Below are 56,326 nucleotides of genomic sequence, written 5' to 3'. Positions count from 1 at the left end.
CGCCAGCGCCGGGTTGATCGTGTACTTCGCGACGTAGCGCCGGGCGCGCAGGTTGTCGGCGCGGTCGGAGTCACCGGGCAACGGCCCGCGGGCGGCCTTCATGACGTGTGCGGTCTGCCAGGTCCGGATGACGACCTCGCCGATGCGGCCCATCGCCTGGGAGTCCGAGCTCATCATCGAGATCGCGCCCAGGTCGTGCAGCACGTCCTCGGCGGCGATCGTCGTCGGGCGGATCCGGGACTCGGCGAAGGCCAGGTCCTCGGGCACCGACGGGTTCAGGTGGTGGCACACCATGAGCATGTCGAGGTGCTCGTCGAGGGTGTTGACGGTGTGCGGACGGGTCGGGTTCGTCGACGACGGCAGCACGTGCGCGGTGCCGACGACCTCGATGATGTCCGGGGCGTGCCCGCCGCCCGCGCCCTCGGTGTGGAAGGCGTTGATCGAGCGGCCGTCGATCGCGGCCAGGGTGGACTGCAGGAACCCGGCCTCGTTGAGGGTGTCGGTGTGGATCGCGGCCTGCACGCCGGTCTCCTCGCACACCCGCAGACAGGCGTCGATCGCCGACGGGGTGGTGCCCCAGTCCTCGTGCAGCTTGAACCCGCCCGCCCCGGCGCGCAGCTGCTCGTGCAGCGCCCCGGCCGAGGTGGTGTTGCCCTTGCCCATCAGCAGGAGGTTCACCGGCTGGTGGTCCATCGCCTGCAGCATCCGGGAGATGTTCCACGGGCCGGGCGTCACGGTCGTGGCCTTGGACCCGTCGACCGGGCCGGTGCCGCCGCCGAACAGCGTGGTGACCCCGGAGGCGAGCGCGGTCTCGACCAGCTGCGGGCAGATGAGGTGCACGTGCGCGTCGATCGCGCCGGCGGTGAGGATGCGCCCGTTGCCCGACAGCACCTCGGTCCCGGGCCCGATCACCAGCGCCGGGTCGACCCCGTCCATGGTGTCCGGGTTCCCGGCCTTGCCGATACCGACGATGCGGCCGTCCTTCACCCCGACGTCGGCCTTCACCACGCCCCAGTGGTCGAGCACGACGGCGCCGGTGATCACCAGGTCCGGGCAGTCCGCGGCCAGGACGGCCGCCTGACCCATCGACTCCCGGATCACCTTGCCGCCGCCGAACATGACCTCGTCGCCGGACGCCGGGCCGCGCGAGCGGTCCTCGGTGACCTCGATCAGCAGGTTCGTGTCGGCGAGCCGGATCCGGTCCCCGACGGTCGGGCCGTAGAGGTCGGCGTAGCGCGCGCGGTCGATGCTCACTGCTCGTAGCTCCGCTCGTCGAGGGCGCCGGCCCGTTCCGGACGCAGGCCGGGGACCCGGCGCGCCCCGGCGATCGGCACCAGCGTCACCTCGCGCTCCACCCCGGGCTCGAACCGCACCGACGTCCCGGCGGGGACGTCGAGCCGGTGCCCCCACGCGGCGTCGCGGTCGAAGGACAGGCCGGGGTTCGCGGCGGCGAAGTGGTAGTGCGACCCGACCTGCACCGGGCGGTCCGCGGCGTTGACCACGGTGAGCGTCAGCCGGGGGCGGCCGGGGTGCAGCTCGACCGGCTCGGTGCCGACGAGGATCTCGCCGGGGGTCACGCGATCGGCCCGTGGACGGTGACGAGCTTCGTGCCGTCCGGGAAGGTGGCCTCGACCTGCACCGAGTCGAGCATCTCCGGGACGCCGTCGAGGACGTCGTCGCGGGTCAGGACCTCCCGGCCGCTGCTCATCAGCTCGCTGACGGTGCGGCCGTCGCGGGCGCCCTCCAGGACGTGCTCGGTGATCAGCGCGACCGACTCCGGGTAGTTCATCCGCAGACCCCGCTCCCGACGCCTGCGGGCGACGTCGGCGGCGACGTGGACGAGGAGCTTGTCGCGCTCGCTCGGGCTGAGGTGCATGCCCCGCATTGTCTCCGGTCCCGGGTTGCGACGGGATTGCCGGGAGGTTCCGAACGGTGTCCCGCCGGGGGCCCGATGTCCGGGTCGACTGTCGGAACCTACGAAAGCCCCGCGACGAGCGGCCCGGGGTTCGTCGGGGACGGCGGTGCCGGGCGGTCCCGGCCCGGGCGCATGGTGATGCAGGTCGCAATCCGGCCCCCTCAGCGCGCCCTGCCCCGTCACACCCTCCGGCTCCCATCGAGGTCACCGATGCGCCTGCGCCGATCCACCAGCCGAACCACCGATCCCGCCCGTCCCGTCCACCCGGTCGACCGGGTGCCGCCCGCCGGACGGCTCGCCGTCTACGGCATCCAGCACGTGCTGGCGTTCTACGCCGGCGCCGTCGTCGTGCCGATCCTGCTCGCCAACGCCATCGGTCTCGACGAGCGCCAGCTCATCCACCTGATCAACGCCGACCTGTTCACCTGCGGCATCGCCTCGATCCTGCAGTCTGTCGGGATCGGCCGGATCGGGGTGCGGCTGCCGCTGCTGCAGGGCGTCACGTTCACCGCGGTCTCGCCGATGATCGCGATCGGGCTCGCCGCGGGTGGTGGCACCGCCGGGCTCACCACCATCTACGGCGCGGTGATCGTCGCCGGGCTGGTCACCTTCCTCGCCGCGCCCTACGTCGCGCGGCTGCTGCGGTTCTTCCCGCCGGTCGTCACCGGCACGGTGATCACCGTGATCGGGCTGGCGCTGCTGCCGGTCGCCGCGACCGACGCCGTCGGCGGCGCGAACGCCCCCGACCCCGGCAACCCGCTCTACCTCGGGCTCGCCCTCGGGACGCTCGCGGTGATCGTGCTGATCCAGCGGCTGTTCCGCGGCTTCCTCGCCACCGTCGCGGTGCTCGCCGGGCTCGTGCTCGGGACACTCGCCGCGGTGCCGTTCGGGCTGGTCGACCTGTCCGCGGTGGGGGAGTCGGACTGGGTCGGGGTGACCACGCCGTTCCACTTCGGCTGGCCGCAGTTCTCGATCGCCGCGATCCTGTCGATGATCGTCGTCATGATGATCACCGCGGTCGAGACGACCGGCGACGTGATCGCGACCGGCGAGATCGTCGACCGGAAGGTGGGCCCGGACGACGTCGCCCGCGCCCTGCGCGCCGACGGCGTCGCCACCACCCTGGGCGGGGTCCTCAACTCCTTCCCCTACACCTGCTTCGCCGAGAACGTCGGCCTCGTCCGGCTCACCCGGGTCTCCAGCCGCTGGGTGGTCGCCGCCGCGGGCGGCTTCATGATCCTCATCGGGCTGGTGCCGAAGGCCGGGGCGCTGGTCGCGGCGGTGCCGCACCCGGTGCTGGGCGGGGCGGCGCTGGCGATGTTCGCGACCGTCGCCGTCGTCGGGATCCAGACGCTGTCGCGGGTCGACTTCCGCGACCACCGCAACGTCGTCGTGGTCGGGTCCGGGCTCGGGGTGGCGTTGTTCGTGACCGTGCAGCCGGACGTGGCGCAGGCCCTGCCGGAGTGGGCGGGCATCGTGCTCGGCTCCGGGATCACCGCGGGCAGCGTCGTCGCGATCGGGCTCAACCTGCTGTTCTTCCACACCGGGCGCCGCCGCGGCGCCGCCCCCGCGACGGCCGGCGGGGACACCGTGACCTTCGACCGGCTCGCCGCCGCCGACGCCGGTGAGTTCGCCGCGGTCCTCGGGCGGCTGTTCGAGGGACCGACCGCGGTGCCCGGGCGGGTGCACGCCCGCGGCCCCTTCACCGACGCCACGGCGCTGCGCGCCGCGGTGCAGGACGAGCTGTTCGCCGCGCCGCCCGAGGAGCAGCGGGCGCTGATGGGCCACTACCCCGATCTGGGCGGTCTGGTGGGCACCGGCTCCGCCACGCCGGCGCCCGCCCGCGACGGGGGCACCGCGACCACGGGCGCCGGCGCGGCGGCACTGCGCGACCGGGCCGGTCTGGCCCTGCTCGACGGCGACGACCGCGCCGAGCTCGGCCGGCTCGCCGCGGCCTACCGGGAGCGGTTCGGCTTCCCACTGATCGTGTGCCTGCGCGACGCCGGGGACCGCGGCGCCCTGCTCGCGACCGCGCGACGCCGGCTCACCCACCCGCCGGCGCAGGAGCACGCGGCCGCGCTCGTCGCCGTCGCGACCGTCGCCGGGCACCGCTTCGACGACCTCGTGTCCGGCTGAGCGTCCGGCCGGGCCACCGACCGGGCCGTCCGGCCGGCGCGGGACGTCCGCGCCGGCCGTCGCGGTCGTTCCGGGCCGGTACGGTGGCGGCGTGGACCTGGCGATCGGACGGCGCGCGCGGGCGGGGGCGGCCCTGCTGGTCGCGTCGCTGCTCCTGCTCGCCCCGGTCCTGCTGCCCGCCGACGTCGACACCGGTCTCGTCGGCGCCGTCGTCGCGCTCGCCGTCCTCGCCTGGGCGGGGCACCGCGAGCTCGGCGCGATCCACCTCGTCGCCACCGCCGCGACCACCCCGGTCCGCGAGGCCCGCCGGGCCCGGACCCGGGCCGGGACCGTCCGCCAGACCGACCCCGACGCGGCCGGCCGTGCCCGGCCCCGCGCCCCGGGAGCGCTCCGCCCGGAGCAGGTCCCCGGCACCGTCGCGGCCGCCTGACGCGCGCGGTCCGCCGGCCGGTGCGCGGTGCGCACCGGACCGTCGTCGTCCCTGCTCCGGGACCCGTCCCGCCCCTCGGACGTCCCTGGAGTGATCCGTGCTCGACTTCCTGTACTACCCCGTCTCCTTCGTCATGCGCTTGTGGCACGAGCTGTTCGGCGCCCTGTTCGGACCCGCCACCGGGCTGTCCTGGGCGCTGTCGGTGGTGTTCCTCGTGCTCACCGTCCGGGCGCTGCTGGTGCGCTCGGCCTGGACCCGGATGCGGGCCGCCCGGATCGGCCGCGCACTGGCCCCGCAGGTCGCCCGGCTCCGCGAACGCCACCGCGGCGACGCCCGGGCCCTGGCCGAGGCGACCGCCGCGCTGCACCGCACGCACGGCTCGTCGCCGGTCGCCGGGCTCGGGGTGGTCTTCCTGCAGATCCCGGTGTTCGTCGCGCTGCTGCACGTGCTGCGCTCGTTCAACCGGCCCGGCCTGACCTTCGAGCAGAACGCCGCGATCGCCAACTACGCCTTCCCGCCCGACCAGGTCGCCTCGTTCCTGCAGGCCCGGCTGTTCGGGGCGCCGCTGTCGGCGTGGCTGCGGATGCCCGCCGAGCAGCTCGCCGCGTTCGGGGGGACGCCCGTGGACGGCGCGGCGGTCGCCGTCGTGGTGGTCGCGCTGACCGTGCTCGCCGCGGTCTGCACCCACCTCAGCATGCGCTACGCCCGGGTCGACCCGGGTGCCGCGCCGCAGGGCGCCGCCCGGGTCCTCGCGGCCCTGCCCTGGATCGCACCGGTCGGCGTCCTCGCCGGCGGGCTGCTCTACCCGGCGCCGGTCGCGCTGCTGCTCTACTGGATGACCGGCAGCGTCGCGACCCTGGTCCAGCAGCTCGTGCTCACCCGGCTGCTCGACCGCAGGCCACCGGTCGTCGTCGCCCCGCCGGCCCCGGAACGCAGCCGGGCGCCACGGCCGGGGGCCAAGCCGGTGCGCCGCCGCCCCGCCGGTGCCCGCCGCTGAGCCGCCGTCAGCGCGAGCGCAGCGCCAGGTAGAGGTCGACGCGGTCGGCGAACGACGACGGGTCGCGCCCGGTCAGCTCCGCCACCCGGCCGATCCGGTACCGGACGGTGTTGACGTGCAGGTGCAGCCGGGCCGCGGTCCGGTTCCACGACCCGGACTCGCCGAGGAAGACCTCCAGGGTCTCCAGCAGCCCGGTGCCCGACCGCGCGTCGTGGTCGAGCACCGGGCCGAGGACCTGGGCGGCGAAGCCGCGCCGCACGTCGTCGGGGACCCCCGCCAGCAGCGCCACGTGCGAGGTGATCTCCCCGGCCCGCACCGAGGTCACCGGGCCGGACCGGGCCGCCGCCAGCCCCGCGGCGTGCCCGGCCTCGGCGAGCGCACCGGACAGCGCGTCCGCCGCCGACGGCCGCGACACCCCGGCCGAGAGCCGGCCGCCGGCCAGGCCCGGCCCGAGCCGGTGCACCGCGGCCAGCACCTGCTCCACCGGGTCCGGGGCGTCCCGGGCCCCGGGCACCGCGACGACGGCGACCGCGTCGCCGCCCTGCACCCCGACCGCGGCCGGGCCGGTGCCGACCAGCGCGTCGAGCAGCACGGTGTGCGCGGTGTCGGCCGGGTCCGCGACGCCCGAGGCGCGCAGCACGACCACGGCGAGGGTCCCGTCCGGCTCGACCCCGGCCTGGCGCAGCCGCACCCGGGTCTCGGGGCGGTCGCCGGTGTCGGCGGCGATCCGGGCCAGCGCGTCGTCGGCGATCGGGCGGGCCACCGCCGCACCCTCCCGGCGCCGGGACCGGTCCAGTGCGGCGATCGCGGCCAGCTCCCCGACGGCGTCGACGGCGTCGGTACCCGCCTGCGCCGCGCCCGGCGGCAGCTGGGCCGCGACCAGCCAGCCGGTGGCCCGGGCGGTCCCCGGTGCCGCGGGCACCACCAGGTGCGCCGCACCCGCCGGGGCGGCCGGGACGGTCACCGGCAGCCGGCCCGCGGTGAGGAACCCGGCGACGACGGCGTCCCGCTCGGCGTCGGGCAGGCCCGGCCCGGCGAGCAGCCCGCCCGCCGCGGTCAGCACCCGGCAGACCAGGCCGGTGCCCGCCGACACCGACCCGGCCAGGTCGGCCAGCTCCGCGCCGCCGGCGAACGCGGCGAGCAGCCGCCGGTGCCGGCCCAGGGTGTGGGCGAGCCGGTCCCCGCGGGCCGCGGACAGCGCCCCGATCACCGCCTCGGTCACCGCGCCGAACGACACGTCCACCGGCACCGCGACCAGCACGAGGTCGTGGCGTCGGCAGGCGTCGACGACGTCGGCCGGGATGTCGCCGAACACGGCCTCCCCGGCCACCAGCGCCGCCGCCCCGGACCGCGCGACCGCCGCGACGAACCGCTCCGAGTCCGCGGGCGTCCGCCGCCACACCAGGCCGGACACGACCAGCTCACCGCCGCCCAGGTAGCGCGACGGGTCGGGCAGGTCGGTCGGGTACACCCAGCGCACGGACCGGTCCAGGTCGGCCGCCGAGCCGTGCAGGACCCGCAGCCGCAGCTCCGGACGTGCGACGAGCTCCGAGAGCAGCATGGGAGGAACCTACAACTCGGTGCGCCGCGGGGGACCCCGATTCGTCACGGCGATGCCTTCTCCCGGTGACCGGCGCGCGGTGCACTGGGTCCATGCAGCAGCCGAGCGCCGGCCGGACCGCACACCGGATCGCCATCGAGGGTGCCCACGTCGTCACCGTCACCGGGGAGGAGCTCCCCGGGGGGCACGTCGTCGTCGAGGGGGAACGGATCGCGGAGGTCGGGTCCGGTCCCGCCCCGGCGGGGTCCTACGACCGCCGGGTCGACGCCCGCGGCTGCCTGCTCACCCCGGGCCTGGTCAACACCCACCACCACCTCTACCAGTGGGTGACCCGCGGGCTCGCCGTCGACCACACGCTGTTCGAGTGGCTGACCACGCTGTACCCGGTGTGGGCGGGCATCGACGAGCACGCCGTGCACACCGGCGCGACCGGCGCGCTGTCCGCGCTCGCGCTGTCGGGCTGCACCACCACCACCGACCACCACTACGTCTTCCCCCGCGAGGGCGGGGACGTGCTCGGCGCCGAGATCCGTGCCGCGCAGCAGGTGGGGCTGCGGTTCCACCCGACCCGCGGCTCGATGGACCTCGGGCGCAGCGCGGGCGGGCTGCCGCCGGACCACGTCGTCTCCGACCGCGACGAGATCCTTGCCGCGTCCGCCGACGCCGTCGCCCGCTGGCACGACCCGTCGCCGGGGTCGATGCTGCGGATCGCGCTGGCCCCCTGCTCGCCGTTCTCGGTGACGCCGGAGCTGATGCGCGAGTCCGCGACGCTGGCCCGCGAGCTCGGGGTGCGGCTGCACACCCACCTCGCCGAGACCGACGACGAGGAGGCGTACTGCCGGGAGCGCTTCGGCGCCACCCCCACCGAGTACGTCGCCGACCTGGGCTGGACCGGGCCCGACGTGTGGTTCGCCCACACCGTGCACCTCGACGACGACGCCGTGAAGACCATCGGCGCCACCGGCACCGGCGTCGCGCACTGCCCCACCTCCAACGGTCGTCTCGGCGCGGGCATCGCGCGGGTCCGCGACCTCGTCGACGCGGGCGCCCGGGTCGGGATCGGTGTCGACGGCGCCGCCTCCAACGAGGGCACCCACCTGCTGGAGGACGTCAAGCACGCCGTCCTGTTCGCCCGCGCCGCGGGCGGCCCCCGTGCCCTGTCGGTGCGCGAGGCCCTGGAGCTCGGCACGCTCGGCGGCGCCCGGGTGCTCGGTCGTGAGGACGAGATCGGGTCGATCGAGACCGGCAAGCTCGCCGACCTCGCCCTGTGGCGGCTCGACGGGTTCCGGCACCGCGACGTCGCCGACCCGGTCGCCGCCCTCGTCCTGGGCACCCCGCCGCCGCTGGAGCTGCTGCTCGTGCACGGCCGCCCGGTCGTCGAACGGGACACCGTGCTCACCGTCGACACCGACGCCGTCGCCGCCGAGTGCGCCGCCGTGCACCGCGACCTCGTGGCCAAGGCCGGGTGAGCGGATGGACCTGCACACCGTCACCGGGTTCCGGCGCGCCCGCGAGCGCGCCGACCTGGCGCTGGCGCCGGGGGAGCGGATCCTCGCCGGCGGGACGTGGCTGTTCTCCGAGCCGCAGCCCGGCGTCACCGGCCTGGTCGACCTCACCACGATGGGCTGGGAGCCGCTGTCCGACCTGCCCGACGACGGCCTGTCGGTGGCCGCGACCTGCCCGATCGCCGACCTCGCCGCGCACGGCGAGCGCACCGGGACCCCGCTGTTCGCCCAGTGCGCGCACGCCCTGCTCGCGTCGTGGAAGATCTGGCACACCGCGACCGTCGGCGGGAACGTGTGCCGCGCCTACGCCGCCGCCGGGATGGTCGCGCTCGCCGCGACGCTCGACGGGCTCGCCGTCGTCTGGACCCCCGACGGCGAGGAGTACCGCGTCCCGGTCGCGTCGCTCGTCACCGGCAACGGCACCACCGCGCTGGGCCCCGGCGAGGTCCTGCGCGCCGTCGAGCTGCCCGGCGCCGCGCTCCGCGCCCGCACCGCGTTCCGCAAGATCGCACTCGCCGAGCTCGGCCGCTCCGGCGCCGTGCTCACCGGGCGGGTCGACACCGCACCCGACGGCGGCGCCGCCACGTTCGTGATCACCGCCGCGACCGAGGCGCCCACCGTCCTGCGCTACCCGGCCGGCGTGCCCGACGCGGACCGGCTGCGCGCCGACGTCGACGCCGTCGACGGCTGGTACACCGACCCGCTCGGTTCCGCGGACTGGCGCCACGGGGTCAGCGCGGTGCTGCTGGAACAGATCCGGGAGGAGCTGTCGTGAAGCTGCACGTCAACGACACCGAGCTGGAGGCGGAGCCCGCCCCGGGGCAGTGCACCCGCACGTTCCTGCGCGAGCACGGGCACCTGGAGGTCAAGAAGGGGTGCGACGCCGGGGACTGCGGCGCCTGCACCGTCCTGCTCGACGACCGGCCCGTGCACTCGTGCCTGATCCCCGCCCAGCGCCTCGACGGCGCGCGGGTCACCACCGTCGCCGGGCTGGCCGGGCCGGACGGGGAGCTGCACCCGGTCCAGCAGGCTTTCGTGGAGAAGTTCGGGTTCCAGTGCGGGTTCTGCACGGCCGGCCAGATCGTCACCGCCACCGCGCTCACCCCCGACGACCTCGACGACCTGCCGCGGCGGATGAAGGGCAACCTGTGCCGCTGCACCGGCTACCGCAGCATCCGCGAGGCGATCGAGACCGGCGTCCGTGGCGGCTGCACCCCCCGCACCCCGGGCGGGACCGCCGGCACCGTCGGCTGCTCGGCACGACCCCCGGCCGCGGAGCGCATCGTCACCGGCAGCGAGCCGTTCACCTTCGACACCGACCTCACCGGGGCCCTGCACCTGCGGATCCTCGGCTCCCCGCACGCCCACGCCCGCATCCGGTCGATCGACACCACCGCCGCGCAGTCCGCGCCGGGCGTCGCGCTGGTGCTGACCCACCACGACGTGCCGGACCTGCGCTACTCCACCGCCCGGCACGAGCACCGCACCGACGACCCCGACGACACCCGGATGCTCGACGACGTCGTCCGCCACGTCGGGCAGAGGGTCGCCGCCGTCGTCGCCGAGACCCCGGCGCAGGCCGAGGCGGCCTGCGCGCTGGTCGCCGTCGACTACGAGGTGCTGCCCGCCGTGCTCGACCCGGAGGCGGCCCGGCGGCCGGGCGCTCCGCTGGTGCACCCGGACCGGACCCCGGCCGACCGCGTCGACGACGCCGGACGCAACGTCGTGCTCGCCCTGCACGGCGGGCACGGCGGCGACGTCGACGCCGCACTACGCGCCTCCGCGCACACCGTCACCGGCACCTGGCGCACCAGCCGCGTCGCGCACGCCCAGCTGGAGTGCCACGGCGCGATCGGCTCGCTCGACGCCGACGGCAGGCCCGTCGTGCGGGCGGGCACCCAGGTCCCGTTCCTCACCCGCGGCGAGCTCGCCCGGGTGCTCGGCCTCGACCCGGACCGGGTCCGGGTGCACACCGCGCGGGTCGGCGGCGGGTTCGGCGGCAAGCAGGAGATGTTCGCCGAGGACCTCGTCGGGCTCGCGGTGCTGCGGACCGGGCGCACCGTCGTCCACGAGTTCACCCGGTCCGAGGAGTTCACCCGCACCGCGCTGCGCCACCCGATGCGGGTCGCGGTCACCCTCGGCGCCGACGACGACGGCCGGCTCACCGCGATGAAGCTCGACGTCCTGTCCGACACCGGCGCCTACGGCAACCACTCCCGCGGGGTGCTGTTCCACTCCGTCGCCGAGTCGGTCAGCGTCTACAACTGCCCCGTCAAGCACCTCGACGCCGAGGTCGTCTACACCCACAACGTGCCCAGCGGCGCGTTCCGCGGCTACGGCCTGGGCCAGGTGATGTTCGTCGTCGAGTCCGCGATGGACGAGCTGGCGATCGCGCTGGACGTCGACCCGTTCGACCTGCGGCGACGCAACATGGTCCGGGCCGGGGACCCGCTGCACGTCGCCCACCACGGCGAGCCCGAGCACGACCTGCACTGGACGAGCTACGGCATGGACCAGTGCCTCGACCTCGTGGAGGACGCCCTGGCCGACGGCACCGGTGACCCGGTCCCCGACGGCCCGACGTGGCGGGTCGGCGAGGGCGTCGCCCTGGGCATGATGACGACGATGGCCCCGTTCGGGCACGCCGCCACCACCACGGTGACGCTGCTGCCCGGCGGGCGCTACCGGCTCGGCGCCGGCACCGTCGAGTTCGGCAACGGCACCACGACCACGCACCGCCAGGTCGTCGCCACCGTGCTCGGTACGACCCCGGACCGCGTCGACGCCCACCACGGCGACACCGACGCCTGCGGCTACGACACCGGGGCGTTCGCCTCGGCGGGCACCACCGTCGCGGGCAAGGCACTGCACGCCGCGGCGACCGCGCTGCGGGAGCGGATCCTCACCGTCACCGGCGGCGGGGAGCTGCACGCGGCCGGTGTCACGGCACCCGGCGGCGAGTGGACGCTCGACGACGTGCTGGCCGCCGCGTCGTCGCCCGCGGGGCTGGCGGCCACGGGGGAGGAGCCCGGCACCGCGCGGGCGATCACCGCGAACTGCCACGGCGTGCGCGCCGCGGTGGACACCGCGACCGGCGAGGTCCGGGTGCTGCGGTCGGTGCAGGCCGTCGACGCCGGCACCGTCCTGAACCCCGAGCAGCTGCGCGGGCAGGTCGAGGGCGGCGCCGCGATGGGACTCGGCAGCGCGCTCTACGAGGAGGTGTACGTGGGAGAGTCCGGGGAGGTCCTCAACCCGGTGTTCCGCACCTACCGGGTGCCGCAGATGGCCGACGTCCCGGATACCGAGGTGCGCTACGCCCGCACCCACGACGCGCTCGGCACCTACGGCGCGAAGTCGATGAGCGAGGCTCCCTACAACCCGGTGGCACCCGCGGTCGCGAACGCGATCCGCCGGGCGCTGGGGGTGCGGCCGTACCACCAGCCGTTCAGCCGCGACCGGGTGTGGCGGCTGGCGGCCGGCGGCACGGCGTCCTGAGGCACGGCGTCCTGGTCAGCAGCGGTCAGCCGCGGCGGCGGGCGTGCTCCAGCAGCGCGGTCGCGGTGAGCTTGCCCAGCTCGTTCGCGGCCAGGGGGCTGTCGCCGGTGATGACGTTGCGGTCGGTGGTGCAGCGGCCGGTCATGTCGTCGTTGACCACGCGGACGCCCTCGTCCTGCAGGGCCTTGCCGAGCAGCCACGGCATCTCGCCGGGCAGGTAGCCGATGTCGATGTTGGCGCCGGCGTCGAGCGCGTCGGGGAACACGCACATCTCGTAGCCCTCGAACACCGACCGGCCGCGGCCGATGCGGGTCGAGAGGAACGCGGCGGGCCCGTGGCACAGCGACACCACGAGCCGGTCGGTGCGCATCGCCCACTCCAGGGTGTCGCGGACGTCGGTGGAGAACGGCAGCCCGGACAGCGCACCGTGCCCGCCGGGGACGAACACCGCGAGGTAGTCCGAGTCCTCGCCCAGCTCGCGCTCGACGACCTCGGCCAGCGACTTCGGGGCCCGCCACTGCGCGAGCAGCTTCTCGCGGGCGCTGCCGACCGCCTCGTCCTCGCCGGGGTAGGCCCACCACTCGAACTTCGCCGGGTTGCCGGTGAGCGTCGCGATCTCGACGCCGAACCCGGCCTCCAGGACGTGGTGCAGGGGGAGCAGGGTCTCCACCGGGTGGTTGCCGGTGGAGAAGAAGGTGCCGTTGCCCATGCGCAGGTAGCGCTCGTCGGTGGCCAGGACGAGCACCTCCCAGCGGCCGCCGGACCAGGCGTGCCGCTCGGTGGCGAGACCGTCGAAGTCGGTCCTCGGCGCGGTGTAGGCGTCCAGCGAGTACGGCGACGGGAAGTAGGCCTCGTGCTCCGCCGGGTCCGCGGTGGGGTCCTTGCTGAGCGTGCTGTCGGACATCGGGGTGCCTCCGGGTCGTTCGTGCGGTGCCCGCGCGGCGTACCCCCGCCCGGTGCCGGTGAACCGCGCCGCCGTGCGTTCACCAACTTGTCCATACAGGGTGGTGGACGGCCCGGCGAGGTGGTGCGACCGTCGCGGGCATGGCAGCTCCCGTGACGACCGCCCGCTACGCCCGCTGGGACGGCGTCGGCGCCCCGTTCCGCCTGGTCACGACCGCGCTCGGCGAGCCGGGGCCGGGTGAGGTCCTGGTGGCGGTCGATCTGGCGACGGTGTGCGGTTCGGACCTGCACACGACCCGCGGGCACCGCTCGTCGCCGGTGCCGGGCGTGCTCGGGCACGAGCAGGTCGGGCGGGTCGTCGCGACGTCCCCGGGCCGGCGCCACGTCGACGGCGCGCCGGTCCGGACCGGCGACCGGATCGTCTTCTCGGTCGCCGCATCCTGCGGGGACTGCGGGCGCTGCCGTCGCGGGATCCCGCAGAAGTGCACCGCCCTGCACAAGTACGGCCACGCCCCGCTGGACGAGGCCCGCCCGCTGACCGGCGGGTTCGCCACCCACTGCCTGCTCGCCCCGGGCACGGCGACGGTCGTCGTCCCCCCGGCGGTGCCCGACGAGGTCGCCGCACCCGCCTCGTGCGCGACGGCCACGGTCGCCGCGGTCCTCGACGCCGCCGGCTCGCCGGGCCCGGGAGCGCGGGTGCTGGTGACGGGTGCGGGCATGCTCGGTGTGACCGCGGCGGCGATGGCCTCCCGCGCGGGCGCCGAGGTCGTGGTCGCCGACCCGCACGCCGACCGCCGCGCCCGGGCCCGCCGCTTCGGCGCCGCGGACACGGTCGGGACCCCGCCGGAGCGGGCGTTCGACGTCGCGCTGGAGCTGTCCGGCGCACCCGCCGCCGTGCGCGCCTGCCTCGACGCGCTCGACGTCGGCGGCACCGCCGTCCTCGCCGGGTCGGTCTCGCCCGGCCCCGCGGTGGGACTCGACCCGGAACGCCTGGTCCGCGGGCTGCACACGGTCGTCGGCGTGCACAACTACGCCCCCCGCCACCTCGCCGCCGCGGTCGCGTTCCTCGTCGCCGAGCACACGCGGTTCCCGTTCGCCGAGCTGACCGGTGGCCCGTGGTCCCTCGACGCGCTCGACGACGCCTTCGCCGCCGCCGGGGCGCCGGGTGCGGCGCCGCGCCAGGCCGTGCGTCCCTGACGTCGCTCCCGATCGTCCGGGTCGGGTCCGGGCCGCCTGGGTCCGGGTCCGGTCGGGCGCGGGTGCGGGTCCGGTGGGGCCGGGGCGCTGCCGTCGCCGCCGCCCGCCCGAAGCGGTTCCGAGCACCATGTCTGGGCTTCTCCGGGTGTACGGATGCCGGCCGCTGGTGTGGCGCGCATCCACCCGATGCGCCACGGCGGACCCGACTCCGGGGGTCTGCGGGAACAGCTCATCGCATGAACCGATTCGGCAGGGCGGTTGTCCTCCCGGCTCCGGAGGGGGATGTGTGTCGATTCGCTTACCCGGTAAGCGAATTCAGAACAGGGGCACCTCTGGGTGGCGGCGGCAGAGGCGGCGGCAGGGGTGGCGGCAGCGAAGGCGGCGGCGACTGTGGCGGCGGTGCGACTCCGGTCCGGTGCCGTTGTGCAGCGGACCGCGGGCGCGGTCCCGGTGGCGGTCGATCATCGCGAAGCCCGGAGCTGGAGCCGGGCCGGGCCAGGCCAGGCCGGGGCGGAGCCGGGGCGGGGCGGAGCCGAGCCGGGACGGAGCCGAGCCGAGCCGGGACGGAGCTGAGCCGAGCCGAGCCGGAGCCGAGCCGGGCCGGGCCGGGGGGCGAGCCGGAGCCCGAGCCCGCGGGCCCCGATCCGTGGCGCGACCGGGCCCGGGCACCGCGGTCGCCGGCGGGGACTCGTCGCCGCCGGCCCGCGGGCGCCCCCCACCCGCTCACTCCCGCGCGAACCCACCCCGCCCGCTGCGGGTGTTCGTCACCGTCACGGTCGCGACGTCCGGGCGGTAGCGGTCCTCCGACCACTCTAGGGCGTTCCCGGCGGAGTCCCAGGTCAGCCGCCGTTCGCGGAGCAGGGGGTGTCCGACCTCGACGTCGAGGAGGGAGGCGTCGAGCTCGTCGGCGGCGACGGCGTCGAAGGTGTGCCGGGCCTCGTGCAGGTCGACGCCCTGGCCGGTGAGCAGGGCGTAGATCGACCCGGCGTTGAGGTCGGCGTCGAGCAGGGCGCGTCCGACCTTCTCCACGTAGGTCATCCGCTCCAGCATCGCGGGACGGTCGTCGAGCAGGCGCAGTCGGATCAGCTGGACCGCGTAGTCCTCGGGCTCCAGGCCCAGCGCCGCCGCGACCGCGGGCGACGGGTGCCGCAGCGCGATCTCGTGCAGGCGCTGGCCCGGGACGTGGCCGGTCAGCTCCGCGCGCCGGGTGAAGGACAGGAACGACTCGAACGGCTGGGCGGGCACCGCGTCGAGCACCACCGGGCGCCGGCCCTGCCCGCCGCCGATCAGGCCCTCGTCGCGCAGGGCGGCCAGGGCCTGGCGGACGGGGCCGCGCGAGGCCGAGAACTCCCGGCACAGCTCGGCCTCGGACGGCAGCGCCTCGCCGACACCGATCGCGCCGCTGCGGATCCGGGTGCGCAGCTCGTCGGCCAGTGTGCGGTGCAACGGGGTCCCCACGGACGGTGACTCTACAAGCGTCAGGCCGCTGAGCACGACGTCCAGGGGTCGGGCAGGTGAACGGATCCCGACTTGTATCGACAAGTCATTGCGGTCCGGGACATCCGGCTGGCACCGTCGCCGCCGTGACCCGGACGAGTGACCTCCTGATCGTCGGGGCCGGCGTCGTCGGCCTCGCCCACGCCGTCGAGGCCGTCGAGCGCGGCCTGGCCGTGACCGTGCTCGAGCGCGACGAGCACGCCGTCGGGGCCTCGGTGCGCAACTTCGGCCACGGCTGCCTCACCGCCCAGACCGGCGACGCGCTGGGGTTCGCCACCCGTGGCCGCGGCACCTGGCTGCGGCTGGGCGCCGAGGCCGGGTTCGGCGTCGCCGAGTGCGGCACCGTGGTCGTCGCCCGGTCGGCCGAGGAGCGCGCCGCGCTCGAGGAGCTCGCGGCCACCCGGGGCGACGACGTCGAGCTGCTCGACCCGGCGCGGGTCGTCGACCGGGTCCCGGTCGCCCGCGACGGACTGCACGGCGGGGCGTTCCTGCCGCGTGACCTGCGGGTCGAGCAGCGCCGGGCGGCCGGGGCGATCGCGGCGTGGCTCGCGGCCCGGCCCGGTGCCGAGATCCACTTCGGCTGCCCGGTGCACGGCATCGACGCGGCCGGCGCCGGGTCCGGCGAGACCGGGATCGGCGCGGGCGGGATCGGGGACGCGAGCGGCGACGGCCCGGTGGTCGTCCGCACCGGGCGCGGGGAGTTCCGGGCCCACCGGGTCCTCCTCTGCGTCGGTCACGACCTGGACCGCCTCGTCCCCGGCCTCGCCGACGACGCGGGCCTGCGGCGCTGCGTCCTGCAGATGCTGCAGGTCCGCCCGCGCACCCCGCTCACGATCGGCCCGGCCGTGCTCACCGGCAGCTCGATGCTGCGCTACCCGGCCCTGTCGGGCACCGCGGGCGCCGCCGCACTGCGCGAGCGCTGGCGCACCGAGCGCCCGGAGCTCCTCGACGCGGGCGTCAACCACATGCTCACCCAGCTGCCCGGCGGCGACCTCGTCGTCGGCGACACCCACCACTACGACCGCACACCCGAGCCCTGGACCGACGAGACCCTCGACGACCTGCTGCTCGCCGAGACCCGGGCGCTGCTCGGGACCGGCGTCGACGTCGTCCGCCGCTGGCGGGGCGTCTACGCCGACGCCCCCGGCGAGTTCCTGATCCGCCCGGTCGCACCGGCGACGACCGCCGTCGCGGTCACCTCCGGCATCGGCATGACCACCGCGTTCGGCCTCGCACCGGCCGTGCTCGACCGCGTCCTCTGAAACGGGAGACCCCCATGCGCCGCCCCCGCCTGCTCGTCGTCGCCGCACTGGCCGCGAGCCTCGCCCTCACCGCCTGCGCCGGCCCGTCCGGCCCTGCCGCCGCCGAGTCGCCCACCTGCCCCGGCGGGCAGATCCGGATGGGCATCGAACCCTTCGAGGACCCGGCGAAGCTCGTGCCCGCCGCGGAGATCCTCGGCGACGCCCTCGAACGCCGGCTGAGCTGCCCGGTCCAGGTGCAGGTCACCGACGACTACGCGGCCGAGGTCCTCGCCATGCGCAACGACCGCCTGGAGATCGGGATCTTCGGCCCGCTCGGATACGTCTTCGCGTCCGAGCGCGCCGGGGCCGAGCCGGTCGCCTCGTTCGGCACCGCGACCGGTGAGCTGTCCGCCTACACCGCCGGGATCTGGGTGCCGCGCGGTTCCGACGTCACCACGGTGGCCCAGCTGCGCGGCCGCACCCTCGCCCTGGGCTCGGTCGGCTCCACCTCCGGTGACGCCCTCCCGCGCAAGGCGCTGCTCGACGCCGGGCTCGCCCCCGCCGACGTCCGGGTCGACTACGCCGGCGGCCACCCCGAGGCGCTGCTCGCGCTGACCAACGGCACCGTCGACGCCGCCGAGATCAACTCCCAGCAGCTGGCCTCGGCGACCGCGTCGGGGACGTTCGACCCGGCGGGGTTCCGCCGGGTCTGGACCTCCGCGCCGATCCCCAACGACCCGGTGACCGTGCGCGGCAACCTCGACCCGGCGTTCAAGGCCGCCGTCACCGACGCCCTGCTGAACCTCGACCCGCAGGCGGTGGGGGAGATCGGCGCACTGCTCGACGTCACCCCGCCCGGGAAGCTCGTGCCGGTCACCCGCGACACCTACGCGCCGCTGTTCGAGCTGGCCCGCACGCTCGGCCTGACCGAGAAGGACGTCCAGTGAGCGCGCTGCTGGCGGTCCGCGGCGCCCGGGTGCGCTACGGCGACCGCGAGGTCCTCCACGGCGTCGACGTCGACGTCCACGCCGGGGAGCTGCTCGCCGTCCTCGGCGCCAACGGCTCGGGCAAGTCGACGCTGCTGCGCGCCGCCGCCGGGCTGACCCCGCACCTCGGCCGGGTGCTCGTCGACGGCCGGCCGCGCGGACGGCTCGACGTCGCCCTGGTCTTCCAGCGGATCCACCTCGTCACCCGGCGCACCGTGCTCGACAACGTCTGCGCCGGCGCACTGGGACGGCTCCCGCTGCGGTCCTCGCTGGTCCCGGCCCTGTTCCCGCGGGCGCTGCGGGAGGAGGCGGTGGGCTGCCTGGACCGCGTCGGCCTCGCCGACCGCGCCCACGACCGCGCCGGGTCGCTGTCCGGCGGGCAGCAGCAGCGGGTCGCCGTCGCCCGCGCACTGTGCCAGCGCGCCCGGGTCCTGCTCGCCGACGAGCCGGTGTCCGCGCTCGACCCGGCCGCCGCCGAGCAGGTGCTCGGCCTGCTCGCCGAGCTCGCCCACACCGAGCGCCTCGCCGTGCTCGCCGTCCTGCACCAGCCCGACCTCGCCGCCCGGCACGCCGACCGCGTCGTCGGGCTGCGGTCCGGGCACGTCGTCCTCGACGGACCACCCGGCGGCGACGTCCGCGCGCTCTACCCCGACACCGCCGACCACCGTGAGCCGGCGGCCGCCCTGGAGGCCGCACCGTGACCAGCACCGCCCCGGACGTCCGTCGCGTCCCCGTCCCGCCGCGGCGCCGCGACCCGCGCACCCTCGCCCTGGCCGCCACGGTCGTCGTCGTGCTGCTCGTCGTGCACGTCATCGCCTGGCGCACCACCGAGATGTCGTTCGCGACGCTGCTCGGCGGCGCCGACGGCATGGCCGAGTTCCTCACCGAGGCGATCCCGCCCGATCTGTCCTGGGCGGTCCTGGGGCCGAGCCTGCAGGGAGCCCTGGTCACCCTGTGGATCGGGCTGCTCGGCACCACCCTGTCGATCCCGTTCGCGCTGGCGCTCGCCCTGGCCGCCGCCCGCGGCACCGCTCCCGGGCCGGTCACCTACCAGGCCGCCCGTGGCCTGCTGTCGTTCCTGCGTGCCGTGCCCGACGTCGTGTTCGCACTGGTCTTCGTCACCGCGGTCGGGCTCGGCCCGTTCCCCGGGGTGCTCGCGCTGGTCCTGCACAACATCGGCGTGATGGGCAAGCTCTGGGCCGAGACCGTCGAGGACGCCGACCCCGGCCCGCCCACCGCGCTGCGCTCCGCGGGCGCCGGACGGCTGCAGGTCGCCGTGCACGCGCTGCTGCCGTCGGTCACCCCGCAGCTGGTGGGGCTGCTGCTCTACCGCTTCGACGTCAACGTCCGCTCGTCGCTGGTGCTCGGCCTGGTCGGCGCCGGCGGCATCGGGTTCCTCATCAACCAGTCCATCCAGCTGTTCCGGTTCGACGAGATGCTCACCCACATCCTCGTCGTGCTGGTGCTGATCGTCGCGGTCGACCAGCTGTCCGCGCTGGTCCGCCGCCGTCTCGGGAGTGACACGTGATCCGACTCGCCGCACTGGACATCGCCGGGACCACCGTCGACGAGGGGGGAGCGGTCTACCGGGTCCTCGCCGAGGTCGTCCGGGAGGCCGGGCACGCGGGCGACGACGCCGCGATCCGCCGCTGGATGGGCGCCGACAAGCGCGAGGCGCTGGCCGCGCTCACCGGATGCGGCGACCCGGCCGACGTCGAGGAGCTGCACGACGCCTTCGTCGCCGCGCTCGCCGACGCCTACGCCGCCGCACCGCCGCGCCCGCTGCCCGGCGTGATCCGGGCGTGCGCGGCGCTGCGGGCCGCCGGGACCGCCGTCGTGCTCACCACCGGCTTCGACCGGCAGGTGACCGACCCCCTGCTGGCCGCGCTGCCCGCGGCGTTCACCGGCGCGCTCGACGCCGTGGTCTGCGCCGAGGAGGTCGGCGCGGGCCGTCCCGACCCGGCGATGGTCCACCGGGCGATGGCGCTGACGGGGGTCGAGGACCCCGGTGCGGTCCTCACCGCGGGCGACACGGTGCTCGACGTGCAGGCAGGCCGCAACGCCGCCGCCGGGCGGGTGGTCGCGGTGCTGTCCGGCGCGCAGACCCGCGCCGAGCTCCTCGCGGCCGGGCCGACCGACGTCGTCGACGGCGTCGCCGACCTCCCCGGGCTCTGCGCGGTGGCCGGTCAGAAGTCGTGACCGGCCTCGGGCGGGTTGCCCGAGATCCGGCGGAGGTGCAGGTGCCGGGCCAGCCGGATCACCGGGCGGATGAGCATCTCGATCGATCCGACGACGAACAGCCACGTCCCGGCGTAGCTCGTCGCGTCGGAGAGGAACAGCACGCTGCCGACGACGAACCAGATCCCGATCAGGACGTCGTTGGCGATGCTGAGCGCCTCGTAGCGGCGGCGGACCACCAGCTCCGCGTGGCCGACGGTGAGGGTGAGGGTCCGGCCGTTCTCGGCGATGTCCATGCCGGGGGACTACCCCGCGCCGGGCCTGTCCGACGCGCGGTGTGACCCGGGTCGGGTCAGGGGGCGGCGGGTGCGTCGCAGCCCGGCCCGCGGTGCGCGTCGCGGTGCACCTCGTCGCGCAGGGTGCCCAGGATCCGGGCGAGCTCGGCCCGGTCGTGGTCGCCGAGCCTGCCGAAGAACTGCTGCGCCTCGTCGGCGCGGCCCGCCCGGATCGCACCGGCGGTCGCCGCGCCGTCGCCGGTCAGCCGCAGCAGCACGGCCCGGCGGTCGCCCGGGTCCGCCGCGCGCTCCACCATCCCGAGCCCGGCCAGCGCGTCGACGACCTCGGTCGCCGAGCGGGGCGCGATGCGCAGGTGCCCGGCCAGCTCGCCGGGGCGCATCTCGCCGTGCCGGGCCAGCACCATCAGCGCCCTGGCCTGCGACGGCGACAGCCCCCAGTCCGCCAGCCGCTCGGCGGAGGTGTGCCGCAGCCGCCGCGCCACGGCCCAGAACGCGTCGACGAGGTCACTCGGAAAGTCGGGTTCCGGCACGGGAACAGACTAGCAAGCGACACTGTTGTTGCCTCATAGTGAGGTAACCACAGCATTGTGACGCAGCATCGTGAGGAGCTCCCCTTGGACCCCCGACCCCCGAACCGGCCCGGCCGGCCCGACACCCGCACCTCCTCACCGGAGGAGAAGGAACAGGCCCGCGCGGTCTCGCTACGGCGCATCGGCGCCCTGTTCGCCCCGCACCGGGGCCCGCTCTCGGTCGTCGTCGTGACGATCGTCGCCTCGTCGATCGTCGGGATGGCCTCGCCGTTCCTGCTGCGCGAGGTCATCGACGTGGCGCTGCCGCAGCGCGACGTCACCCTGCTCGCCTGGCTCGCCGGCGGGATGGTCGCGGTCGCCGCGGTGACCGCCGCGCTCGGCGTCGCCCAGACCTGGATCTCCACCCGCATCGGCCAGGAGGTCATGCACGGGCTGCGCACCGGCGTCTTCGCCCACCTGCAGCGCCAGAGCCTGGCCTTCTTCACCCGCACCCGCACCGGTGAGGTGCAGTCGCGCATCACCAACGACATCGGCGGCATGCAGTCGGTGGTCACGAACACCGCGACCTCGGTCGCGTCGAACCTGACCACCACCGTCGCGACCCTGGTCGCCATGCTCGCGCTGTCCTGGCAGCTCACCCTGGTCTCGCTGGTCGTGCTGCCCCCGGCGATCCTGCTGACCCGCCGGGTCGCCCGCACCCGCCGCGCGATCACCGCCGCCCAGCAGCGGGAGCTGGCCGACCTCAACGTCACCGTCGAGGAGAGCCTGTCCGTCGACGGCGTCGCGCTGTCCAAGACCCTCGGCAGCGGACCGGAGCTGACCCGCCGGTTCACCACCTCGTCGTCGCGGCTGATCGGGCTGGAGCTGCGCTCCCAGCTCGCCGGACGCTGGACGATGGCCGTCACCCAGGTCGTGTTCGCCGCCGTCCCGGCGGTCATCTACCTCGCCGCCGGCCTGCCGTTCGCGGCCGGGACGATGAGCATCGGCACCCTGGTCGCGTTCACCGCGCTGCAGGGCGGGCTGTTCCGGCCGGTCATGGGGCTGCTCAGCGTCGGGGTCCAGATCGTGGCGTCGCTGGCGCTGTTCGCCCGGATCTTCGAGTACCTGGACCTGACCGTCGACGTCGTCGAGCCCGAGTACCCGGTCGCGGTGGACCACGACCGCGTACGCGGGCACGTGCGCCTCGAGGGCGTCACGTTCGCCTACCCGGGCAGCGACGCCGCCGCCGTCGCCGGGATCGACCTCGACGTCCCGGCCGGGACCACCCTGGCGCTGGTCGGCGAGACCGGCTCGGGCAAGACCACCCTGGCGGGGCTGGTCGCGCGGCTGCACGACCCGACCGCGGGCCGGGTCACCATCGACGGCGTGGACCTGCGGGACATGGCCGCCGCCGACCTCACCCGGATCGTCGGCGTCGTCGGACAGGACACCTACCTGCTGCACGCCACCGTGCGGGAGAACCTGCGCCACGCCCGTCCGGACGCCACCGACGCCGAGATCGAGGCCGCCGCGCGCCGCGCAGGTCCACGACCTGATCACCGGCCTGCCCGACGGCTACGACACCGTCGTCGGCTCGCGCGGGCACCGCTTCTCCGGCGGGGAGAAGCAGCGCATCGCGATCGCCCGCACGCTGCTGCGCGACCCGAAGGTGCTGGTCCTCGACGAGGCCACCAGCGCGCTGGACACCCGCACCGAGCGCGCCGTGCAGGCCGCGTTCGACGCGCTGGCCCACGGCCGTACGACGATCACCATCGCGCACCGGCTCTCGACCGTGCGCGACGCCGACCGGATCGCCGTCGTCGACCACGGCCGGATCGTCGAGTCCGGCAGCCACGACGAGCTGCTCGCCGACGCGGGCCGCTACGCCGCGCTGGCCACGGTGTGAACGGCGACCGTGTGAGCGCCTACGCCACGCCCGGCGCCGTGACGACCTCGACCAGCCGCGGCCCGTCGGCGGCGAACGCGTCCTTGAGCGCGGCCGCCGCCGACGCGGCGTCGGACACCGACACCGCCGGGACGCCGTAGCCCTCGGAGATCTTCACGAAGTCCAGGCCGGGGACGTCCAGGCCCGGTGTCTCCCCGGTGCCCAGCAGCCCCGCGAAGCCGCGCAGCGCGCCGTAGGTGCCGTTCTTCAGGATCACGAAGACCACCGGCACCCGGTACTGCGCCGCCGTCCACAGCGCGGTGATGCCGTAGTTGGCCGACCCGTCGCCGACGAGTGCGACCACCCGGCGCGCGTCGCCGTGGGCCAGCTGCGCCCCGACGGCGGCGGGCAGCCCGAACCCCAGGCCGCCGGAGGCGGGGAACAGGTAGCTGCCCGGCTCGGTGAGGTCGGCCTGGGCGACGAAGTCGTCGATGGTCGAGGTGGACTCGCAGACGTGCACGGTCCCGGCCGGGGCCGCGTCGCGGACCAGCGCGAACAGCTGCTGCGGCGGGACGTGGTCCTCGGCGCCCTGCGGTGCGGGCGGCCCGGACCGGGGCGGCAGCGGCTCCCGCCCGGAGGCGGGCACCCGTCCGGCGAGCGCGGCCAGCGCCGGGCCGACCGGGCCGACCCACGCCTCGCCCATCGGGGCCCGCGCGGCCTCGGCCGGGTCCGCGGTCAGGTGCAGCAGCCGGGTGCCCGCCGGCAGCAGGTCACCGGGGACCCACTGGTGGTAGCGGAACACCGGAGCGCCCGCGACGAGCACGACGTCGTGCCCGGCCAGCCGGTCGGACACGTCGCGCACCGAGGCCGGGAGGATCCCGCGGAACGCCGGGTGCCGGGTCGGGAACGGGCACCGCGACGCCGACGGCGCGATCCAGACCGGGCAGGCGAGCCGCTCGGCGAGGGCGACGGCGTGGTCGTTGGCCCGGTCCGCGTCGACCTGCGGGCCCAGCACCAGCACCGGGTTCGCCGCCCCGGCCAGTGCCTCGGCCAGCTCGGAGAGCGCCGCCTCGCCGAGCTCGGCGGCGGCGGTCGCACGCCGGGACGGCAGGTGCGCGGCGTCCGGGCCCGCCTCGCGGGACCAGTCGTCGTAGGGGACCGAGAGGTAGACCGGCCCCCGGGGTGCCAACAGCGCGGTGTGCACCGCCTGGGACAGCGCACGCGGCACGTCCTGGGCCGACGCGGGCTCGGCGGCGTACTTGACCAGCGGGCGCGGCAGCGCGGCCGCGTCCACGTTGGTCAGCATCACCTCCTGGCCGACCGTGGACCGCACCTGCTGGCCCGCGGTCAGCACGAGCGGGGAGTGGGAGTAGACGGCGTTGGTGAGCGCGCCCATCGCGTTGCCCGACCCGGACGCCGCGTGCAGGTTGACCAGCGCCGGGCCGCCGGTGGCCAGGGCGTAGCCGTCGGCCATGCCCAGTACGGCGCCCTCGTGCAGGCCGAGCACGTAGCGCACCCCGTCGGGCATCGCCGCGAGGAACGGCAGCTCGTTCGAGCCGGGGTTGCCGAACACGGTGTCGATGCCGTGGGCGGTCAGCACCTGCCAGCCGGCCTCGCCGACGGTCGTCATGGGGGCTCCTCGGGTCGCGGGACCCCCACCGTAGGTGCCGTCAGCGGCGCGCGGCGACCCGCTCGGCCCGGGCGCCACGGCGCACGTGGGCGACGACCAGCGGCCGCACGGCCAGCGCGGCGGCGGCCAGGACCAGGGTGACGGCGGTGGGGGCCAGCGGCACGGAGACGATCGTGGCGACGGCCAGCAGCACCATGAGCACGCCGGCGAGCACGACCGTGCGCACCTCGGTCGCCCGCGACTGCGGAGCGGCTCGGAACATGGCGTCCACCTCCTGATCGGCGCCCGTGCCCCCTGCTCGCACCGTGCGCCCCGAACACCGGAGTTCGGTCCGGCTAACTCTACGCCTCGGCACGCCTGAACAACAGCGTCGGGTCGCCGTGGGACCCGTGATCACCTATCGTGTATGCGGCGTCACACCTGTCGGGGGGCCGTCGGGGACGCCACGACGGGGGTGACGTGTGACCGCACCGGTACGGGATCCCCACCGCCACGTGCTGACCGTGCCGGTCAGCGACGAGCAGCTCGCCGAGGACGTCGCCGCGTTCCTGGCCGAGGGGCTCACGGCGGGGGAGCGGGTCGCCTACTTCGACGACGACACCGCCGGGCTGGTCCTGTCCCGCCTGGCCGACGACGGCGTCGACGTCACCGGGCCGCTGCGGTCCGGGCAGTTCCAGCTCGTCCCGGGCGAGTTCACCCGCGCCGCCCTGCACGCCCCGCTCGACGAGCTGACCGGGGTGATGGAGCAGAACGTCACCTCCGCCCTCGACGACGGCTGGGCCGGGCTGCGCTTCAGCGGCCAGATGGACCACGGCCTGCGCCGGCCCGGGGGACAGGTGCTCGACGAGTACGACCGCAGGCTCGACGACGCCGTCCGCGACCACCCGCTGCGCGCGCTGTGCGTCTACGACCACCTGCGCTACCCCGACGAGCTCATCGCGACGATGCGCAGCCTGCACCCCGCCGAGCTGACCGCCGCCCCGCTCTACGACGACAGCCTGCTGCGCGTCACCGAGATCGGCCCGGCCCGGGTCCGGCTGGCCGGCGAGGTCGACCACGCCAACCGGCCCCAGGTCCGCCGGGTGCTGGCCAGGCTGATCGACCGGGTCGTGCGCGGCGACGTCGGCGAGGGCACGCTGACCGCGGACCTGTCCGCGCTGCGGTTCGTCGACGTCGCCGGTGCGGTCGGCCTCGTGCACGCCGCCGACGAGCTCCCGGTCAGCGTGCGGCTGCGGCTGGTGAACCTGCGCCCCGGTGTGGCCCGGCTGCTCGAACGCTGCGGTGCGGGGTTCGCCCCGCAGCTGGAGATGAGCACCCGCGAGCGGCACGCCCTCTGCCCCGCCGACGCGCTGGGCCTCGCCGGAGGTGGGTCGGAGTGAGCGGGCTGGTGCACGCCCTGTGCCGGCACGGCGGCGACGGCGACCTGACCGACCGGCTCGCCGACACCGTGCTCGACGCGCTCGCCGCGGGCGGGTCGGTGGCGACCCTGCTCCGCCCGGTCACCGAGGTCGCGCTGCGCGGCCGGGTCGCCGAGGCCCTCGGCGCGGACGCCGTCGCCGGGCTGCTGCGGCTGCGCCGCGACTGCGGGCCCGACGGTCCGTCGGGCCAGACCGAGGCGGCGCGCCTGGCCCGGGTCCTGCGGGCCCGCCACCGGGCGGTCGCGGGGCCGGTGACCGTCGTCGTCGAGCACTCCGCGGACCTCGACGACCCGCGCGGCGCCTACTGGGGCGAGGTCGAGGCGGCCGCGGCGCTCGCCCTGGCCGACCTGCCGCTGCGGCTGCTCTGCTTCTTCCCCGCCGACCTGCCCGGGCCCATCGCCGAGGTCGTGCGACGCGCGCATCCGTTCGTCCTCGACGACGGCCGGCCCGTCACGACCGGTGTCGACGCCGACCCGCGCCGGCTGCTCGACGGCCTCGGCGCCCCGGTGCCCGCCGAGCTCGGCGCCCCCGCGCAGGAGTTCCGCTTCGACGCCACGCAGCTGCGCGACGTGCGCCGCGCCGTCGACGAGGCACTGCGCGGCCAGGGGTTCCCCGACAGCCGCGCGGAGGACGTCACCGTCGCGGTCAACGAGGTCGCCACCAACGCCGTCCACCACGGGACGCACACGGCGCGGCTCATGCTGTGGACGCCCGAGCAGGACGTCGTCTGCGAGGTCCACGACGGCGGCCGGCTCGCCGACCCGCTGCCCGGCCTGGCCCCGCCGGACCCGGGCCGCGCGCACGGGCGCGGGATCTGGATCGCCCGCCAGCTCTGCGACCTGCTGCACGTCTGGGGCGACGACGCGGGCACCCACGTCCGCATCCGCGCCGCCGCCTGAGCGCACCCGGGCCCGGGGGCCTCAGCGCGTGTCGAGCGCGTGGAAGGACTCCACCAGCCGCCCGGGCGGGAACCCGGCCCGCTTCGCCAGCGACCCGGACCACTGCCCGATCATGTCCTCCAGGCCGGTCATGTGCGCGGTCTGGCTCGCGTGGGCGCGCAGCGCCGCGATCTTCACGTCGATCGTGTCGGTGATGTCGACGTGCCGTGCCCCCTCGGGGTCGTCGGCCGGGGCCGGACCCAGGACCCACACCTCGCCGACCGTGTGCGCCTCGTACCCGGCCTCGGCCAGCTCGGGGAAGGCGTAGGGGTTGCGCGCGTCGGGGTAGACCGCGCACAGGGCGGCCTCGCCGGTCGCGGTGTGGTCGGGGTGGCTGCCGTACATGCTGCGCAGGTCGCGCACCGGCTGCGGCACGACGACCCGGTCCGGGCGGACCTGCCGGATCACCCGGGCCAGGTCGCGGCGCAGCTCCAGGGTGACGGTCAGCCGCCCGTCGGGGTGGCCGAGGAACACCAGGTCGGTGACGCCGGCCTCGGCGGCCGCGGCGGTCTGCTCGGCCCGGCGGATGCCCGCGATGTCGCTGCGCGGCACGGCCGGGTCGAAGCCGCCCGCGTCGCCGTCGGTCACGAGGCAGTAGGTCACCGCGACCCCGGCCGCGGTCCACACCGCGACGGTGCCGCTGCAGGAGAAGTCGATGTCGTCGGGGTGCGCGGCGATCACCAGCACGCGCTCCACCCCGGTGTGCGCGCGGTCGTCGGCCGCCGTGCGCTCGTCCTCGGTCGCAGTCACCCGGCCATCCTGGGTCACGCGCCGGAGGCGGTCACCAGCAGGACCCCCACCACGGACCCGGCCGACCACACCCGTGCGCGGACCAGGTTGACCCGCAGCAGCCGGCGCAGGTCCCCCGGGTGCGCGGCCGGGTCGAGCCGGCCGTGCAGCGACACCGCGGGCAGGGTCACCGCGACGCCCGCGGCGGCCGCCACCGCGGCCACCCACACCAGCGGCTCGCCGGGCGCGAGGACCAGCAGCGCCGCCGTCGCGAGCCCCTGCGCGACCCACGGCGGCCCGACGACGAGCGTGACCGCCCGGCTGTGCGCGGCGTGGTAGCGGACCCAGGACCCGGCCGGGACCAGCGCGAACGCCGGGTAGACCACCACCTGCACGGTCCAGGCGATCCCGGCCAGCAGCACGGTCGCGACGGCCTGGACGACGGCGGCGATCAGCACCGTCCGATTCTCGGGTGAACCGGCGCCGCGCGCGTGCCAGGCTGCCGGGGTGATCACCACCGCGATCGGGCCCGAGCTGCTGCACGGCGTCCTCGACGCCGTCGACGGCGAACGGGGCCTGCTCCCGCAGCGGCTGCCCGCCTCCGCCCGCGCCCGCAACACCGACCCGCAGCTGGCCGGCGCGCAGAGCCAGCCGTCCGGGGTGCGCGTCGTGTTCCGCACCGCCGCGCGGACCGTCGAGCTGGAGACCCTGCGCACCCGGATCGGTCTCGTCGGCGCCCCGCTGCGGCCCGACGGCGCCTACGACCTGCTCGTCGACGGCCGGCCGGCGGGCAGCGCCACGACCTCCGGCGGCAAGCTCCTCATGACCGACCCGGCGACGGGGGAGGTCACGGTCACCGACGGCCCACCCGGCCCGGTGCGGTTCACCCTGCCCGGCCGCGACGCGCTCGTGGAGATCTGGCTGCCGCACAACGAGATCACCGAGGTCGTCGCGCTGCGCACCGACGCGCCGGTCGCCGTCGTCCCGCCCGGCGGGCGCCCCGTGTGGCTGCACCACGGCAGCTCGATCAGCCAGGGCAGCAACGCCGCGGGCCCCAGCACCACCTGGCCCGCGCTCGCCGCCCGCTCTGCCGGTGTCGAGCTGGTCAACCTGGGGTTCTCCGGCAGCGCGATGCTGGACCCGTTCGTCGCCCGCACGCTGCGCGACACCCCGGCCGCGATGATCAGCGTCAAGATCGGGATCAACATCGTCAACGCCGATCTGATGCGCCGACGGGCCTTCGGACCCGCCGTGCACGGGTTCCTCGACACGATCCGCGACGGGCACCCCGACACCCCGCTGCTGGTGGTGTCCCCGGTGCTGTGCCCGATCCACGAGCACACACCGGGCCCGGGAGCGCCGGAGGTCGTCGACGGGCGGCTGCAGTTCCGGGCGACCGGCGACCCGGCCGAGGTGGCGGCGGGGAAGCTGACGCTGTCGGTGATCCGCGAGGAGCTGGCCCGGATCGTGGCCGGCCGCACCCCGCAGGACCCGGCGCTGGCCCACCTCGACGGCCGCGAGCTCTACGGCGACGCCGACGCGGCCGAGCTGCCGCTGCCCGACCGGCTGCACCCGAGTCCCGAGGCGCACCTGCGGATGGGGGAGCGGTTCGCCCGGCTGGTGTTCGGTGCGGGGGGTGCGTTCCACGCCGCGGGCCCGCGCGACCGGTGACCGGCCACGGGGCCCGCGGGCGCGGGCTCAGTTGCCGTCCTGGTCCAGCTGCCCCCGGAGGCGGTCCTCGAAGTCCTGCTGGCACTGCGCGATCGCGGACTGGTCGGTGCCCGCCTGCTGCACGCAGCTGACGTACTCGTCCCCGCCGACCTGGTTGAACACGCTGAGGCCGAAGGCGACGACGGCGATCGCGATGACGATGCCGACCAGGCCGAGCACGAGCCCGGCGATCGCGACCCCGCGGTTGGTGGCGGCGCCCTTGGACGCCCGGCTGATCCCGACGATGCCGAGCGCGACCGCGACGACTCCGAACAGGGCGCCGATCAGGAAGAACCCGAGCAGCACGGCGAGGATGCCGAGCACCAGCGCGGCGATCCCGATGCCGTTGCGCGGCGGGGTCGCGGGCGCCCCGCCCTGCGGCCACCCCGGCGGCCCGGCGGGCGGCCGGTCCGGGTAGGCGGCCGGGTCGTGGCCCTGCGCGCCGTAGGGCTGCTGCCCGTACGGCTGCTGCCCGTACTGCTGGCCGGGGGGCTGCTCCCCGTACTGCGGCTGCTGTCCGTACGGCTGCTGTCCGTGTGGCTGCTGCCCGTACTGCTGACCGGGCTGCTCGCCGTACTGCTGCCCGCCGTAGGGCTGGTTCTGCTGCGTCGGCTGGTCCAGGTTGTTCGGGTCCTGCGGGTCCCCGGGGCGACCCGGGTACGGGGGTGGGCTGCTCACGCTCGTCCTCTCCTCACCGACGCACCGGGTGGTCCCCGGTGCCGGCGGTGCCGTCCGGCGGAGTCGCCGTGACCGTCCTCGCCGTCGTGTCCGGTTCGATGATCCCCAGGTGCCCGGGCGCGGTCCAGGCAAAACACCCATGGGGGCGGCGCGGGAGCCCCGGTCGTGATGGGATCGGTGCCCGTGAGCGGTATCGACGAGATCGAGGAGTGGACCCGGGCGCAGCGCCGGGTCATCGACCTGGTGCGGGACCTGCCGCCCGAGCGCTCGGAGCTGACGGTCCCGTCCTGCCCGGACTGGACGGTGCGCGACCTGTTCTCGCACATGGTCGGTCTGGGTGCGGACGTGGTGCGCGGCGACGAGCCCGACGACCACAACGAGGAGTGGACGGACCGGCAGGTGCGGGCGCGGCGTGACCACGACGTGGCGGCACTCGTCGCGGAGTGGGAGTCGCTGACCGGCCCGCTGCGCGACTGGATGGCGGGGAACACGACCCGCCCGCTCGGCGACGTGATCATCCACGAGCAGGACCTGCGTGGTGCGCTGCGCGAGCCCGGCGGGCAGCACACCCCCGGCCTCTACGCGATCATGGACAAGTTCCTGGGCCGGTTCGCCGACGCCCTCGGGGACCTCCCGCCGATCGCGCTGGTCGGCGACGGCCGCCGCTGGGTGTCCGCGGGCGACGAGGCGGGGGCCGCGGTCGTCGTGCGGGCCCCGGACTTCGACCTGGCCCGTGCCCTGGTCACCCGCCGGTCGGCGGCGCAGCTGCGGGCCTGGACCGAGCGCGGCGACGTCGAGCCTTACCTGGACGCGTTCGCCCTGCTCGGGTCGCTGCCCGACACCGACCTCACGGAGTCCTGACCACGGTCGTCACCGGATTGTCAGCACCGTCGACGTGACACGGTCCTGACAGTGGGTCCAGACTGGGCGGGTGAGCGTGCACCCCACCCACCCCGTCCCCGCTCTCGACGACGCGCTGACCGGGCGCGCCGTCGAGCGCGTCCGCCGCTGGACCGAGCGCACCGGTACCGCCCCGTCGTCGGGCTCCGGCCGCGGAGCGGACCCGACGCAGCGGCTGGCCGCGCTGATGCACGACCCCGCCGGGGTCGACTTCACGCTGCGCTTCGTCGACCGCGTCGCACGCCCCGCCGACGACCGGGTCGCGGCCCGTGAGCTGGCCCGGTTGGCCGGGGCGGGCGCCGCGCTGCCCGCGTTCGTCGCCGGCACCGACCGGCTGCTCCTGCGGGCCGGCGGCCGGCTGGCGACGGCGCTGCCGCACGTCGTCGTGCCCGCGGCGCGGTCGCGGCTGCGCAGCCTGGTCGGGCACCTGATCGTCGACGCGGGCGGGCGCGGCCTGGACCGCCGCCTCGCCGCGGCCCGGCGCGACGGCCACCGGCTCAACCTCAACCTCCTCGGCGAGGCGGTCCTCGGCCACGACGAGGCGGACCGTCGCCTCGCCCGCACGATCGCGCTGCTGCGCCGGCCGGGCGTCGACCACGTGTCGGTCAAGGCGTCCTCGGTCGTCGCCCAGCTCGTGCCGTGGGACCTCGAGGGCAGCCGGGACCTGCTCGTGGACCGGCTGTTGCCGCTCTACCGGGCCGCCCGCGAGCACGGCGTGTTCGTGAACCTCGACATGGAGGAGTACAAGGACCTCCACCTCACCGTCGCGCTGTTCACCACGCTGCTGGCGCGCCCGGAGTTCCACGACTTGCCCGCCGGGATCGTCCTGCAGGCCTACCTGCCCGACTCCGTCGCCGCGCTCGACGAGCTCGGGGGGTTCGCCGCCCGCCGCGCCACCGCGGGCGGGGCGCCGATCAAGGTGCGCCTGGTCAAGGGCGCGAACCTGGCGATGGAACGGGTCGACGCCGAGCTGCACGACTGGCCGCAGGCGCCCTTCGCCACCAAGGTCGAGGTCGACGCCAACTACGTCCGGCTCCTCGACCGCGGCATCGGCGGCCCGCACGCCGACGGGATGCGCCTGGGCGTCGCGTCGCACCACCTGCACCACGTCGCGCTCGCCCTGGAACTGGCCGACGCCCGCGGTGCCCGGTCCCAGCTGGACCTGGAGATGCTCCAGGGCATGGCCCCCGCGTTCGCCGACGCCGTCGCGGGCGACCTGCCGGAGTCCGGTCCGGGCTCGCAGCTGGTGCTCTACACCCCCGTCGTGCACCGCGGCGACTTCGACACCGCCGTGTCCTACCTGGTCCGGCGGCTGGAGGAGAACGCCTCCCCGGAGGGCTACCTGTACACGCTGTTCGCTCCCGATTCGGGCGGCCCGGCGACCTACCAGGAGCGGTTCCTCGCCTCGGTGCGCGACCGCGACGCCGTCGCCGACACCCCGCGCCGCACACAGGACCGCACCGTGTCCGCACCCGTCGGGACCGACGGCCCGTTGCCCGGGGACCCCGTGCCGGCCGGGTTCCGCGCCGAGCCCGACACCGACCCGTCGCTGCCCACGAACCGGGACTGGGCCCGTCGCGCCGCGACGACCGCCGTCGCGCGGACCGAGGTCCCCCTCGTCACCGACCCGGCCGCGGTCGACGCCGCGGTCGAGCGCGCCCGCACCTCCGGCTGGCGCGACGTCCCCGCCGCGGAGCGGGCTGCGACGCTGCGCCGCGCCGCCCGCGCGCTGGCCGCCGCCCGCGGGACGCTGTTGTCGGTGATGCTGCACGAGGCGGGCAAGACCGTCGCCGAGGCCGACCCCGAGATCTCCGAGGCCGTCGACTTCGCCGCCTACTACGCCGAGCGCGCCGCCGAGCTCGACGGCGCCCCGTTCACCCCGGACCGGGTCGTGGCCGTGACCCCGCCCTGGAACTTCCCGGTCGCGATCCCGCTCGGCGGCTGCCTCGCCGCGCTCGCCGCGGGCGCCCCGGTGCTGCTCAAGCCCGCCCCGCAGGTCCGCGAGTGCGCCGAGGCGGGCGTCGCCGCACTGCACCGCGGCGGGATCCCGCGCGAGGCACTGCAGCTGCTGCCCACCGACGAGGCCGACGCCGGACGCCGGCTGGTCACCCACCCCGACATCGACCGTGTCGTGCTCACCGGCTCCTCGGAGACCGCCGCGCTGTTCCGGTCCTGGCGGCCCGACCTGAACCTCGTCGCCGAGACCAGCGGCAAGAACGCACTGGTCATCACCCCCGCCGCCGACCCGGACCTCGCCGTCGCCGACCTCGTACGCTCGGCGTTCGGGCACGCCGGGCAGAAGTGCTCCGCGGCGTCGCTGGCCATCCTCGTCGGCCCCGCCGCGACCGGCTCGGCCATCGGGAGGCGGCTGCGCCGCCAGCTCGTCGACGCCGTCACCACCCTGCGCGTCGGCCCCGGCACCGACCTCGCGACGACCATGGGCCCGCTCATCGAGGCGCCCTCGGCGAAGCTGCACCGGGCACTGACCACGCTGGAGCCGGGGGAGCGGTGGCTGGTGCGCCCGCGCCGGGTCTCGGAGACGGTGTGGACACCGGGCGTGCGGGCCTGGGTGTCGCCGGGGAGCTGGTTCCACCGCACCGAGTGCTTCGGCCCGGTGCTCGGCCTGATGGCCGCCCGCGACCTCGACGAGGCGATCGCCTGGCAGAACGACACCGGCTTCGGCCTCACCGGTGGCATCCACTCCCTCGACTCCGACGAGATCGCGCACTGGCTCGACCGCGTCGAGGTCGGCAACGCCTACGTCAACCGGCACATCACCGGCGCGATCGTGCAGCGCCAGTCCTTCGGCGGCTGGAAGGGCTCGGTGCTCGGCCCGGGCGCCAAGCCCGGCGGACCCAACTACGTCGCCCAGTTCGGCACCTGGCACGACGGCGACCTCCCCGGGCCGGGACCGGCCTCCGGCCCGGCCGCGGACCGCGTCCTGGCCGCGGCGGCCGACCTCGACCCGGCCGCCCGCGACCGCCTCGCCCGCGCCGCCGCCTCCGACGCCCGCGCGTGGGACACCGAGTTCGGGATCGAGCACGACCCGACCGGGCTGGCCGCGGAGTCCAACGTGTTCCGCTACCGGCCCGCCCCGTCGGTGACGCTGTGGTGCGGCACCGGTACCGCCCGCGCCGACGTCCTGCGGGTGCTGCTCGCCGCCGCCACCGCGGGGGTCCCGGTACGGCTGCACGGGCCGGGGATCCCGCCGGGCGAGGTCCCGGGCGGGGTGCACGGCGGCGAGGGGCTCGTCCCCGTCGCGGGCGAGCGGATCCGGGCCCTGGGCACCGTGCCCGAGGGTCTGCGGGCGGCCGCCGCGGAGGTGGGCGCGTCCGTCGTGGACACCCCGGTCGTGCTCGACGGACGCCGGGAGATCCCCACCGTGCTGCGCGAGCAGGCGGTCAGCCGCACCCGGCACCGGTTCGGCCACCTCGAACGGTGAGCGATGGCGGCCGCGACGTCGCCGTGGTTACGGTGCGTCCATGGTGGTGCGTGCCCGCGATGTCATGACCGAACGCGTCGTCACGATCTGGGCGGACGCTCCGCTGGCGCGGGCGCAGGAGCGGATGGCCGAGTCCCGGTTCTCCGCCCTGCCCGTGGTCGACCGGCGGTTCTCCCTGGTCGGGGTGATCTCCCTGGTCGACGTGCTGCGCCACCGCGACGACCCGCACGCCGTCGTGGGCGACGCGATGACCGAGCAGGTCGTGTCGGTGCTCCCGACGACGAACATCTCCATCGTCGCGCACCGCATGCGGGTCTACGGCGAGCTGCGGCTGGTGCCCGTCGTCGACAAGGGCATCCTGGTCGGTGTGATCACCCGCAGCGACCTGCTGCGGCACCGGCACTCCGGGGGGCGGCTGCGCCGCACCGCCCGCCGGATCGGCGGTGTCGTGCCGGTGGCGCCGCTGCCGGAGGCGATGGCGCCGCGCGGGGCGGGCCGGATCGGCGGCCGCCCGACGTCGTCGCTGCGGGTCGCGGACGTGATGACCGACGGCGGGCTGGTCGCGATCCCGCCGGAGCTGGCCCTCGACGAGACCGCCGAGGTCCTGCTGTCCTACCGGTTCACCGCGGTCCCGGTCGTCGACGACCGCGACCACCTGCTGGGCATCGTCTCCGAGGCCGACCTCATGCACGGCTCCCTGGACGGCGGCCGGCGGCTGCGGGCCCGCACCGTCTCGGAGGTGATGACCCGCGACGTCGAGGTCGTGCACCCGGGCGACCCGCTCACCGACGCCGAGGACCTGTTGTCCCGGCGCGGGTTCCGGGTCGTCCCGGTCGTCGACGCCGAGGACGTGCTGGTCGGGGTGCTCAGCCGCAGCGACCTGCTCTGACCCGCGGTCAGGCCCCCGGGAGCGGGGCGGCGGGAGCGGCCGGTGCCCGGACCGCGTCGCACTCCTGGGCGGCCTTCGCGACCAGCAGCGAGAACGCCACCGGGTCCTCCAGCGACTGCCCCGGCAGCGTCCCGAAGTCCAGGTACTTCTGCAGGCAGGCGAACTGGGCGGCCTGGTCGGCGGGGCTCAGCGGCGGCTCGGCGGGCGGCGCGGGCTGCGCCGACGCCGTCCCGGCGGTGACGGCGGCCAGGGCGAGTGCGGCGGCGACGGCGCCCGCCGCGGTGGTGGCGGCACGCAGGGCGGTCCTCACGATGTGCTCGCTTCCTGCGCCGGGGGCCGGCGCGGTCGGGGTCCTACCGCCCTCCGCGTGACGTCCCGGCCGAGCCCGGCGTCCGCGGTGGCACGATCCTGCGGCCCCGGCGGCACCCGGCGCGCCCCGACGGGCACGGGTCGACCCGGAGGTGTGACCCCCGGTCGGGTGGGCGTGGGATCCTGCCCGGGTGCCCCACGACCACACCCCCGCCCGCGAGCTGCTCTGCACGTGGTCCCGCCGGATGGTCCGCGACGGACTCGTCGTCGGCACCTCGGGGAACCTGTCGCTGCGCACCGGGGACCTGATCGGTCACCCCGTCCGGTGTGGACTACGAGACGATGACCGCCGCGGACGTCGTGCTCGTCGACGCGGAGGGCACCGTCGTCGACGGCACCCGGGAGCCGACCAGCGAGCTCGGGCTGCACGTGGCCGCGCAGGCCCGGCCCGGCACCGTCGCGGTGGTCCACACGCACTCCCCGGCGGCGGTCGCGCTGTCGACGCTGTCCGACCACGTCCCGGCCGTGCACTACCAGCTCGCGATGTTCGGCGACGGCGTGCGGGTGTCGGAGTACGCGCCGTTCGGCAGCCGTGAGCTGGTCGTGAACGCGCTCGCGGCGCTGGGGGAGTCCACCGCCGTCGTCCTCGGCAACCACGGCACGCTGGTGCTCGGCGACACCCTCGGCGCCGCCTACGACGGCGCCCGCCAGCTGGAGTGGCTCTGCGACGTCTGGCTGCGCGCCCGCGCCGTCGGCGAGCCGCGGCTGCTGCCCGACGCCGAGATCAGTGCGGTGCGAGGGCGGTTCGCGGCCCAGCGGGCGAAGGTGCGGGCGACGAGCCCGGTCCCCACGCCCGCTCCTCGGTGACGATCGCGGTCACCAGGTCGAACGGCGTCACGTCGAACGCCGGGTTGTAGACCGGGGTCCCGGGCAGGGTGAGCAGGGTGCCGCCGTGCTCGCGGACCTCCTCGGCCTCCCGCTGCTCGACGACGATGTCGGCCCCGGTCGGGGTGTGCGGGTCGATCGTCTCCTCCGGCGCGACCACCACGAACGGGATCCCGGACCGGGCCGCGGCGCAGGCCAGCATGTAGGTCCCGATCTTGTTCGCGACGTCGCCGTTGGCCGCGATCCGGTCGGCACCGACGAACACCGCGTCGACCAGCCCGGACGCGATCGCCGCGGGACCGGCCGAGTCGACGCACAGCCGGTGCGGCGCCCCGGCCGCGGCGAGCTCCCAGACGGTCAGCCGCGCGCCCTGCAGCAGCGGGCGCGTCTCGCACGCCAGCACCTCGGCCAGCGCGCCGCGCTCGTGCAGGCGCAGGACCGCCCCCAGCGCGGTGCCGCCGTCGCCGGTGGCCAGCGGGCCGGTGTTGCACACCGTCAGCGCCCGCAGCGGGCGGTCCGGGCACAGCTGCTGTGCCAGGTCCGCGGCCCGGCCGGTCGCCGCGGCGTTGACCCGGGCGGCCTCCGCGGCGACGGCGCGGGCCTGCGCGAGCACCGCGGGCGGGCCGCCGTCGAGCGCCTCCAGGGCCTGCGCCACCCCCAGCCCCAGCGGGACGGCGGTGGGCCGGGCGACGGCGATCCGCTCGGCCGCGGCCCGCACCGCGGCGACGGCGACCGGCGTCGCCGTCCCGTGCAGGTGCGCGGCCAGCGCGACCCCGAAGGCGCCGGTGATGCCCAGGCTCGGGGCACCGCGCACGGCCAGCGACCGGATCGCCTCGATCAGCTCGTCGACGGTGCGCAGGTACAGGTGCTCGGTCGCGCCGGGCAGCGCGCGCTGGTCGAGCAGGACCACCGCCGGGCCGCCCTCGTCGTCGCCGGCCCAGTCCACGATCCGCATCGCCCCGTACCCTTCCCGGTCACCCGTCCTCGGGCGACCGGGGTGAACCTACCCCGGCACCGCGGGCGGCCGGGCCGACTGCGGCCCCGGTCACGGGCGGGCGCTCACCGTCCGGGCGGGGCCACCCGGTAGACCGCGCCGGCGTCGTCGTCGGTGACGTAGACCGCGCCGTCCGGCCCGGCGACGGCCGCGACCGGCCTGCCCCAGCGCGACCCCGACGGGTCCTGGAACCCGCCGACCAGCGTCTGCTGCGCACCGAGCGTCCCGTCGCGCCACGGGAAGAACGACACCTCCGGGGCCCGCGGCGGGTCCGCGTTCCAGGAGCCGTGCACCCCGGCCAGCGCCCCGGCCGCGTACGGCGCTGGCAGCACCCCCTCGGTGAACGACAGTCCCAGCGGCGCCGAGTGCGCCGGGAACGACTGCTCCACCGGGGCCAGCGCCGCACAGTCCATCGCGCGCCCGCCGGGGTTGAGCTCGGCGTCGGCGACCAGGCCGACGTCGGCGAAGTCCTGCGCGGACCCGGCGACACCCGGGTCGGTGTCCGGGTCCGGGTTGCAGAACGGCCAGCCCAGCTCGCGGCCCGGGGTGAGGCGGGCCAGCGGCTCGGCCGGGTGGTCGGTGACGTAGCCGTCGACGACCTTCCCGAACGACGAGCCACCGGCGTCGCCGTAGGGCCGGTCGTAGGGGTAGGGCACGTTGTCGCGGCCGTTGACCGCGGTCCAGACCGACCCGTCGGGCGCGGTGGCCAGCCCGGTGCCGTTGCGGACCCCGGTGGCGAACGGCGCGGCGGGCCCTCCGGTGGGCGGCATCCGCAGGATCGACGCGCGCGGGGGAGTGGCGTCCCGGTCGGCGACCGAGATGTTGCCGGTCGACCCGACCGAGACGTAGACCGCGCCGTCCGGGCCGACGGTGACCGACTTCAGCTCGTGGCCGTAGGCGCCGCGCAGGTCGGGGGAGTTGGCGTCGGGCAGGCCGGGGACGACGACCCGCCGCCCGGTCGCCGCGCCGCGCGCCCAGGCGTACGCCGACACCTGGTTCGACTCGGCGACGTAGAGGGTGCCGCCGTCCGGGGAGAACGCGAGCCCGTGCGGCTGGGTGAGCCCGTCGAGCAACGGCCGCTGCTCACCGGTGCGCGGCAGCGCCAGCACCCGGCCGTCGTCGGGCACCGAGACGAGCAGCTCGCCGTCCGGGGTCCAGACGGCCAGCCGGGCGTTCGGGACGCGGGCGAACACCGACACCGTCCACCCGGCCGGGACGAGCGCCTCGCGGGGCTCGTCGAACGGGGCGGTCGCGGCCCCGGGCGGCACCGACACCGTGACCGGCACCAGGCCCGCGCCCGCCGCGGCGACCGGGGCCTCGGCGCCGGACAGCGCGTTGGTCACCGGGTTGGGGCCGGTGCCGCAGGCGGCGAGCAGGGGGAGCGTGACCAGGGCGGCCAGCCAGGGGGCGATCCGCATGAACCCGACGCTACGGCCGGTACCGGCCCGTCGCGCGGCGGGGGCGCGCAGCCGCCAGGATCGTCGTCGATGCGCCTGACACTGCACGCCCGCGGCCCGCAACCCGCCGACGAGGTCTGGGAGCGCTACGCCGTGCCCGCCCGCTGGCCGGAGTGGGCGCCCTACATCCTCGGCGTCGACACCGCGGCGGACCGGATCCGCCCCGGCGTGACCGGGCAGGTACGCGGCCCGCTCGGCGTCACGGTGTCCTTCGCCGTCACCGAGGTCGACGAGCGCGCCCGCACCTGGGCCTGGGACGTCGCCCTCGGCGCCAGTGCCTCCCCGCTGAACCGGGTGCGGCTGAGCCTGGACCACGGCGTGCGGCCGTCCGGGGCCGGTACCCGGACCTGGCTGACCGTGCACGGCCCGCCCGCCGTGGTCCTGCCCTACCTGGTGCCGGCGCGGCTGTCGCTGGAGATGCTGGTCCGCCGCCCCGCCCGGGCGAGGTGATCGCAGGCCAGCGTCGCGAACGCGCCGGGCACCTCGATCTGGGGCATGTGCCCGACCCGGCCGAACACGTGCGTCGTGACCTGCGGGAGACGGCCCGCCGCGCGCAGCTGGGCCGCGGGCAGGATCAGGTCCCGCTCACCCCACACGACCAGCGTCGGCTTCGGGGCGCGGGCGAACGCGTCGAGCAACGCGCGCCGCCAGCCCGGCCGGACCCCGCGGACGGTGCCCAGCTCGGCCGCGACCTCGGCGAAGGTCAGTGCGAACTCCGGCCGCCGCGCGATCTCCACGGCGCGGGCGACCCGCTCGTCGGTGACCAGGGAGCCGTCGACGAACAGGGACCGCTCCGAGCGTCGCGCCGCCGTGGCGTCCAGGTGGCCCAGCAGGAACCGGCCCAGCAGCGGCACCCCGATGACCCGCAGCGCCGGGGTCACCTCGGCACCGAACCCGGCGGGGTCGGCCAACACCAGCGAGACGACCCGCTCGGGGTGCCGGGTGGAGATCAGCAGCGCGACGGCGCCGCCGAGCGAGTTGCCCATGACGTGCGCCGGCCGGGTCTCCCCGAGCGCGTCGAGGGTGGCGAGCGCGGTGTCGGCGAGCTTCTCCAGCGTCGCCGGGCCGGGCACCCGGTCGGAGTGGCCGAACCCGGCCAGGTCGAGCGCGACCACCCGGTACCGGGACAGGAACTCGTGCTGCGGGTCCCAGTCCTCCAGGCTGCGGCCGATCCCGTGCAGCAGCAGGACCGGCTCACCGGCGGGGTCGCCGGACTCGCGGACCCGGATCCGGGTGCCGCCGACGTCGACGAAGCGGGTCTGCGGGAGGGTCATCGCGTGCGCGCCGCCTTCGCGTTCCCCGAGGCGCCCACCAGCTTCGCGAAGATCCGGATGCTGTTCGCCGGGGCGAGCCGGGCCAGCAGGTCCGGGACCTTCGCGCTGATCCCGATGAGCAGCCGCGGGCGGCGCTTCGCGATCGCGTCGACGATCAGCTCGGCGGCCTTCTCCGCGGGGAAGGTCAGCAGCTTCTCGAAGTCCTTCTTGCCGCGCTCGGCCTCCTCGGCCGGGATGTTGACCCCGACCCGGGCGCCGGCGGCGATCCCGGTCCGGATGCCGCCCGGGTGCACCGTGGTGACGGTGGCGCCGACCTGGGCGAGCTCGGCGCGCAGTGCTTCGGAGAAGCCGCGGATCGCGAACTTCGACGACGAGTACGCCGACTGCCCGGGCGGGGCGATCAGCCCGAACAGGCTGGACACGTTGACCACGTGCGCGCCGGGCCGCGCGGTCAGCGCGGGCAGCAGGGCGTGGGTCAGCCGCACCGGGGCGCGGAAGTTGACGTTCATGACCCAGTCGAACTCGTCGAGGGTCAGCCGGGCGAAGTCCCCGCCGAGCGCGACGCCGGCGTTGTTGACCAGCAGCCGGATCTCCGGGTGACCGGCGAGGATCCGGGTCGACAGGGCGTCGACGGCGTCGCGGTCGGCCAGGTCGACGGTCTCGGTGGTCACCGACAGGCCGGGGTGCTTCGCGCGGATCGCCGACGCGACGGTGTCGAGCCGGTCGCCGTCGCGGTCGAGGAGCACCAGGTCGCTGCCGCGCTCGGCGAGCAGGCGGGCCACGTGCTCGCCCATGCCACCGGCGGCACCGGTGACGACGGCGGTGCCCTCGGCGAAGCGGAATGGTGAGCGGGCCATCAGGAGGCCACCTCCTGCTGTGCGGTCGCCGGGGCGGCGACGGTGTCGGCGGCGATGCCGGACGCGGTCGGGGTGGGGACGCGGGCGTCACGGGCACCCAGCGCCGAGGCGGGGGTGAGGATCATGTCCCGCTTGAGGTCGGCGCGGCCGAGCCCGACGGCGTCGAGGAAGAAGTTCTGGTGCAGCCGCCACGGGTCCTTGCGGCCCTGGCGCGGGAACAGGTGCTCCGAGCGCTTCACGTAGTTCGACTCGATGTCGAGCAGCGGCCGGTCCGGGGACGCGGTCGGCGCCGGCGTGGCGACGGCGATCCGCTCGCGGTCCATCAGCGCGAGCAGCTTCGGCACGTAGCGGGCGACGAGGTCGGCGCGCAGCGTCCAGGACGCGTTGATGTAACCGATGCAGAACGCCAGGTTCGGCAGGCCCGACAGCATCAGGCCGCGGTAGGTGACGGTCTTGCCGATGTCGACCTGCTCGCCGTCGACGTGGATCGTGATGCCGCCCAGCGGGCTCAGCGACAGGCCGGTCGCCGAGACGATCACGTCGGCCTCCAGCTCCTCGCCCGACCGCAGCCGGATGCCCTTCTCGGTGATCCGCTCGATGTGGTCGGTGACCACCGAGGCGTCACCCCGGTTGATCGACTTGTAGAAGTCGCCCTCGGGGATGACGCACAGGCGCTGGTCCCACGGGTCGTAGCTCGGGGTGAAGTGCTTGTCCACGTAGGACTCGTCCTTGAGGAACTTCAGCGCGAGGCCGCGCAGCACCTTCTTCACGCGCTCCGGGCGGCGCCGCGCGAGCTGGTAGAACGCCTGGGTCAGCGTCACGTACTGCAGACGCAGGATGGCGTGCGCGACCGTGGCGGGCAGAAAGCGGCGCAGCTGGTCGGCGACCGGGTCCTTGCTGGGCAGCACCGTCAGGTACGACGGCGAGCGCTGCAGCATCGTGACGTGCCCGGCCTTCGCGGCCAGCGACGGGATCAGCGTGACGGCGGTGGCGCCGGACCCGATGACGACGACCTTCTTGCCGGTGTAGTCGAGGTCCTCCGGCCAGAACTGCGGGTGCACCCAGGTGCCGGCGAAGTCCTCCCGGCCCGGGAACTCCGGCTGGAAGCCCTTGTCGTAGTCGTAGTAGCCCGAGCACATGAACAGGAACGAGCAGGTGTAGCGCTTCGGGCCCTGCGCGGTGGTGGTCTCCACCGTCCAGCGCGCGGTGGCCGAGTCCCAGGACGCACCCACGACCTTCGTGCCGAAGCGGATCCGCTCGGTCACGCCGTACTCGCGGGCGGTCTCGGTGATGTAGCGGCGGATGTCGGCGCCGTCGGCGATCGACTTCGGCTCGCGCCACGGCCGGAACGGGTAGGCCAGGGTGAACATGTCCGAGTCCGAGCGGATGCCCGGGTAGCGGAACAGGTCCCAGGTGCCGCCGATGTTCTCGCGACCCTCGAGGATCGCGTAGTCCTTGCCGGGCAGCTCCTGGTGCAGCCGGGCCGCGGCGCCGATGCCGGAGAGCCCGGCCCCGACGATGATCACGTCGCGGTGCTCGACGGCGGTGCTGTCCGGAGCGGGCGTCGTGCCGGCCTGCGTCATGTGGTCCTCCTCATCGGGCGCGTCCGCGCTGACTACCTCTGTTGACCGAGATCCAGTCTGCCCCAAACCTACCCGGAGTAACTTGACCTGGCGCGACAACAACTTACCCTCGTACGACATGGGCACCGGATCACTCACCCGGGCGAGGGCGTTGCGGGGGCTCGTCGCACTCGTCGGCGAGCTGGGCGGCGACGGAGCGGAGCTGTTCGCACGGTTCCGCATCCCGATCGACGCCGTCGAGGGGGTCGACCCGGATGCGCTGGTCCCGACCCGGTCGGTGGCCCGGGTGCTGGAGACCGCGGCCGCCGAGCTCGGGTGCGGCGACCTGGGCCTGCGCCTCGCGCAGCGGCAGGGCCCGGAGATCCTCGGGCCGCTCGCCGTCGCCGTCCAGAACTCGGCGACCCTCGGCGACGCGCTCGACTGCGCCTCGCGCTACCTCTACGTGCACAGCCCGGCGCTGACGATCGGCGCCGTCGCCGACCCGGAGGGCGTCGCCGGGGTGACCGGGCTGGAGTACGGCAGCACCGACCCGCTCCCGCCGCAGGCCGCCGACCTGGGTGTGGGGGTGCTGCACCGGATCGTCGGGCTGCTGTCGGGCGGGCCCTACGGGCTGCGGTCGGTGCACCTGCCGCACCCCGCTCCCGCCGACGCCGACCGCTTCCGCGAGTTCTTCGGCGCCGAGGTCCGCTTCGACCGGCCCGCCGCCGTGCTGCGCGTGCCCGCCGACCTCGTGCGACGCCCGCTGGCCGGCGGCGACGAGACCGTGCGCGCCATCGCCATCGAGTACCTGGAGACCCATTTCGACCGGCCCGGGCGCACCGTCACCGACCGGGTGCGGGCCGCCGTCGACCGGTCGCTGGGGTCGGGGCCGGTGCGGATCGGCTCCGTCGCCCGGCTCCTGCGGGTGCATCCCCGCACGCTGCAGCGTCACCTCGCGGGGGAGGGGGCGACGTTCGAGCAGGTCGTCGACGACGCCCGCCGGGACACCGCCGAGCGCCTGATCCTGCGGACCGACCTGCCGTTCACCCAGGTCGCGGCGATGATCGGGCTGGCGGAGCAGTCGGCGCTGTCCCGCGCGTCGCGGCGGTGGTTCGGGACGCCCCCGCGGGAGCTGCGCAAGGCCGGGCCGGCCGGGCTGCCGGTGGGTTGACGGCTCCGCCGGTTCCGCCGGTTCCGCCGCTTCCGCCGGTTCCGCCGCTTCCGCCGGTTCCGCCGCTTCCGCCGGTCCCGGCGCGTCCGTCGGTCCCGCCTGCCTTGCCCGCGTCCGTCGGTCCGGCCGGGTCTGAGTCCCTGCCAGCACCCGTCCCGAGCCCGGTCCGCAGCCGCCTGCATCCGCTCTGCGGTCCCTGTGCGCGACGATGTCCGTCGCGCGGTCCGCGTCCGCGACCCGCTGCGCGTTTCGTGGACGCTCCAGGGTGGGCGTGGCCCATGATCGTCGTACGGGAAGGGATCGGTGCCGTATCTGGCACCGATCCCTTCCGTGGCGCCGATCATGATGTGCGCGTCCGGTCCGGCTCACGGGGCCGCCGGCCCTACTCGGCCCCGTCCGACCGCCCGGCCCCGCCAGGCTCGTCCGTCCCGGTCCGAACGCCCGGCTCGCCTGGCAGTCAGGCCGGCGATCCCTGTCCGGTCCCCGTCCCGGGCTTCGCCGCGCTGTCCCCACCTCGGCAGGCCTGGTGAGCGGTCCGTTCCCGCCGGGCCCTGGGCCGCGGACGATTCGGGTCCGGACAGCTCCAAGATCGCTACGAGAGAGCGGATCGGTGCCGTATGTGGCACCGATCCGTTCCGAGAAACTGATCATGATCGTTCCGCCCCGGCTCCGCCCGGCCCGATCCGCCGCCCCGGCCCTGCCCCCACCCGCCCCGATGCCCCGGACAGCAACTCACATCCAGAATGACTCTTACCTACATCCGAAATATCGGATACCGTCGAGCCATGCCCATCCCGTCCCGTGCCGCCAGAACCGACCGCATGCTGTTGCGCGACCAGGCGTTCCGGACGCTGCGTGCGGCGATCGTCGACGGCACGCTCGAACCGGGGGAGCGCCTCAACGACGCCGAGCTGTGCGAGTGGCTCGGCGTCTCCCGCACCCCGGTGCGCGAGGCGATCGCCCGGCTCGAGCAGATCGGGCTGGTCAGCGTCCGCCCCGGCAGCTCGACCACGGTGAGCGCGCTCGACGTGCGCGCCACCGTCGAGGCGCAGGCGGTGGCGGCCGCGATGCACGAGCTCGCCGCCCGCGAGGCGGTGCCCGTGCTGACCCCGGCCGACCTCGACGCGATGGTCGCGGCCAACGACGACTTCGCCGCGGCGCTGGCCGCCGGTCAGGTCGACGCGGCGATCGCCGCCGACGACGCGTTCCACGGCGTGCTGGTCCTCCGGTGCGGCAACCGGCGGGTCACCAGCGTGCTCGACGACGTCACGCCGCTGCTGCGGCGGATGGAGCGGTCCCGGTTCGCGTCGCTGACCGGCCGGTCCTCGGTCGCCCAGCACGCCGGGATCGTCGAGCTCGCCCGCGCGGGGGACGCCGAGGGCGCCGCCCGCGCGAACCGCGACAACTGGCTGACGCTGCGTCCCTGAGCGGACGCGGCACCCGGAGCCCACCCACCCCGACCAGGTCAGGAGACCGACGTGTCACTGGACGACTTCGCGCGCCACCCGCTGCTGTTCGGCCCGAGCCCGGTCCACCCGCTGGACCGGATGACCGCCCACCTCGGCGGGGCCTCGATCTGGGCCAAGCGCGAGGACTGCAACTCCGGGCTGGCCTACGGCGGCAACAAGACCCGCAAGCTCGAGTACATCGTCCCCGACGCACTCGCCGCCGGTGCCGACACGCTCGTCTCGATCGGCGGCTACCAGTCCAACCACACCCGCCAGGTCGCCGCCGTCGCGGCGAAGCTCGGGCTCAAGGCCCGGCTGGTGCAGGAGAAGTGGGTCGACTGGCCGGACGCGGTCAACGACAAGGTCGGCAACATCCTGCTGTCCCGGATCATGGGCGCCGACGTGCGGCTGGACCCGGCCGGGTTCGACATCGGCATCCGCGACTCCTGGGAGCGGGCCATGGAGGAGGTCCGGGCCGCGGGCGGCACGCCCTACGGCATCCCGGCCGGCGCCTCCGAGCACCCGCTGGGCGGGCTGGGCTTCGCCAACTGGGCCCGGGAGGTCGCACAGCAGGAGGCCGAGCTGGGCGTCTTCTTCGACACGATCGTCGTCTGCTCGGTCACCGGGTCCACCCACGCGGGGATGATCGCCGGCTTCGCCGAGCAGGACCGGCCGCGCCGGGTGATCGGCATCGACGCCTCCGCGACGATCGAGAAGACCCGCGACCAGGTCGAGCGGATCGCCCGCAGCACCGCGAAGCTCGTCGGGCTGGACCGCGAGCTGCGCGCCGACGAGATCTCGGTGCTGGAGGGCTGGGCCGGCGACCTCTACGGCATCCCCGTGCAGTCCACGATCGACGCGATCCGGCTCACCGGCGAGCTCGAAGGCATGATCATCGACCCGGTGTACGAGGGGAAGTCGATGGCCGGGCTGATCGACCTGGTCCGCTCCGGCGAGATCGGGCCGGACTCGACCGTGCTCTACGCCCACCTCGGCGGGCAGCCGGCGCTCAACGCCTACGCCGGCGCGTTCTGAGCGCCGCCGTGACCGACACCGTGAGCACCGTGGGCGGCACGACGCTGCGGGCGGCCCGGCGGATGCGCGACGGCCTGGTGACCCTCCGCCACGAGCTGCACGCCGACCCCGAGATCGGCCTGGAGCTGCCCCGCACCCGGCAGAAGGTGCTCGACGCGCTCGACGGGCTCCCGCTGGAGATCCGGCAGGGCTCCTCGTGCACCTCGGTCACCGCCGTCCTGCGCGGCACCCACTCCGACGACGACGCCCCCGTGGTGCTGCTGCGGGCCGACATGGACGCCCTCCCGGTGCACGAGGAGATCGACGTCGCCTACCGGTTCCGCACCGACGGGGTGATGCACGCCTGCGGGCACGACCTGCACACCGCGATGCTCGTCGGGGCGGCCCGGCTGCTCGCCGACCGCCGCGACGAGCTCGCCGGCGACGTCGTGCTCATGTTCCAGCCCGGCGAGGAGAACTTCGACGGCGCCCGGCACATGATCGACGAGGGGGTCCTCGACGCCGCGGGCCGCCCGGTCACCGCCGCCTACGGGCTGCACGTGTTCTCCGCCGACCTCGAGCCGGGGGAGTTCGCGACCCGGCCCGGGACGTTGATGTCGGCCACCGACGAGGTGCACGTGACGATCACCGGGCGCGGCGGGCACGGGTCGATGCCGCACCTCGCGGCGGACCCCGTCCCGGCCGTCGCGGAGCTGGTGACCGCGCTGCAGACCATGGTGACCCGCCGGTTCGACGTGTTCGACCCGGTCGTGCTCACCGTCGGGTCGCTGCACGCCGGCACCAAGGCCAACGTCGTGCCGGAGACCGCGCGCCTGGAGGCCACGCTGCGCACGTTCTCCGCGGCCACCCGCGACCGCTGCCTGGCCCTGGTCGACGAGCTCGCCCGCGGGATCGCCACCGCGCACGGGGTCCGGGCCGACGTCGAGGTCGTCACCCTCTACCCGGTCACCGAGAACGACCCGGACGAGGCCGCCCTGCTCGCGGCCACGGTGGCCACCGAGTTCGGCCCGGACCGGTTCCGGCACCTGGCGAACCCGCTCGCCTGCTCGGAGGACTTCTCGAAGGTCCTCCAGCACGTCCCCGGCTGCTTCGCGGCACTCGGGGCCCGGCCGGCCGCGCTCCCCGCGGAGGCGGCCTCCTACAACCACTCGGCGCACGCGCAGTTCTCCGACGACGTCCTCCCGGACGGAGCGGCGCTGCTCGCCGCGCTCGCGCTGCGGCGGTCCACCGGCCGCCCGGACCGCGCCCGCACCTGACCCGGTGCGGCGCAGCACCACCCCGGTCGACGAGGGGACCGACCACGGCCCGTCGACCGGTCATGACGCACGACCACCACCGTCCCTCCGGCACGAGGAGTGATCGTCCATGGCCAGCCTCGACGACAGGTCCACCGTCATCCCGGGCGCGGACCGGCGCACGTCCCGCCGCGCCGTCGTCGCCGCCTCGATCGGCAACGCCCTCGAGTGGTACGACATCATGATCTACAGCTACTTCGCGGTCGTGATCAGCGCCCTGTTCTTCCCCGCGGAGAGCGAGTTCGTCGCGCTGCTGCTGACCTTCGGCACGTTCGCGATCTCCTACGTCATCCGTCCGATCGGCGCCGTCGTCATCGGCAACATCGGTGACCGCCGCGGGCGCAAGGCCGCGCTGAACCTGACCATCGTGCTGATGTTCGTGGGCACGCTGGTGCTGACGCTCGCGCCCACGCACGCACAGATCGGGGTCGGCGCCGCCGTGCTCGTGCTCGGCGCCCGCCTGCTGCAGGGCTTCTCCGCGGGCGGCGAGTTCGGCTCGGCCACCGCGTTCGTCACCGAGAACGCCCGCCGCGGCAAGGCGTTCTACGCGAGCTGGCAGTCCGCCACCCAGGGTGCGGCGCTGCTGCTCGCCGCCGTCGTCGGGCTGCTGCTCACCACGGGGCTGAGCGAGGAGCAGCTCTACTCCGGGGGATGGCGGACCGCGTTCGCGGTCGGCCTGCTGATCGGCCCGGTCGGGCTGTACATCCGGCTGCGGATGGACGACACCCCGGAGTTCCGGGCGGCCGAGACCGTCAAGTCCCCGATCCGCGAGACGCTGCGCAGCAACCGGCTGCGGATCGTCACCGCCGCGGGCTGCGTCGGGCTCGGCACGGTCAGCATGTACCTGCTGCTCTACATGCCCACCTTCGCGATCGCGAACCTCGGGCTGCCGAGCTACGCGGCCTACATCGGGGGTGCGATCGGTGGCGCCACGGTGCTCGTGGCCGCCCCGCTCATCGGGGGCCTCGCCGACCGGGTCGGCTGCACCCCCATCATGGGCGCCGCGGGCGTCTGCGGCGCGGTGCTGTTCGTCCCCATGTTCGCGCTGCTGAGCGACCGGCCCAGCGTGCTCGGGCTGACGCTGTTCCAGGCCGTCCTGGGTCTGGTCCTGGCGTTCTACTTCGCGCCGCTGCCCGCCCTGCTCAGCTCGCTGTTCCCGACGAACGTGCGGGTCACCGGGATGTCGATCGCCTACAACGTCGGCGTCCTGCTGTTCGGCGGCACCGCACCGCTGGTGTTCACGACCCTGCTCGAGACGACGGGGTCGCCGGTCTCACCGGCGTACTTCATGGTGTCGGTGGCGGTCGTCTCGGTGCTGGCCGTCACCGTGGCCCGGCGCCGCTTCGCCCAGCGCTGACGGTCCTACCGGGCGCGCAGCGCGTAGCGGCGCTCGGCGTAGTCGAGGTCGTCGCGCCACAGCCGGGTGGCGGCCGCGGCCATCGCCGGGCGGATCGCCGGGGCGAGCTTCGAGGCCACGGAGAACCCGGGCCGGTCCGACCCGGCGACGACGGCCTCGATCACCGCGGTCCGCGGCCGCCCGTCGCGGTCGGTACCGCGCGGGGTCGCGTGGGTCTCGACGACCGAGCCGACGCCCTCGCCCTCGACGATGCGCATCACCACCGTCCGCGGCTCCGGGCACACGAACTCCGCCCGCACCGGGACGCCGAGCCCCGGCCCGACCTTGAAGGTGACGGTGACCAGGAAGCGGTCGTCGGACTCGGCGACGTCGGTGACGGCGGGCGCGGAGTCCACCGTCAGCTTCTGGAACGAGTACGGGTGGAACCAGGCGCCGTGCCACGGGTCGAGCCGGTTGGCGACGATGTCCTCGGGCTCGCACACCCCGGTCAGGGTGGTCACGGCGTCGAGGACCGCGCCGGCCGGGCGGGCCGGGACGACCGGGGCGTCGGTCGGCTCCTCACCGCCGACGTCGTCGAGCCGGGTCCAGACGAGCACCCCGTCGTCGTGGACCGGGTGCACCGCCCAGCCGGGGCCGGACCGGGCGCCCAGGCGCAGCCCGTGCCAGCGGCACACCAGCTCGCCGCAGTCGACGGCCGCCAGCGCCATCGGCGCACCGAGGTGCGGGCAGGCGCCGGGACCCACGCGGACCGTCCCGTCCTCCTCCCGCCACGCGACGAGCTCGACCCCGCCGATGCGCACGCCGAGCGGCCGGTCGCCGCGGATCTCCCGGCTCGCGGCGACCACGAACCAGTTCCCCGACGGGCGCGCCTGCGCCCGCTCCAGCGCGGCCGAGATCAGCTTCGGGTCCGCGCCGGCGTAGGTGGGCTTCTGGGCCGCCCACTTCTGCGACGGCAGCGGCTGCAGCGGCCAGTGGGACGGCCAGTTCGCGGTGAGACGGGAGAGCAGGGTCATGACGTGGTGTCCTTCGACGGGTGTCAGGTGCGCATCGCGTACTCGGCGGCGCGCCGCAGCGGACCGAGGCGGCCGCTGGTGGGGACGGTCTCGAGGGGGTGGCCGGCCAGGCCCCAGCCGGCGAGCAGCCGGTTCGCCGCCTGCCAGCCGGTGCTCGCGGCACGCTCCATGAGCGCGACCGGCAGGTCGATCCGGATGCCGTCGCCGGCCAGCACCAGGCCGTCGACGGGGGTGGCGACGGTGGGCCGCCGCGCGAAGTCGCCGACCCCGAACATCGGGCAGTCCGCCCGCCACTGCACCAGCTCGCCGACCACCCCGGCGCCCGCGGTCTCCGGGTAGAGCTCGTGCAGCCGGGCGACCGAGCGCCGGCGCAGGTCGGCGGTCCAGGTGTCGTCGTCGACGCCCGGGGGCGGGGCCGCGGAGTAGGCGTGCAGCTCCACGACGGACCCGCCGTGCCGGTCCGCCCAGCCCGCGGCGTCGCGCTCGTAGCGGTCCAGCACGGAGATGTTGTCGAGCGGGTCGAGCCCGCCGGTGCCGAGGAACGGCGGCCGGGTCGCGTCGACGGGCCGGTCGAGCCAGAGCCGCTGCACGAGGAACGGCGGGGCACTGCCCAGCGCGGCGACGTCGTCGCGCCAGCGGGCGAGCACGTCCGGCCCGTCGACGGCCGACGCGGGGTCGCCCAGGCCGGGGGAGGCGGCGACGATGTCGCGCAGCCCCCGCACGTCCGTGGCCAGCACGACCGCGTCCGCCTCGCTGCCGCCGCCGCGATGATTCACGTGGAACCGTCCACTGCCGACACCGTCCACCGGGGACCGTTCCACCGAGGACACCTCGACCCCGGTCCGGAACGTGACGCCGCGGGTGGTCAGGTAGTGGCGCAGCGGCTCCCACAGCGCGGTGTCGAAGCCCGCGTCGGGCACGTCGAACATCAGGCCCTCGGAGGAGCCGAGGAAGTAGATGTGGAACATCGTCGCGAGCTCGGCGGCCGACATCGTCGAGGGCGGCGCGAAGAAGCTGCGGGAGAACACCTCGAACGCCAGGTGCCGGGCCGCGGGCGGGAAGTTGATCGACTCGACGAAGCTCTGCGCGTCGACGTGGTCGATCGCCTCGTAGATGCCGGGCACGCTGACCGCGGCCAGCGGCGCGGCGGCGCGGGCGTCGAGCCGCAGCAGGTCCGACGGGCGGAACGTGGGGCTGCGCAGCGCGAACAGCACGGCGTTCCACGGGGGCGTGCGCGGCAGCCCGCGGAAGGTGTCCCGGCGCCCCTGCGCGTCGACGAGCGGGTAGTCCTCCAGCGGCACCAGCCGCTCCAGCCCGGGGTCGCCGCGGCGCAGCAGCGCGCGCAGGTTGTAGTACTGCCGGAAGAAGGCGTGGAAGCCGCGGCTCATCGACACCGGCGTGCCGTCGGGCAGCGTCTCCGACCAGCCACCGACCCGCCCGCCCAGGTAGGGCTCACGCTCCAGCACCTCGACGACGACGCCGCGCTCGGCCAGCCCGGTCGCCGCGGCCAGCCCGGCGATCCCGCCCCCGACGACGACCGCCCGCGGCCGCCGCCCCAGCTGCCCGGCGTCGCCGAGGCCACCGGCGGGCTCGTGGCGGACGCGGCGCGGGTCGGTCGGGCGGGCGGTCACGACCGCGTCCCGAGCACGGTGTGCACGACGCCGTTCTGCCAGCCGGTCATGGTCTCGGAGTGCACGGCGTCGAACCCGGCGGCGCGCACGCGGTCGCGCAGGCGGCCGATGCCGTCGAAGGTGTTCACGCTGCGCCACAGGTGCCGGTACAGCGCGGTCTCGCCGGTCGTCATCCGGCCGAGCGGCACGATGATCCCCCAGCAGACCGCGTGCCAGGACAGCCGGGCGCGGGGGGAGTCGGCGACCGAGTACTCGTGCAGCGCGAGCACCCCGCCCGGGCGCAGCAGGTCGTGGAAGCGGCGCAGCTGGGCGTCCGGGTCGTCGAGGTTGCGCAGCAGGTAGGCGGCGAGGATCCCGTCGAACGGGCCCTCGACCCCGTTCTCGGCGAGGGTCTCGGCGGTGGAGTGCACGAACCGCACCGACGCCGGCCACGGCTTGGTGCGGGCGCGCTCGAGCATCCCGGCCGAGGCGTCGACGGCGACGATCTCGGCGCGCGGGGCGACCCCGAGCAGTGCCGCGGTGGAGGCTCCGGTGCCGCAGCCCGCGTCGAGCAGACGCAGCCCGGCCCCGTCACGGGGGAGCCGCATCCGGGCCGCGGACGCGCGCAGGTGGTCGTGGTAGCCGGGGTTCATCCCCACCAGGCGGTCGTAGTCGGCCGCGCCGTCGTCGAAGTGCGACGGGACCTGCTCGCGGGGCAGGCCGCCGCGGCCGACGGTTCCGGGGCGGGTGGGACGGGACGGGACGGTCGGCCATGTCCGCGAGCCTAGGACCGCCGGCGTCGCACGGCGCGTCGGGTCGCATCCTGTTGCACCGCAGCCACTCGCGGGGGTGAGCCCGGTCAGGAGACCCGGTCGGCGCAGCGCACGGCCATCGCGCGCAGCACCGCGGCGACGTCGTCGCCGAGCACCCCGTCGGCGACCGCGCCGTCGACGAGCCGCAGCGCACCCTGAACCCGGGTGGCGATGAGCTCCTCGATGCGGCGGCGGGCCCCGGTCGACTCGATCGCCACCCGCGCCGCGGCGACGTCGACCGGGCCGTCGGCCTCGTCGGAGCCGTGCAGCAGCGCGTCGAGGGCGCCCCGGGTGGCCGGTCCGGCGACCTCGCGGGCCAGCACGACCAGGCTGGTGGCCTTGCGCTCGGCCAGGTCGTCGCCCGCGGACTTGCCGGTGGCGTCGGTGCCGAACACGCCCAGCACGTCGTCGCGCATCTGGAAGGCCTCGCCGACCATCGTCCCGTAGTCGCCGAGCGCCGCCAGCAGCTCCGGTCCGGCCCCGGCCATCGCGGCGCCGAGCTCCAGCGGGCGCCGGACGGTGTAGTTGCCGGACTTGCGGCGCAGCACGTCCATCACCTCGTCGAGGGTGGGGACGCGGCGGGCCTCGTTGAGCAGGTCGGCGAACTGTCCGACGGCCAGCTCCGAGCGCATCTCGTCGTAGCGCGGCCAGCCGCGGTCGAGCACCGCACGCGGCAGCCCGCTCTCGCGCATCGCCTGCTCGGCCCACACCAGGCACAGGTCGCCCAGCAGCACCGCGCCGGACTCGCCGAACCGGTCCGGGCAGCCGGACATGCCCTGGCCGCGGTGCCAGGAGGCGAGCTGTACATGCACCGTCGGCCGGCCGCGGCGCAGCTGCGAGCGGTCCATGACGTCGTCCTGGAGCAGGGCGAAGGCGTGCAGCAGCTCCAGCCCGGACACGGCCGCCAGCGCGGCGGGGGAGTCCGGGGCGGCGGCCCGCCAGCCCAGGTATCCGAACATCGACCGCAGGTACTTGCCGCGGCCGACGAAGTCGCTCAGGACCCCGGCGACGAAGTCCGCACCGCGCATCGAGTGCACGTGCTCGGCGCACCGGAGCCGCACGGTCTCGTCGACGTGGGCCCGGACCCGGCCGCGGATCTCCGCGACCCAGTCCGGGTGGGTGGGGACGTGCTCGAGCCGCCGGTCCTGCCCGGTCTCCACGAACATCGCGCGGCCTCCCGTCGGGTCGCCTGGGGTGGTGAGCGGCCGGACGTCGGCGTCCGGACCCGGTCGGGGGCCGAGGGCACCGCCGGGCCGGGTCCTGTCGAGGGTATGGGGGGTGTCGTGATCGCGCGCGCCGAATCGGACGGACCGCCCCGGTCGGGTTCGGACGGAGCGGCCACGTGGTTCGGGTGACCCACGTCACCGGCCGTCCGGGCCGGTCAGCCGGCCCGGAGGAACGACCAGGCGGCCAGCCACACCGACCCGGCGACGAGTGCCATCGCCCCGGGCACGTGCACGATCAGGCCCGGGATGTCGCCGAACCACGCCTGGACGAAGGTGAACGCGAAGACCGCCACGGCGAGGACCGACGGCCACCACGCACCGGCGGTGACGACGCGGAGCCACACCGCGGCCGCCGCGGCGAGCCCGGTGACGACGTGCAGCACGATCGCGCCGGTGCCGTGCGGGCCGACGTCGCCGCCGGTGAACAGGCCGGCGGCGGTCACGAACTGCCAGGCCAGGACGACGACGGACGCGGTCGCGAGCATCCGCAGGACCAGGACGGGGGTGGAGCGGGTGACGTCGGGGGCCGCGTGGCGGTGTGGGGCGGACATCCTCGCAGTCTGCCGACAACCGGCCGCAGGTGCACGAACCGGGCGTTCAGGCCATCGCGGGCGCGAGCTCGCGCGCGACGACGACGGCGGCCCAGGCCGGGAGGAAGTGCCGCGCCGGGTCGAGCGCGGGGGAGCCGGTGACCGGGGTGAAGTGGTGGTCCACGAACGCGCGCAGCGCCGCGGAGTGGCCGAGCCGGTCCGGCACGAACGGCACGTCGTCGCGCCAGCCGCACTCGCAGGCCGCGCGGTAGGCGACGGCCGGGGCGCGGCGCGCGTCGGTCCAGATCCCCGTCGCGCGGCCGTCGGCGGTGTCCGCGCTGACGAACCCCTCGTGGTCGTCCGACCCGGGGATCTCCACCGGTCCGATGTAGAGCACGCGGTGATCATCCCCGGGTGCCGCAGGTGCGCAACCCGGGGTGGGACGGGTGGGCGCTCCGGTTCGTCCGGCGGTCGTCCGGCGGTCCCGCGTGGCAGGCTGGACCGGTGGCGGACGACGAGCGGGGCGAGGCGGTGCTGGCCGCGGCGACCGACGCGGCCCGCCGCGAGTTCGGTGACGACCTGGTGGCGGCCTACACGCTCGGCAGCCTCGCGCACGGCGGGTTCGCCCCCGCCGTCAGCGACGTCGACCTGGCCCTGGTGCTGCGGGAGACCGGCGGCGGCACGGCCTCGCGGGTGCACGACGTCGTCGCCGCGGCCCGGGACGCCGCCGCGGGCACCGACGGGCTCGCCGAGCGGCTCTCGGTGTTCTGGGCCGACCCGGACACCGTGCGCCACGGCCCCGGCGGCCGCCCGGCCCGCCTGCCCGCCGTCGACCGGCTCGACCTGCTCGACTCGGGCGTGCTGCGCCACGGCACGGACGTCCGCGACGGCGCCGTGCCGCCCACCCACGACGAGCTGGTCCGCGGCTCGGCGGAGTTCCTCGTCGAGCGGGTGGACGACGCCTGGCTCGCCGGGGTCGCCGACCCGGCGGCACTGCTGGCCCGTGGGCCGCGGGCGGTCACCAAGACGGTGCTGTTCCCGGTCCGGTTCCTGCACACCCTCGTGACCGGGGAGATCGGCCGCAACGACGCCGCCGTCGCGTCCTACGACGGCGCCCACCGCGACCTGGCCGCCGCGGCGCTGCGGTGGCGCGACGGGGCGCTCGGCGAGCGGGTCGCGGCCTGGACCCTGCTGACCGACCACCTCGCGGGCCTGTACCGGGAGTGCGTCGACGCCCATCTCGCGGCGCTGCCCGGTGACGACCCCGCCGTCACCGGGCTGCGGGCGCTGCGCGACGCCCTGGCGGTGCTCAGTGCTTCGCGGGCCGCCGTCCCACGAACGCCCCGATCCCGGTGACCGCGCGCCCCACGACCAGGGTGTTGATCTCCTTGGTGCCCTCGTAGGAGTAGAGGGCCTCGGCGTCGTTGAAGAACCGGCCGACCTTGTTCTCCAGCAGGATCCCGTTGCCGCCGAACACCTCCCGGGCCCGGGCGACCGCGTCGCGCAGCATCAGCGTGGCCTGCCGCTTGGCCAGGGCCGCCTGCTCGTCGCGGAAGGTGCCGTCGTCCTGCATCTGGGCGACCTTCACGGCCATCCCCAGCGAGGCGACGACGGCGCCCAGGATCGACACGAGGTGGTCCTGGACCAGCTGGAACGACGCGATCGGCTGCCCGAACTGGACGCGCTCGACCGCATAGTCGCGGGCCAGCTCGAAGACCCCCGCCATCGCGCCGACCGCGTTCCAGGCGACGCCGCCCCGGGTCACCCGCAGCACCCGGTTCGTGTCGGCGAAGGTCTGTGCGCCGGGCAGCCGGTTCGCCTCCGGGACGCGCACGCCGTCGAAGGTGAGGTCGGCGTTCTGCACGGTGCGCAGCGCGAGCTTGCCCTCCATCTTGGTGGCGGTGAACCCGGGCATGCCCTTCTCGACGACGAAGCCCTTGACCGAGTCGTCCCCCACGTCGCGGGCCCACACGACCACCAGGTCGGCGAAGGTGCCGTTGCCGATCCAGCGCTTGGCGCCGTCCAGCACCCACTCGTCGCCCTCGCGGCGGGCGGTGGTCTCCAGCCCGCCCGCGACGTCGGACCCGCCGTGCGGCTCGGACAGCGCGAACGCGCCGATCTTCTCCATCCGGCGCATGGCGGGGAGCCAGCGGTCCTTCTGCTCCGGTGACCCGCACAGGTCGATCGAAGTCAGCGCGAGCCCGGCGTGCACCCCGAAGAAGGTCGCCATCGACGGGTCGACGCGGGACAGCTCCATCGACACGAACGAGGTGAGCAGCCGCGAGTGGGCGGGCCGGTCGGGCCACTCCCGCGCCAGCCCCACGACGTCGAGCTCGGCGAACCCCGGGATCAGCTCGTGCGGGAACTCCGCGCGGTCCCAGTAGTCGTCGGCGATCGGGGCGATCTTCTCCTCGGCGAAGGTGCGG

At 75.6% G+C, this 56,326-nt stretch carries 52 protein-coding genes and 2 pseudogenes (2 of these 54 only partly in view); 28 read left to right on the top strand and 26 right to left on the bottom strand.

What is annotated here, in order from left to right; all coding sequences use genetic code 11:
- The 3 genes in view from KPL60_RS06840 to KPL60_RS06830 are tightly spaced (each overlapping or abutting the next) and all read right to left on the bottom strand, a layout consistent with a single transcriptional unit that may run on beyond the window.
- A protein-coding gene (locus KPL60_RS06840; RefSeq protein WP_226365270.1) for an urease subunit alpha crosses the window boundary here: on the bottom strand, positions 1-1,254 show its 5' portion. The gene continues 462 nt to the left of window position 1, outside the view; the window shows 1,254 of its 1,716 coding nt (coding positions 1-1,254); its start codon is at positions 1,252-1,254; the stop codon falls past the left edge of the window.
- The gene (locus KPL60_RS06835) at positions 1,251-1,577 is read right to left on the bottom strand and encodes an urease subunit beta (protein WP_226356955.1); all 327 of its coding nucleotides are present in this window, start codon (positions 1,575-1,577) and stop codon (positions 1,251-1,253) included. Before KPL60_RS06835 ends, KPL60_RS06840 begins: the two co-directional genes overlap by 4 nt.
- Positions 1,574-1,876 (bottom strand): urease subunit gamma, encoded by a 303-nt coding sequence (locus KPL60_RS06830; RefSeq protein ID WP_020622559.1) that lies wholly within the window; start codon positions 1,874-1,876, stop codon positions 1,574-1,576. The genes KPL60_RS06835 and KPL60_RS06830 overlap by 4 nt, the downstream gene beginning before the upstream one ends.
- Positions 1,877-2,125: 249 nt before the next feature.
- Here KPL60_RS06830 and KPL60_RS06825 point away from each other — a divergent pair, with 249 nt between their 5' ends.
- From KPL60_RS06825 to yidC, 3 genes are all read left to right on the top strand, one after another.
- Complete coding sequence (locus tag KPL60_RS06825) at positions 2,126-4,051, top strand: solute carrier family 23 protein (RefSeq protein WP_226365269.1); 1,926 nt, start codon at positions 2,126-2,128, stop codon at positions 4,049-4,051.
- A gap of 91 nt (positions 4,052-4,142) precedes the next feature.
- Positions 4,143-4,481 carry a DUF6412 domain-containing protein gene (locus KPL60_RS06820; protein WP_226356957.1) on the top strand — a complete coding sequence of 113 codons (339 nt, stop codon included), beginning with the start codon at positions 4,143-4,145 and terminating at the stop codon, positions 4,479-4,481.
- 97 nt (positions 4,482-4,578) lie between these two features.
- A complete protein-coding gene (yidC, locus tag KPL60_RS06815) occupies positions 4,579-5,478 on the top strand; it encodes a membrane protein insertase YidC (protein WP_226365268.1) in 900 nt (299 codons plus the stop codon).
- Positions 5,479-5,485: 7 nt separating this feature from the next.
- Here yidC and KPL60_RS06810 read toward each other — a convergent pair whose 3' ends face one another.
- Positions 5,486-7,039: a PucR family transcriptional regulator ligand-binding domain-containing protein gene (locus tag KPL60_RS06810; protein WP_226365267.1), complete on the bottom strand. Its 1,554-nt coding sequence runs from the start codon at positions 7,037-7,039 to the stop codon at positions 5,486-5,488.
- A 92-nt stretch (positions 7,040-7,131) separates the two neighbouring features.
- Here KPL60_RS06810 and KPL60_RS06805 point away from each other — a divergent pair, with 92 nt between their 5' ends.
- The 3 genes from KPL60_RS06805 to KPL60_RS06795 are packed head-to-tail and all read left to right on the top strand — an operon-like array spanning position 7,132 to position 12,039.
- Complete coding sequence (locus tag KPL60_RS06805; RefSeq protein WP_226365266.1) at positions 7,132-8,508, top strand: 8-oxoguanine deaminase; 1,377 nt, start codon at positions 7,132-7,134, stop codon at positions 8,506-8,508.
- Between the two features lie 4 nt (positions 8,509-8,512).
- Positions 8,513-9,319, top strand: a complete 807-nt coding sequence (locus tag KPL60_RS06800; RefSeq protein WP_226365265.1) for an FAD binding domain-containing protein — start codon at positions 8,513-8,515, stop codon at positions 9,317-9,319.
- Positions 9,316-12,039, top strand: a complete 2,724-nt coding sequence (locus KPL60_RS06795; protein ID WP_226365264.1) for a molybdopterin-dependent oxidoreductase — start codon at positions 9,316-9,318, stop codon at positions 12,037-12,039. Before KPL60_RS06800 ends, KPL60_RS06795 begins: the two co-directional genes overlap by 4 nt.
- 25 nt (positions 12,040-12,064) lie before the next feature.
- Here the strand turns inward: KPL60_RS06795 and hchA are convergent, their stop codons facing one another.
- On the bottom strand, positions 12,065-12,943 hold the full coding sequence (gene hchA / locus KPL60_RS06790; RefSeq protein ID WP_226365263.1) for a glyoxalase III HchA: 879 nt from the start codon (positions 12,941-12,943) through the stop codon (positions 12,065-12,067).
- Between the two features lie 140 nt (positions 12,944-13,083).
- Between hchA and KPL60_RS06785 the strand changes: the two genes are divergently transcribed.
- Positions 13,084-14,139 (top strand): alcohol dehydrogenase catalytic domain-containing protein, encoded by a 1,056-nt coding sequence (locus KPL60_RS06785; protein WP_226365262.1) that lies wholly within the window; start codon positions 13,084-13,086, stop codon positions 14,137-14,139.
- 723 nt (positions 14,140-14,862) lie between these two features.
- Here the strand turns inward: KPL60_RS06785 and KPL60_RS06780 are convergent.
- A complete protein-coding gene (locus KPL60_RS06780) occupies positions 14,863-15,597 on the bottom strand; it encodes a GntR family transcriptional regulator (protein WP_226365261.1) in 735 nt (244 codons plus the stop codon).
- Positions 15,598-15,722: 125 nt separating this feature from the next.
- Between KPL60_RS06780 and KPL60_RS06775 the strand changes: the two genes are divergently transcribed.
- From KPL60_RS06775 to KPL60_RS06755, 5 genes are read left to right on the top strand one after another with little or no spacing between them, the layout of a single operon-like run.
- The gene (locus tag KPL60_RS06775) at positions 15,723-16,898 is read left to right on the top strand and encodes a TIGR03364 family FAD-dependent oxidoreductase (protein ID WP_226365260.1); all 1,176 of its coding nucleotides are present in this window, start codon (positions 15,723-15,725) and stop codon (positions 16,896-16,898) included.
- 14 nt (positions 16,899-16,912) lie between these two features.
- Positions 16,913-17,824, top strand: a complete 912-nt coding sequence (locus KPL60_RS06770; protein WP_226365259.1) for a phosphate/phosphite/phosphonate ABC transporter substrate-binding protein — start codon at positions 16,913-16,915, stop codon at positions 17,822-17,824.
- On the top strand, positions 17,821-18,564 hold the full coding sequence (locus tag KPL60_RS06765) for a phosphonate ABC transporter ATP-binding protein (protein ID WP_226365258.1): 744 nt from the start codon (positions 17,821-17,823) through the stop codon (positions 18,562-18,564). Before KPL60_RS06770 ends, KPL60_RS06765 begins: the two co-directional genes overlap by 4 nt.
- The gene (gene phnE, locus KPL60_RS06760; protein ID WP_226365257.1) at positions 18,561-19,391 is read left to right on the top strand and encodes a phosphonate ABC transporter, permease protein PhnE; all 831 of its coding nucleotides are present in this window, start codon (positions 18,561-18,563) and stop codon (positions 19,389-19,391) included. The genes KPL60_RS06765 and phnE overlap by 4 nt, the downstream gene beginning before the upstream one ends.
- A complete protein-coding gene (locus tag KPL60_RS06755; RefSeq protein WP_226365256.1) occupies positions 19,388-20,062 on the top strand; it encodes a phosphonatase-like hydrolase in 675 nt (224 codons plus the stop codon). The genes phnE and KPL60_RS06755 overlap by 4 nt, the downstream gene beginning before the upstream one ends.
- Here the strand turns inward: KPL60_RS06755 and KPL60_RS06750 are convergent.
- Positions 20,050-20,337, bottom strand: a complete 288-nt coding sequence (locus tag KPL60_RS06750) for a YrhK family protein (protein WP_226365255.1) — start codon at positions 20,335-20,337, stop codon at positions 20,050-20,052. The two genes, KPL60_RS06755 and KPL60_RS06750, sit on opposite strands and share 13 nt — an antisense overlap.
- Before the next feature lie 56 nt (positions 20,338-20,393).
- Positions 20,394-20,867, bottom strand: a complete 474-nt coding sequence (locus tag KPL60_RS06745; protein ID WP_226356971.1) for a MarR family winged helix-turn-helix transcriptional regulator — start codon at positions 20,865-20,867, stop codon at positions 20,394-20,396.
- Positions 20,868-21,125: 258 nt separating this feature from the next.
- On the opposite strand from KPL60_RS06745, the pseudogene KPL60_RS06740 reads away from it, so the two are divergent.
- Together KPL60_RS06740 and KPL60_RS34565 are read left to right on the top strand one after the other, a co-directional pair.
- Positions 21,126-22,337: pseudogene (locus KPL60_RS06740) on the top strand (ABC transporter ATP-binding protein); the annotation flags it as partial.
- Positions 22,338-22,398: 61 nt separating this feature from the next.
- Complete coding sequence (locus tag KPL60_RS34565; protein WP_308016744.1) at positions 22,399-22,752, top strand: ATP-binding cassette domain-containing protein; 354 nt, start codon at positions 22,399-22,401, stop codon at positions 22,750-22,752.
- Positions 22,753-22,771: 19 nt separating this feature from the next.
- Here the strand turns inward: KPL60_RS34565 and mdlC are convergent, their stop codons facing one another.
- Positions 22,772-24,361 carry a benzoylformate decarboxylase gene (gene mdlC, locus KPL60_RS06735; RefSeq protein ID WP_226365254.1) on the bottom strand — a complete coding sequence of 530 codons (1,590 nt, stop codon included), beginning with the start codon at positions 24,359-24,361 and terminating at the stop codon, positions 22,772-22,774.
- Positions 24,362-24,401: 40 nt separating this feature from the next.
- Entirely contained in the window at positions 24,402-24,623 is a 222-nt protein-coding gene (locus tag KPL60_RS06730; RefSeq protein ID WP_226356973.1) for a hypothetical protein, read from the bottom strand.
- 199 nt (positions 24,624-24,822) lie between these two features.
- Between KPL60_RS06730 and KPL60_RS06725 the strand changes: the two genes are divergently transcribed.
- Together KPL60_RS06725 and KPL60_RS06720 are read left to right on the top strand one after the other, a co-directional pair.
- The gene (locus KPL60_RS06725) at positions 24,823-25,740 is read left to right on the top strand and encodes an MEDS domain-containing protein (RefSeq protein ID WP_226365253.1); all 918 of its coding nucleotides are present in this window, start codon (positions 24,823-24,825) and stop codon (positions 25,738-25,740) included.
- Positions 25,737-26,678, top strand: coding sequence for an ATP-binding protein (locus tag KPL60_RS06720; protein ID WP_226365252.1), 942 nt, complete (start codon positions 25,737-25,739; stop codon positions 26,676-26,678). Before KPL60_RS06725 ends, KPL60_RS06720 begins: the two co-directional genes overlap by 4 nt.
- A 21-nt stretch (positions 26,679-26,699) precedes the next feature.
- On the opposite strand, the gene KPL60_RS06715 is transcribed toward KPL60_RS06720, so the two are convergent.
- On the bottom strand, positions 26,700-27,467 hold the full coding sequence (locus KPL60_RS06715) for a PIG-L deacetylase family protein (RefSeq protein ID WP_226365251.1): 768 nt from the start codon (positions 27,465-27,467) through the stop codon (positions 26,700-26,702).
- A 14-nt stretch (positions 27,468-27,481) separates the two neighbouring features.
- Complete coding sequence (locus KPL60_RS06710; RefSeq protein ID WP_226365250.1) at positions 27,482-27,904, bottom strand: hypothetical protein; 423 nt, start codon at positions 27,902-27,904, stop codon at positions 27,482-27,484.
- A gap of 49 nt (positions 27,905-27,953) precedes the next feature.
- Here KPL60_RS06710 and KPL60_RS06705 point away from each other — a divergent pair, with 49 nt between their 5' ends.
- The gene (locus tag KPL60_RS06705) at positions 27,954-29,117 is read left to right on the top strand and encodes an SGNH/GDSL hydrolase family protein (protein ID WP_226356978.1); all 1,164 of its coding nucleotides are present in this window, start codon (positions 27,954-27,956) and stop codon (positions 29,115-29,117) included.
- A gap of 27 nt (positions 29,118-29,144) precedes the next feature.
- On the opposite strand, the gene KPL60_RS06700 is transcribed toward KPL60_RS06705, so the two are convergent.
- The gene (locus KPL60_RS06700; protein ID WP_226365249.1) at positions 29,145-29,834 is read right to left on the bottom strand and encodes a DUF4190 domain-containing protein; all 690 of its coding nucleotides are present in this window, start codon (positions 29,832-29,834) and stop codon (positions 29,145-29,147) included.
- A 183-nt stretch (positions 29,835-30,017) separates the two neighbouring features.
- Between KPL60_RS06700 and KPL60_RS06695 the strand changes: the two genes are divergently transcribed.
- The 3 genes from KPL60_RS06695 (at position 30,018) to KPL60_RS06685 (ending at position 35,065) form a co-directional block, all read left to right on the top strand.
- Complete coding sequence (locus tag KPL60_RS06695) at positions 30,018-30,695, top strand: maleylpyruvate isomerase family mycothiol-dependent enzyme (protein WP_226356980.1); 678 nt, start codon at positions 30,018-30,020, stop codon at positions 30,693-30,695.
- Positions 30,696-30,765: 70 nt separating this feature from the next.
- Positions 30,766-34,176 carry a bifunctional proline dehydrogenase/L-glutamate gamma-semialdehyde dehydrogenase gene (locus KPL60_RS06690; RefSeq protein ID WP_226365248.1) on the top strand — a complete coding sequence of 1,137 codons (3,411 nt, stop codon included), beginning with the start codon at positions 30,766-30,768 and terminating at the stop codon, positions 34,174-34,176.
- A 40-nt stretch (positions 34,177-34,216) separates the two neighbouring features.
- Complete coding sequence (locus KPL60_RS06685) at positions 34,217-35,065, top strand: HPP family protein (RefSeq protein WP_226365247.1); 849 nt, start codon at positions 34,217-34,219, stop codon at positions 35,063-35,065.
- Between the two features lie 7 nt (positions 35,066-35,072).
- On the opposite strand, the gene KPL60_RS06680 is transcribed toward KPL60_RS06685, so the two are convergent.
- Entirely contained in the window at positions 35,073-35,375 is a 303-nt protein-coding gene (locus KPL60_RS06680) for a hypothetical protein (protein ID WP_226365246.1), read from the bottom strand.
- 244 nt (positions 35,376-35,619) lie between these two features.
- Here KPL60_RS06680 and KPL60_RS06675 point away from each other — a divergent pair.
- Positions 35,620-36,241, top strand: a pseudogene (locus KPL60_RS06675) (class II aldolase/adducin family protein).
- Here KPL60_RS06675 and mtnA read toward each other — a convergent pair.
- Both mtnA and KPL60_RS06665 read right to left on the bottom strand, forming a co-directional pair.
- Complete coding sequence (mtnA, locus tag KPL60_RS06670; RefSeq protein ID WP_226365245.1) at positions 36,159-37,214, bottom strand: S-methyl-5-thioribose-1-phosphate isomerase; 1,056 nt, start codon at positions 37,212-37,214, stop codon at positions 36,159-36,161. The pseudogene KPL60_RS06675 and the gene mtnA sit on opposite strands and share 83 nt — an antisense overlap.
- A 104-nt stretch (positions 37,215-37,318) precedes the next feature.
- Entirely contained in the window at positions 37,319-38,671 is a 1,353-nt protein-coding gene (locus tag KPL60_RS06665) for a sorbosone dehydrogenase family protein (protein ID WP_226365244.1), read from the bottom strand.
- 69 nt (positions 38,672-38,740) lie between these two features.
- Between KPL60_RS06665 and KPL60_RS06660 the strand changes: the two genes are divergently transcribed.
- A complete protein-coding gene (locus KPL60_RS06660) occupies positions 38,741-39,160 on the top strand; it encodes an SRPBCC family protein (protein WP_208825606.1) in 420 nt (139 codons plus the stop codon).
- On the opposite strand, the gene KPL60_RS06655 is transcribed toward KPL60_RS06660, so the two are convergent.
- Genes KPL60_RS06655 through KPL60_RS06645 form a run of 3 tightly spaced genes read right to left on the bottom strand, consistent with a single transcriptional unit; the run spans position 39,097 to position 42,424 of the window.
- The gene (locus tag KPL60_RS06655) at positions 39,097-39,984 is read right to left on the bottom strand and encodes an alpha/beta fold hydrolase (RefSeq protein ID WP_226356987.1); all 888 of its coding nucleotides are present in this window, start codon (positions 39,982-39,984) and stop codon (positions 39,097-39,099) included. The two genes, KPL60_RS06660 and KPL60_RS06655, sit on opposite strands and share 64 nt — an antisense overlap.
- A complete protein-coding gene (locus KPL60_RS06650) occupies positions 39,981-40,841 on the bottom strand; it encodes an SDR family oxidoreductase (RefSeq protein WP_226365243.1) in 861 nt (286 codons plus the stop codon). Before KPL60_RS06650 ends, KPL60_RS06655 begins: the two co-directional genes overlap by 4 nt.
- Entirely contained in the window at positions 40,841-42,424 is a 1,584-nt protein-coding gene (locus KPL60_RS06645; protein ID WP_226365242.1) for an NAD(P)/FAD-dependent oxidoreductase, read from the bottom strand. Before KPL60_RS06645 ends, KPL60_RS06650 begins: the two co-directional genes overlap by 1 nt.
- Before the next feature lie 118 nt (positions 42,425-42,542).
- Between KPL60_RS06645 and KPL60_RS06640 the strand changes: the two genes are divergently transcribed.
- The 5 genes from KPL60_RS06640 to KPL60_RS06620 all read left to right on the top strand — a co-directional run bounded on the left by KPL60_RS06640 (position 42,543) and on the right by KPL60_RS06620 (position 48,709).
- Positions 42,543-43,574, top strand: coding sequence for an AraC family transcriptional regulator (locus KPL60_RS06640; RefSeq protein WP_226365241.1), 1,032 nt, complete (start codon positions 42,543-42,545; stop codon positions 43,572-43,574).
- Positions 43,575-44,359: 785 nt separating this feature from the next.
- Positions 44,360-45,001, top strand: coding sequence for a GntR family transcriptional regulator (locus KPL60_RS06635; RefSeq protein ID WP_226365240.1), 642 nt, complete (start codon positions 44,360-44,362; stop codon positions 44,999-45,001).
- A gap of 51 nt (positions 45,002-45,052) precedes the next feature.
- The gene (locus tag KPL60_RS06630; protein WP_226365239.1) at positions 45,053-46,057 is read left to right on the top strand and encodes a 1-aminocyclopropane-1-carboxylate deaminase; all 1,005 of its coding nucleotides are present in this window, start codon (positions 45,053-45,055) and stop codon (positions 46,055-46,057) included.
- Positions 46,058-46,119: 62 nt separating this feature from the next.
- Positions 46,120-47,313: a M20 family metallopeptidase gene (locus tag KPL60_RS06625; RefSeq protein WP_226366043.1), complete on the top strand. Its 1,194-nt coding sequence runs from the start codon at positions 46,120-46,122 to the stop codon at positions 47,311-47,313.
- Positions 47,314-47,422: 109 nt separating this feature from the next.
- A complete protein-coding gene (locus KPL60_RS06620; protein WP_226356993.1) occupies positions 47,423-48,709 on the top strand; it encodes an MFS transporter in 1,287 nt (428 codons plus the stop codon).
- A 5-nt stretch (positions 48,710-48,714) separates the two neighbouring features.
- Here KPL60_RS06620 and KPL60_RS06615 read toward each other — a convergent pair whose 3' ends face one another.
- The 6 genes from KPL60_RS06615 to KPL60_RS06590 all read right to left on the bottom strand — a co-directional run bounded on the left by KPL60_RS06615 (position 48,715) and on the right by KPL60_RS06590 (position 54,297).
- Positions 48,715-49,722, bottom strand: a complete 1,008-nt coding sequence (locus KPL60_RS06615) for a DUF5914 domain-containing protein (protein ID WP_226365238.1) — start codon at positions 49,720-49,722, stop codon at positions 48,715-48,717.
- A gap of 23 nt (positions 49,723-49,745) precedes the next feature.
- Complete coding sequence (locus KPL60_RS06610) at positions 49,746-51,353, bottom strand: FAD-dependent oxidoreductase (protein ID WP_226365237.1); 1,608 nt, start codon at positions 51,351-51,353, stop codon at positions 49,746-49,748.
- The gene (locus tag KPL60_RS06605) at positions 51,350-52,051 is read right to left on the bottom strand and encodes a class I SAM-dependent methyltransferase (protein ID WP_226366042.1); all 702 of its coding nucleotides are present in this window, start codon (positions 52,049-52,051) and stop codon (positions 51,350-51,352) included. The genes KPL60_RS06610 and KPL60_RS06605 overlap by 4 nt, the downstream gene beginning before the upstream one ends.
- Positions 52,052-52,191: 140 nt before the next feature.
- On the bottom strand, positions 52,192-53,310 hold the full coding sequence (locus KPL60_RS06600; RefSeq protein ID WP_226356997.1) for a polyprenyl synthetase family protein: 1,119 nt from the start codon (positions 53,308-53,310) through the stop codon (positions 52,192-52,194).
- 215 nt (positions 53,311-53,525) lie between these two features.
- Complete coding sequence (locus tag KPL60_RS06595; protein WP_226365236.1) at positions 53,526-53,921, bottom strand: hypothetical protein; 396 nt, start codon at positions 53,919-53,921, stop codon at positions 53,526-53,528.
- A 46-nt stretch (positions 53,922-53,967) separates the two neighbouring features.
- Positions 53,968-54,297: a hypothetical protein gene (locus KPL60_RS06590; RefSeq protein WP_226356999.1), complete on the bottom strand. Its 330-nt coding sequence runs from the start codon at positions 54,295-54,297 to the stop codon at positions 53,968-53,970.
- A 107-nt stretch (positions 54,298-54,404) separates the two neighbouring features.
- On the opposite strand from KPL60_RS06590, the gene KPL60_RS06585 reads away from it, so the two are divergent.
- A complete protein-coding gene (locus KPL60_RS06585) occupies positions 54,405-55,256 on the top strand; it encodes a hypothetical protein (protein WP_226357000.1) in 852 nt (283 codons plus the stop codon).
- Here the strand turns inward: KPL60_RS06585 and KPL60_RS06580 are convergent.
- Positions 55,210-56,326: the 3' portion of an acyl-CoA dehydrogenase family protein gene (locus KPL60_RS06580; RefSeq protein WP_226365235.1), read on the bottom strand. The gene runs 80 nt beyond the window's last position; the window shows 1,117 of its 1,197 coding nt (coding positions 81-1,197); its start codon lies off the right edge, out of view; its stop codon occupies positions 55,210-55,212. The genes KPL60_RS06585 and KPL60_RS06580 overlap by 47 nt on opposite strands.

It is taken from the genome of Pseudonocardia sp. ICBG162 (genome assembly GCF_020496225.1).
GTDB lineage: Bacteria > Actinomycetota > Actinomycetes > Mycobacteriales > Pseudonocardiaceae > Pseudonocardia > Pseudonocardia alni.
Note: the sequence above shows the minus strand (reverse complement) of the source record. Positions and strands in the feature narration are given on the sequence as shown.

Bases quoted from the DNA above. Each gene is read 5' to 3' on its own strand.
- KPL60_RS06830 (WP_020622559.1), bottom strand. From the start codon at position 1,876: ATGCACCTCAGCCCGAGCGAGCGCGACAAGCTCCTCGTCCACGTCGCC.
- KPL60_RS06825 (WP_226365269.1), top strand. From the start codon at position 2,126: ATGCGCCTGCGCCGATCCACCAGCCGAACCACCGATCCCGCCCGTCCC.
- KPL60_RS06810 (WP_226365267.1), bottom strand. From the start codon at position 7,039: ATGCTGCTCTCGGAGCTCGTCGCACGTCCGGAGCTGCGGCTGCGGGTC.
- KPL60_RS06805 (WP_226365266.1), top strand. From the start codon at position 7,132: ATGCAGCAGCCGAGCGCCGGCCGGACCGCACACCGGATCGCCATCGAG.
- KPL60_RS06800 (WP_226365265.1), top strand. From the start codon at position 8,513: ATGGACCTGCACACCGTCACCGGGTTCCGGCGCGCCCGCGAGCGCGCC.
- hchA (WP_226365263.1), bottom strand. From the start codon at position 12,943: ATGTCCGACAGCACGCTCAGCAAGGACCCCACCGCGGACCCGGCGGAG.
- KPL60_RS06785 (WP_226365262.1), top strand. From the start codon at position 13,084: ATGGCAGCTCCCGTGACGACCGCCCGCTACGCCCGCTGGGACGGCGTC.
- KPL60_RS06770 (WP_226365259.1), top strand. From the start codon at position 16,913: ATGCGCCGCCCCCGCCTGCTCGTCGTCGCCGCACTGGCCGCGAGCCTC.
- KPL60_RS06750 (WP_226365255.1), bottom strand. From the start codon at position 20,337: ATGGACATCGCCGAGAACGGCCGGACCCTCACCCTCACCGTCGGCCAC.
- mdlC (WP_226365254.1), bottom strand. From the start codon at position 24,361: ATGACGACCGTCGGCGAGGCCGGCTGGCAGGTGCTGACCGCCCACGGC.
- KPL60_RS06730 (WP_226356973.1), bottom strand. From the start codon at position 24,623: ATGTTCCGAGCCGCTCCGCAGTCGCGGGCGACCGAGGTGCGCACGGTC.
- KPL60_RS06685 (WP_226365247.1), top strand. From the start codon at position 34,217: ATGGTGGTGCGTGCCCGCGATGTCATGACCGAACGCGTCGTCACGATC.
- mtnA (WP_226365245.1), bottom strand. From the start codon at position 37,214: ATGCGGATCGTGGACTGGGCCGGCGACGACGAGGGCGGCCCGGCGGTG.
- KPL60_RS06665 (WP_226365244.1), bottom strand. From the start codon at position 38,671: ATGCGGATCGCCCCCTGGCTGGCCGCCCTGGTCACGCTCCCCCTGCTC.
- KPL60_RS06660 (WP_208825606.1), top strand. From the start codon at position 38,741: ATGCGCCTGACACTGCACGCCCGCGGCCCGCAACCCGCCGACGAGGTC.
- KPL60_RS06655 (WP_226356987.1), bottom strand. From the start codon at position 39,984: ATGACCCTCCCGCAGACCCGCTTCGTCGACGTCGGCGGCACCCGGATC.
- KPL60_RS06650 (WP_226365243.1), bottom strand. From the start codon at position 40,841: ATGGCCCGCTCACCATTCCGCTTCGCCGAGGGCACCGCCGTCGTCACC.
- KPL60_RS06645 (WP_226365242.1), bottom strand. From the start codon at position 42,424: ATGACGCAGGCCGGCACGACGCCCGCTCCGGACAGCACCGCCGTCGAG.
- KPL60_RS06640 (WP_226365241.1), top strand. From the start codon at position 42,543: ATGGGCACCGGATCACTCACCCGGGCGAGGGCGTTGCGGGGGCTCGTC.
- KPL60_RS06635 (WP_226365240.1), top strand. From the start codon at position 44,360: ATGCCCATCCCGTCCCGTGCCGCCAGAACCGACCGCATGCTGTTGCGC.
- KPL60_RS06625 (WP_226366043.1), top strand. From the start codon at position 46,120: ATGCGCGACGGCCTGGTGACCCTCCGCCACGAGCTGCACGCCGACCCC.
- KPL60_RS06620 (WP_226356993.1), top strand. From the start codon at position 47,423: ATGGCCAGCCTCGACGACAGGTCCACCGTCATCCCGGGCGCGGACCGG.
- KPL60_RS06615 (WP_226365238.1), bottom strand. From the start codon at position 49,722: ATGACCCTGCTCTCCCGTCTCACCGCGAACTGGCCGTCCCACTGGCCG.
- KPL60_RS06600 (WP_226356997.1), bottom strand. From the start codon at position 53,310: ATGTTCGTGGAGACCGGGCAGGACCGGCGGCTCGAGCACGTCCCCACC.
- KPL60_RS06595 (WP_226365236.1), bottom strand. From the start codon at position 53,921: ATGTCCGCCCCACACCGCCACGCGGCCCCCGACGTCACCCGCTCCACC.